This is a genomic window from Enterococcus sp. DIV0008 (assembly GCF_050542615.1).
In the GTDB taxonomy this organism is placed as follows: domain Bacteria; phylum Bacillota; class Bacilli; order Lactobacillales; family Enterococcaceae; genus Enterococcus_D; species Enterococcus_D innesii.
This window is the reverse complement of the sequence record NZ_CP172937.1, coordinates 1,940,838-1,998,508: the sequence shown is the minus strand read 5'-3', so window position 1 is coordinate 1,998,508 and position 57,671 is coordinate 1,940,838. Positions and strand designations below refer to the sequence as shown.

Here is a 57,671-nt window from a genome sequence, read left to right as displayed (position 1 = left end):
TTATTTGGAAACGACGAGGAAGAAAATGAGTAAAGAATTATCACGGCATGAAATACGGAAAATGGCGTTACAAGCTTTATTTCCACTAGACTTTAACAAAGATTTAACGAAACAAGATGCCATCATGCATGCCATCGAGTTGGAACACCATGAATTGATTGATGAAGAACAAGAGCATTTTGTGCCTGTTTATTTAGATCAATTAGTGGCAGGTGTTTGTCATTACAAAGAAGCTTTGGATGAAGTCATTCAAAGTCATTTAAAAGCCGGTTGGAAAATCCAGCGTTTATCAAAAATGGACGTGACGATTTTACGAATTGCTTTGTATGAAATGATCTATGTGGATAATGTGCCGAATCGTGTGGCTTTGAATGAAGCGATCGAATTAGCGAAAACCTTTAGTGACGATCAGTCCAGAAAGTTTGTCAACGGTATTTTATCGACAGTCAATCAAGAGCTAGAAACAAAAAACAACCAAGTAAGTGAGTAATTTTCAGCCCTAACCATATCGATCAAAAGAGCACAGCCTTTTTTTCGATCGAGTCAGAAACCGAACGATTTATGAGCAACCGCCTTGTTTTGACGGTCTTGCTTGATCGTTCGGTTTTTTCGCACATACTTTGTCGGATTACCCTCGTATTTTCCGAAAAAAGGGAGCGTTAGACGGTGTTTTTCTTTTCAGAAAATGCTATGATAGAACACATGAAGAAGCAGATCGACAAACGATTGGTGCGTTTCTTTTTACAAACAAAGTCAGTATAATCAGGTTGGAGGAGTTGTCAGAATGGGTACATTGATCAATGGAAAAGAATTGGCTGAAAAAATGCAAGCAGCGTTTCTTTCAGAGACAGCATCACTAAAAGAGCAAGGTGTGACACCGGGATTAGTTGTTTTGCTTGTTGGAGAAGACAAAGCAAGTCAGACTTATGTGAAAAATAAAGAACTAGCTGCGGCGAAAATCGGCATCAATTCCCGTGTTGCCCGCTATCCTGAATCCATTACCGAGGCAGAATTATTAGCAGAAATCGAACAGTTCAATAACGATGACGCCTTTCATGGCATTTTGGTTCAACTTCCTTTGCCAAAACATATCAATGAAGAAAAAGTACTGTTAGCCATCAAACCAGAAAAAGATGTCGACGGCTTTCATCCAATCAATTTAGGAAAATTATTTGCCGGTGTACCTGACCGAATTCCTTGTACCCCTTATGGCATCATGAAAATGTTTGCTGCGTATGGGATCGAATTGGAAGGGAAAAATGCCTTAGTGATCGGTCGCAGCAACATTGTCGGAAAACCAATGGCGCACTTGCTCTTAGGGGCAAATGCCACCGTGACTATTGCTCATTCAAAAACCAAAAATCTGCCCGAGTTGGCTAAACAAGCGGACATTTTAGTCGTGGCGATCGGCCGCGGTCATTTTGTCACAAAAGACTTCGTAAAAGAAGGGGCTGTGGTGATCGATGTTGGGATGAATCGTGATGCCAACGGCAAGTTGATCGGCGATGTGAAATTTGATGAAGTCGAACCGATCGCTAGCTATATCACCCCGGTACCTAGAGGTGTAGGTCCAATGACGATCACGATGTTGATGGCCCAAACGATCGAGGCAGCAAAGGAGACAATGAAAAACTAAATGGCGCAAGAATATTTAACGGTGACCGCATTAACAAAATATATCAAGCGTAAGTTTGACGTCGATCCGTATCTAGAGCGAGTTTATTTGACGGGGGAGATCTCTAATTTTCGTCGTCGCCCCAATCACCAATACTTTAGTTTGAAGGATGATGGTGCAAAAATTTCGACCGTCATGTTCAAGGGCGCTTTTGACAAGTTGCGCTTTCAACCAGAAGAGGGCATGAAAGTCATGGCGGTTGGGCGTATCACTCTGTATGAGGCAAGCGGAAATTATCAGATGGTGATCGATCACATGGAACCAGACGGTGTCGGTGCCCTTTATCAAGCCTATGAACAATTAAAGCAGAAATTGGCAGCGGAAGGATCATTTTCTGCACCGAAGCAGTCATTGCCGAAATACCCGAAACGCATCGCAGTCTTGACCAGTCCTAGTGGGGCGGTGATCAGAGATATCATCACGACGACCCAGCGGCGTTATCCCATTGCTCAGATCGTTTTGTACCCAACCGTGGTACAAGGCAACAAAGCTGCGGATGATGTGGTGAAAAATATCCAACGAGTCGAAGCCGATGGGACCTTTGATACTATGATCATCGGACGTGGGGGTGGATCGATCGAAGACCTCTGGCCTTTCAATGAAGAACGAGTGGCAAGAGCCATTTTTGATGCAAAAACCCCCATTATTTCTTCAGTGGGGCATGAAACCGATACGACGATTGCCGATTTAGTGGCGGATGTTCGGGCGGCAACTCCGACCGCTGCAGCCGAATTAGCGGTGCCGGTGCTGTCGGAGGAGATTTTGCGGATCGAAGAAAGACAAGCCCGATTAGAGCAAGCATTTATGCACCAGATCCAGTACAAACAAGAACGCTATCAGCGAGTGATTGGATCGTATGTTTTTCGGCAACCAGAGCGCTTGTATGAGGCACAGTCCATCAAACTCGATCAGTTGCAGCAGCGGATGCAGCAAGGCTTACAAACCTTGCTTTATGACAAGGATCGCCATGCACAGCAATTGATTTCACGGTTGGCACAACAACAACCAAAAGCGCGATTACAAGCCAGCAACCAAGAGGTCAGTTATCTTTCCCAACGCTTAACCAAAGCCATGAAAGATATCTATGCAGCAAAAGAAAATCAATTTGCAAATGCAGTCCAGTCTCTTGATTTACTCAGCCCACTAAAAATCATGGGTCGGGGCTACAGCTATACCACGAAAAATGAGCAGGTGATCAAGTCGATTGATGCGATCGAGCCAGAAGACCAGCTGACGATCCATTACCAAGATGGCCAAGCACTTGTCGAAGTTATTAGTACAGAAGGAGTTAATCATGGCAAATCCAACATTTGAAGAATCATTACAAGAATTAGAACAAATCGTAACCCGTTTGGAACAAGGCGATGTTCCATTGGAAGAAGCGTTAGATGCTTTTCAAAAAGGCATGGTTTTGAGCAAGCAATGCAAGGACACTTTGAGTAAAGCAGAAAAGTCCTTAACAAAAATGATGACTGAATCCAACGAAGAAGTGCCTTTTGAAGAGGAAAACCAATGAGTGCTTTAACCGAATTCACAAAAGCGCACGCCTCTTTGATTGAAGAAGTCATGGAACGCTTTGTCAAAGAACACACCTCTGATCAACGATTGTTTGAAAGCATGCAGTATTCGATCCAAGCCGGCGGCAAACGCATTCGTCCGCTTTTATTGGCTGCAACAGTCGCCGCTTTTCACAAACCTATCAATACCGCGGTGTACCAGTGTGCGGCAGCCTTAGAAATGGTGCATACCTATTCGCTGATCCATGACGATCTGCCTGCTATGGACAACGATGATCTGCGCCGAGGCAAACCCACCAACCATAAGGTTTTTGGTGAAGCTTTAGCGATTTTAGCTGGAGATGGTCTTTTGACAGCTGCGTTTCAATTAGTCGCTATGGCGGAAATCGAAGCCAATCAAAAAGTCTTATTGCTACAGCAGTTAAGCAAAGCGGCGGGGACGCAAGGAATGGTCGCCGGCCAAGCAGCCGATATTCAAGGGGAAAACCAAGCCCTTAGTCTTGAGGAACTGATTTCTGTTCACGAACGGAAAACCGGCGAATTGATTCGCTTTGCGGTGATTGCCGGAGGTGTCCTAGCCGACCAGACGGAAGAAGTTCTGCAAGAATTGGATCGCTTTGCCCAGCATATTGGGTTAGCCTTTCAAATTCGCGATGATCTGTTGGATGCTACTAGCACGACCGAAGAGCTAGGAAAAGTTGTCCGTCGAGATGACGAATTGGCGAAAAGTACCTATCCTGCTTTGCTTGGCTTAGCAGGGGCGCAGCAAGCCTTGACAGAGGAATTATCCAAGGCTAAAGAAATTCTGGCGCAATTAAGTCAATACGGTCAATTTACGCCGGATGTTTTATTGGCATTTGTGGAACGATTTGAGATTCGAGGGAACGCATGAAGAAAGAACGAGTAGATGTTTTAGCTGTCCAGCAAGGCCTGTTTGAGACTCGCGAGCAAGCCAAACGAGGAGTGATGGCTGGATTGGTTTACAAAGAAAAAAATAATGAACGACTTGATAAACCGGGAGAAAAAATTGCTGCAGATACACTGTTGCAGATCAAAGGCAAGAAGCTGCCGTATGTTTCTCGTGGTGGTCTCAAGTTAGAAAAAGCGCTCAAAGTCTTTGATTTTGACGTAACCGATAAAATCATGTTAGATATCGGCGCTTCCACCGGCGGTTTTACTGATGCAGCGTTGCAAAATGGTGCCAAAAAAAGCTATGCACTGGATGTAGGATACAATCAGTTAGCCTGGAAGCTGCGGCAAGATGAGCGAGTGATCGTAATGGAACGGGTCAACTTCCGTTATGCAAAACCCACTGATTTTTTAGACGGTCTTCCTGATGCCGCTACGATCGATGTTTCTTTTATTTCACTTAAACTGATTTTACCCCCGCTGTATGATATTTTGGTAGCGGGCGGCGAAGTGATGGCGCTGATCAAGCCTCAGTTTGAAGCAGGTAAAGAAGCGGTGGGGAAAAACGGGATCGTTCGTGATCCCAAAACCCATGAACGAGTGTTGGAGGAAGTACTCACCTTTGCGCAAGAAACAAAATTTGATGTATTAAATCTAAGTTTTTCACCCATCACTGGCGGCGAAGGGAATATCGAGTTTATCGTACATTTAAAGAAAAGCCTACAAGAAGGTACCGCAGCAGGGATCGATATCCCGAAAGTTGTTGCATCAGCACATGAGACCTTTCATCAACCAAAATAAAGAATGGAAGAGAGTGGACATTTTACTTGTCGGCTCTCTTTCTTTCTTGCGCAAAATAGGATAAAATTAGTAGGAATTCATTCAGGAGGAACAAGAGATGAGAAAAAAAGAACGGCATCGCTTGATTACACGATTGTTAAGTGAACAAGATATTCAGAAACAAGAAGATTTTGTGGAGTTGTTAAAAGATCGCGGCGTCTCAGTTACACAAGCAACTATATCAAGAGATATCAAGGAATTGAAGTTAGTGAAAGTTCCTTCCCAAAAAGGCGGCTATCGCTACAGTATCCCACAAGAGACAACGGAAGACGTGAGTGGTAAACTAGATAAAATCCTAAAAACGGCTTTTGTTTCTGTCGATCGAATGGACAAATTTGTGATCCTGCGCACACTGCCCGGCAATGCCTCGGCTTTGGCGAATTTAATCGATAAACGTTATGCCAAGGAATTATTTGGCACGTTAAACGATGATGACAACGTCTTGATGATCACTAGAACAGAAGCAGATACCGAGAATCTATTCAGGGATTTCCAACGTTACGTTTAGAAGAGGAGGCAAGGGATGCTTTTAGAATTGTCGATCCAAAATTTTGCGATTATTTCCAACTTACACTTATCTTTCCATGAGGGAATGACGGCACTGACAGGTGAGACAGGTGCCGGGAAATCAATTATTATCGATGCGATGGGTTTGCTAGCAGGCGGTAGAGGTTCCAGCGACTATTTGCGTCAAGGAGCAGAGAAATGTCGTTTAGAAGGGATCTTCGAATGGCCGAATCAGCAGGAGTTCAAAGAGTTGACCGCAGATTTAGGTATTGATGAAGAAGAAGTTTTGATCGTACAACGAGATATCTCTCAATCGGGGAAAAATATTTGTCGTGTCAATGGTCGAACCGTTACCTTGTCGGTTTTGCGTCAAATCGGTTTATTCTTAGTCGATATCCAAGGACAAAATGAGCATCAAGAGCTGCTGCAACCGGAAAAACATTTGGCATTGATGGATGGATTTGGGGATGATAGCTTTAAAGCGGAACTTGCGGATTACCGTCAAGCCTATCAAAGCTACCGCTCCTTAGAAAAACATGTCCGAACCATTCAAGAAAATGAACAGCTCTATGTGCAGCGAATGGACATGCTGCGTTTTCAACAAGAAGAGATCGCCCAAGCCGAATTGATGGAAAACGAAGAAGAACTGCTGATCGACGAACGGGAAAAACTCACGAACTATCAAAAAATCGTGGATGCCTTGGGACAAAGCTATGGTGCTCTATCAGCTGAGGAAGTCAATAGTTTAGATGGGGTTAGTGTGGCATTGTCAGAGATCCAGTCGATCGCCCATCTTGATCCTGCGTATGAAAAAATCAGTGAAGCGATCCAAAGCGCGTATTACTTGTTGCAAGATGCAGCCACCGATATTTCGCGACAAGTCGACAACCTTGAATTAGATGAAGGCCGACTGGAAGAAGTCATTTCGCGGCTGGAAACGATTCGTCAATTGAAGCGCAAATATGGGGAGTCGATTCCTGTGATCCTAGCTTATTATGATGAGATCAGTAAAGAAATCAGCGAATCAGCCTATACGGAAGGTCAGTTGGAGCAATTAGAAGAAGAGCTTGCCCAAAAAGCTGAAGCTGTTTGGCAGTTGGCGGAAGCCTTGCACGTCAAACGACGTGAATTGGCTCATCGTTTAGAAAAAGAAATCGTTCAAGAGTTAAAAGAGCTGTATATGGAACACGCGCAGTTTGAAGTACGGTTCGCACCTGGCTCAAAACAATTGAGTAGCAGCGGCTTTGATACTGTGGAGTTTTATCTGACTACCAACCCCGGTGAAGGCATGAAGCCGTTAGTGCGGGTTGCTTCTGGGGGAGAACTTTCACGGATCTTACTGGCTCTCAAATCAATTTTCTCTCGGAAACAAGGAATCACCAGCATTGTCTTTGATGAAGTGGATACTGGGGTTAGTGGCCGAGTAGCTCAGGCGATCGCCGAAAAAATCGCCAAGATCGCAGCCAATTCGCAAGTTTTGTGTATCACTCACTTGCCGCAAGTAGCTGCTGTAGCGGATAATCAATATTTTATTGAAAAAGCAATTCAAGAAGGACGGACGGAAACCCATGTCCGTAAACTATCTAAAGAAGAACGAGTGGCAGAGATTGCCCGTATGCTCTCAGGTGCAGAAATCACCGATTTAACGATCGAACATGCACGAGAACTATTGGCACTGGCACACCGATAAAAATTGGGAAACATTCGTAAAAAGAGTCAGGAGATGATGGACCCGTAAGTTTCGTCTGTCATCCTTTCCTGATCTTCTTTTTTGCAGGAGGATATGATGAGAAAAAGAACAAAAGTTTTGATCGGTGTATTGATCACCGTTGTTATTTTAACTATTGCCGGTTGGGTCGGTTGGCAACAACTCCATTACCCAGCAGTGGATGCTGCAGTTACAGCTGCGAAAGAGGCAGATGATGAGGGAAATGTCCTTTATTTTGCTGGAGATGAAGAAAAGCCATTGGTTATTTTCTATCCCGGTGCTCTTGTCGATGCGGAAAGCTATAGTGTATGGGCAGCAGGTTTAGCGGAAAAAGGCTATCCTGTCGCGATCGTTAAAATGCCCTTTAACATGGCTGTTTTAGCAGGCAATCGTGCAGAAGCGGTTTTGAAAGAAATTCCCCATGACTCCTATGTGATAGGTGGTCATTCATTAGGTGGCGTCATGGCAAGCCGTTTTGCAGCGAATCAGTTGGCTGCAAATGACAAGGATTTAAAAGGGGTCTTTTTCTTTGCAAGTTATCCCGATGAAAAAGGTTCGTTAGCTGATCAATCGATTTCTGTGTTGTCACTATCAGGTAGTCAAGACCAAGTAGTAAATCAAGAAAATTGGCAAGCCGCCCGCAGCTTCCTACCAGATTCGACCATCTTCGAAACAATTGAAGGCGGCAATCACGCTGGCTTTGGTACTTATGGGTTACAAAAAGGAGAAGCAGCTGCTGATTTATCAAATGAAGCACAGCAAAAAGCCATCATTGAGCAGATGGCATCATGGTTAAGTGAATTAGAGTAAAAAAGACGGCAGAAGATGCATAGAAATGCTTCTTTCTGCCGTTTCGATTCAACAGACATTTTGGGGAAATGTTGATGAAATCGTGAAAACGCTGAACATAACAACATATTGTACTTGATTGGGGAAGCAAGATTAATAATTATGTTCTTTTAAAATACGTTTCCTCTCACAGTATAGCATAGTACACGTTCATGATGCACGTAATTTAATTAAGAAATCCTGTCATTTTATTTACAAAACAGTTATTTTGTAAAAGAAAAAAAGCGTTTTAAATAAACGGACAATCGTAGTCCCAGAAAAAAAAGCAAATAATAATTTTCATTGATTTCAACTAATGGTAAAATGAAAATAATTGATTTTTACAATCAATGACTTACGAAAGTACAAGGAGCGTTATGATGAAAAAATTTAAACTTCTAAGTCCTATTATCGGATTGGTTATTTTACTCTCGGGATGTGCAAGCTGGGCAGATCGAGGAGAATCGATCACCGCAGTCGGTTCCTCTGCTTTGCAGCCGCTAGTAGAAACAGTTGCAGAAGAATTTCAAAACTCAAATCCAGGACGGTTCATCAATGTCCAAGGAGGCGGAAGCGGAACCGGACTAAGTCAAGTCCAAGCAGGCGCAGTCGATATCGGGAATTCTGATTTGTTTGCAGAAGAAAAGCCGGGAATCGATGCGGATGCCCTCGTTGATCATCGGGTGGCAACGGTGGGAATCACACCAATCGTTAACAAAGGGGTCGGGATCACAGATATCTCTACAGAAGATTTAAAAAATATCTTCCTAGGAAAGATCACCAATTGGAGCGAAGTCGGTGGCAATGATCTACCCATTGTTTTATTGAACCGGGCGACCGGTAGTGGTACGAGAAGCACGTTTGAAAAATGGATCATGGATGGTGAAACAGCAATTCCTTCCCAAGAGCAAGATTCTAGTGGGATGGTTCGCTCGATCGTTTCTGATACACCAGGGGCTATTAGCTACGTTGCATTTTCTTATGTGACCGATGAAGTCAATGTCCTTTCAATTGATGGTGTTGAACCTACGATTGAAAATGTGACGACGAATGATTGGAAAGTTTGGGCGTATGAGCATATGTATACAAAAGGAGAACCAACCGGATTAACTGCTGAGTTTTTAGAATATATGCTTTCTGATGAAGTCCAAGAGCATATCGTTGGCGATCTAGGCTATATTCCAATCTCGATCATGCAGGTGGAAAGAGACTGGGAAGGCAACATTGTCGAATAATCTTTACACAAAATTTACACAAGCTTTAACAGAAATTGATGTTGAACCGATAAACTAATGGTTATGAGTTTAGTTTGATTTTTGAGGAGGAACCCTCGTGGAAAATGTAAAAGAAGTGTTAACAAAAAAATCTAAGCGCGCAAGAATGGAGCAAAGAGGAAAGCTGGTCAGCTTTCTATGTATCGCGTTGATTGTATTGGTTGTGATCTCCATTTTTTATTTCGTTGCTAGCCGAGGATTAGCGACATTCTTTGTAGACAAAGTCAATGTGTTTGACTTTTTGTTTGGTACCCAATGGAATCCAAGTGCTGTGGGTCCTGATGGCCAACCTTTAGTTGGTGCTTTACCGATGATTCTTGGTTCGTTCTTCGTAACGTTCCTATCAGCAATCGTTGCAACACCTTTTGCCATTGGTGCAGCCGTCTTTATGGTGGAGATTTCCCCTCGTAACGGAGAGAAGATCTTGCAGCCGGTTATCGAACTTTTAGTCGGTATTCCTTCTGTAGTTTATGGTTTTATCGGTTTGTCTGTCGTTGTACCAGCAGTCCGCTCCGTTTTTGGCGGTACTGGGTTTGGGATCTTGGCGGGGACCTTTGTCCTGTTTATCATGATCTTACCGACAGTGACTACGATGACGGTCGATGCGCTGCGGGCAGTCCCTCGGCATTACCGTGAAGCTTCGTTAGCTTTAGGTGCAACGCGCTGGCAGACGATTTACAAAGTGGTTCTACGAGCAGCTGTTCCTGGTATTTTAACAGCGGTTGTTTTCGGAATGGCTCGCGCATTTGGGGAAGCATTGGCGATCCAAATGGTTATCGGTAATGCGGCATTGATGCCAACTAGCTTAGTGACACCAGCTTCAACATTGACTTCTATCCTAACGATGGGTATCGGAAATACGATCATGGGGACAGTCCAAAATAACGTCTTGTGGTCATTAGCCTTGATCTTGTTATTGATGTCCTTACTGTTTAACATTGTGATTCGCTTTATTGGGAAGAAAGGAGCCTTGAAATAATGAATGCGAAACGTTCAGATAAAATTGCTACCGGCGTCTTGTATGCCGTTGCTGGCATCATTGTATTGATTTTGGCTTCCTTATTACTGTACATTTTGGTTCGGGGGGTTCCCCATATCAATTGGGAGTTTCTGACTTCTTCTTCAAAAGCGTACCAAGAAGGCGGCGGGATCGGCATCCAATTGTTCAATTCCCTTTACTTGCTTTTAGTAACAATGATCATTAGCTTCCCGATTTCTTTAGGAGCAGGGATCTACTTATCCGAATATGCAAAGAAAAACTGGTTGACGGATATCATTCGGACATCAATCGAAATCTTGAGTTCACTGCCTTCTGTGGTTGTCGGTCTCTTTGGTTTCTTAGTCTTTGTTATCCAGTTTGGTTATGGCTTTTCAATCATTTCAGGTGCTTTGGCATTGACTTTCTTTAATTTGCCACTATTGACGAGAAATGTGGAAGAATCTCTACAAGCGATTCATTACACGCAGCGTGAAGCGGGCTTGTCTTTAGGCTTATCACGTTGGGAAACTGTCACACGCATTATTGTTCCAGAAGCAACACCAGGGATTTTGACTGGGGTCATTCTAAGTTCTGGTCGGATTTTTGGTGAAGCGGCAGCGCTGATCTACACTGCAGGACAAAGTGCACCGGCCCTTGATTTTACAAACTGGAATCCATTGAGTGTTTCCAGCCCGATCGGTCTTTTCCGACAAGCGGAGACGCTAGCAGTCCATATTTGGAAAATCAATACAGAAGGTACGATGCCTGATGGCGCGCAAGTTTCAGCCGGGGCTTCGGCGGTATTGATCATTGCCGTCTTGCTATTTAACTTTGGCGCCCGTGCAGCTGGCAAACGGTTGTACAAGAAAATGACGTCAGCATAAGGAGAATGACAGTATGAACGATTACAATTGGGACGATCGAAATATCATTACCTTCGATAAACCAGAAGATGTGGCGCTTTATACCACTGACTTGCATGTATGGTATGGATCAAATGAAGCCATCAAAGGCATTGATCTACAATTTGAAAAAAACAAAATCACCGCATTGATCGGACCTTCCGGTTGCGGTAAATCAACGTATCTGCGTTCTTTGAATCGAATGAATGACGGGATCGCAAACACGAGAGTCACAGGAAACATCATGTATAAAGGAGTCGACGTCAATACAAAAGAAGTCGATGTCTTCGAAATGCGCAAGCGGATCGGCATGGTTTTCCAACGACCAAATCCTTTCAGTAAATCGATCTATGACAATATCGCCTTTGCTTTACGCCGTCATGGAGAAAGAAACAAAAAGAAATTGGATGAAGCAGTCGAAACCAGCTTGAAACAAGCGGCTCTTTGGGATCAAGTAAAAGACAGTTTAGACAAAAGTGCTTTGGCATTGTCTGGTGGACAGCAGCAACGTCTGTGTATCGCTCGAGCCATTGCGATGAAACCAGATATCTTACTTCTAGATGAACCAGCCAGCGCCCTTGACCCCATCTCGACCGGGACAGTGGAAGAAACCCTCATCAACTTGAAAAACGACTATTCAATCATCATCGTGACCCATAATATGCAACAAGCTGCTCGGATCAGCGATTATACTGCCTTTTTCTACTTAGGAAATGCGATCGAGTACGATGAGACCCGTAAGATATTTACTCGTCCAAAAATTAAAGCAACAGAAGATTACGTATCCGGTCACTTTGGCTGAGCCGATTCGATCAGTAAACGGAGGCAAAACAATGGCAGAAGAAATTATTACATCGAAAGATCTGCATTTATACTACGGAAAAAAAGAAGCATTAAAAGGAATAGACCTTTCCATCAAACAAGGCGAGATCACTGCGATGATCGGACCTTCAGGTTGTGGGAAATCGACCTACTTGCGTTCTCTTAATCGAATGAATGATTTGATCCCTGGTGTGACAATTACAGGAAGTGTTGTCTATAAAGGGAAAGACATTTATAGTCCGAAGCAAGACATCGTTGATTTGCGTAAAGAAATCGGGATGGTTTTTCAACAACCGAATCCATTTCCCTTTTCAATTTACGAAAATGTGATTTATGGGTTAAAATTAAAAGGAGTCACCGACAAAGCGATTCTTGATAAAACAGTGGAAGAAAGCCTGAAAGCAGCGTCTGTCTGGGAAGATGTCAAAGATAAACTTCACCAAAGTGCGCTATCTTTATCCGGCGGACAACAGCAGCGGGTATGTATCGCTCGGGTATTGGCTGTCGATCCAGAAATCATTTTGCTGGATGAACCAACCAGTGCGTTAGACCCAATTTCATCTGGGAAAATCGAGAATACCCTTTTGGCACTGAAAGAACGCTATACCATGATCATCGTGACTCACAACATGTCACAAGCTTCAAGAATCTCAGATAAAACCGCGTTCTTTTTGGACGGCAACTTGATCGAGTTCAATGACACGAAAAAAGTGTTCCTAAGTCCAAGCAAAAAAGAAACAGAAGATTATATCTCAGGAAGATTTGGTTAGGAGGAAAAGGGATGTTGCGTACACAGTTTGAAGAAGAATTATTAAATCTACACAATCAATTTTATGAGATGGGTATGCTAGTCAGCAGTGCGATCCACAAATCCGTACGAGCATATGTTAGACATGATAAAGCAATTGCTCAAGAAGTGATCGAAAATGATTTGGCGATCAACAATATGGAAGTTCGTTTGGAGAAAAAGAGCTTTGAAATGATTGCTTTGCAACAACCAGTAACCACCGATCTACGAATGATCATTACTGTAATGAAAGCCAGCTCTGACTTGGAACGAATGGGAGACCATGCAGTATCAATCGCGAAGTCAACGATTCGGGTCAAAGGTGAAACACGGATCGCCGAAATCGAAAAAGAAATTTCTGATATGTCGGATTATGTCAAGAAAATGGTCGATAATGTTTTAGTTGCCTATGTAAAAACCGACCAAGAAGATGCCCGTATGATCGCCCAAATGGATGATCGGGTCAATGAGTATTACAAAGATATCTATTACAAAACGATCGAGAGTATGAAAGAAAATCCGGAAACCGTTGTTAGTGGAACCGACTATTTATCTGTTGCTCAGTACCTAGAACGTATCGGTGACTACGTAACAAATATTTGTGAATGGATCGTGTATCTTGCTACTGGGAAAATCAGTGAATTGAATACCAACCGTACGGAAATGATTTAAGAAACCAGCTTAGATTCTTGATCACTTATCTCTTTTATTAGAGATGGGACAGACCGACGAAAGAAGTTGACCTTCGGGAAACAACTTCTCTCGGCGGTCTTTTTGATGTGAAGCAAATGCTACGGATAATTATGATTCATTGAAAAGGATCGTTAGTTTTTTACTAAGAGTTACAGAAGTAAGCATGCTTTTGACCTTCCATGCATTGAAAAGTCGATTATTGATTGAGTAGCGGCCAACAGCGGAAAAAACGGTTGTGAATGACCTCGAAAATCCTTCACAGTAGCAGTTTTATTCCTCAGAGTTGTTACTAGCTGAAACTTTTGTTTCCAATGGTTTTTCGTGATATTGTTAAGATAAGGAAGATCGTTTTGTGCCTAAAGTAATCAAGAAAAAGTGCCGGTTCTGCTTGCCAATCTGCAGATTGAGAAAAACTTGGTACTTAAGACCTATGACACGTTCGCAAAAACAAGGCATAATAGGTTCGTAAGCTAAACTTGCAATCACACATTTGCTGAAGGAGGCAATTTCCATGAACGAAAGAGAACGTATATTGGATCTAGTAAAAAAAGGTGTGCTTTCTACAGAAGAAGCCTTAGATTTACTAGAAGGTATGGCAAAAGCCAAAGACGAAAAACAAATTAACAAAGCTGCTGCTGAGGTAACCGCGGATAAGAATGCGACAAGCCCATTTGATGATACTGAAAATAACGATGAGATGTTCACGTTTGACGGCGAAGAAAAGCTTCGTCAAAACGAAGCACAAGACAAAGAAAATCTTGAAAAGATTCTCGATGGCTTAGCAACAGAAGCCAACCAAGCATCTGCTGAGTTGGACGAAATCAATGCTGAAATTCTTGGTGTCAAAGAAGAATTAAAAGAAGCACAAGAAACACTGATGCAATTGAACACCAAAGAAGAATTGGATCAATTGTCAGAAGATGAATTGGCAACACGTCATGAAACAGAAGCGACCATCACTGGCTTAGAAGAAACCTTAGATGGTTTAACCGAAGAAAAAGCAGAATTGGAAGCTAAACTAAAAAATATTCGTAAAGACCAATGGTCTCAAACGAAAGAGAAAATCTCTCAAAAATTAGATATTCCAGAAGATTGGAAAGAACAAGCGACCGATACTATCAATCAAGTAAGTGAAAAAATGGTCGATGCCAGCACACACTTCGGACATTTCTTGAAGAAAACGGTTCGGGCAGTGACAGAGTCAGTCAATGACAACATGGAATGGAAAGACATCAACTTAAAAGTTCCCGGTGTTGCAGCGACAAAATTTGAGCACACATTCAGCTATGACGAAACGGCAGCGACATTGATCGATGTGAAATTAGCAAACGGCAATGTTTCCTTCCAATTATGGGATGAACCAGGTGTAAAAGTAGATGCCAAAATCAAACTATATGGTAAAATGGATGCGGCGGAGCCTTTCGATGCTTTTGAAGCAAGAAGCCAAATCAATGTTGATGATGAACGCATCTCTTTCCAAATTCCCAACAAACGCATTCGTGCCGATCTCGTTTTCTACTTGCCAAAACGCACCTATGATCATGTGGCAGTAAAACTATTGAACGGCAATGTTACATTCAATGAATTAGATGCAAAAGATGTCTATACAAAATCAACAAACGGCAATATCGATTTCCGCAAAGTAAATGCATCGATGTTAGAGATTGAAGGCGTGAATGGAACGATCACTGTTCAAGAGGGTGAGATTTTAGATGCCATCATCGAAACGGTGAACGGCGACGTTACGTTGACAGCAACGCCACAAAATACCGGCATTTCTTTAGTTAACGGTAATATCCGTGTGACCTATAAAGAAGAAACGGTCCAAAAATTAAACGCCAGTTCTGTAAATGGGAATGTCAAAGTAGCATTACCGACAGGAATCGGTTTTGAAGGGATCGCTAAAACAAGTTTAGGTAGCATCAACAATCGTTTAAGCGAGATGGAAGTTGTGCGTGAGAAAAAAGAACGCCTAAACCAACTATTGCAATTCCGTCGGGTTGCCGATAAAGTCGCTCAAATCGATCTATCCACAACAACAGGAAATGTCTTTATCAAAGATACAGATAAATAAGAATCGCTGGGTTTACACTCATTAAAGAAAAGAAGGAAGGTGTAGATAAATGAACAAAAAATTAACAAAATCAGCCAACAACGTTGTCATTACAGGTACTCTAGGGGGGCTGGCAGAATACTTGCGAATCGATCCAACCATCGTTCGCGTGATCTATGTCTTTCTATCTTTAGTGACTGCTGCGTTTCCTGGAATCACTTTATATATCATCATGGCGGTCTTGATTCCTTCAGGACGCAAGAGCACCTCAGGATATGGCCACGACAATCACTACTACAAACAAAACAAATACAATGAAGCAAATCGTCCCCGTAAAGAAGCGGAAAAGGTGGAGGATGAGGACTGGAGTGACTTCTAGTGTCTTATTTTCAACGGCTTATCATGAATACCCTGACGTTTGTCACATTGGCGGTTCTATTACCAAATATGATCCACGTTCAAAGCATTATGACTGCAGTGATCGCCAGTTTCGTGCTGTCGATCCTGAATGCTTTGATTAAACCAATTCTGATCGTCATTTCATTTCCATTGACTTTACTGACGCTTGGTTTCTTCACTTTTGTGATCAATGCGCTCATGCTGAATTTGACTTCGTATTTTGTTGGGTCAGCCAACTTCGGCTTCTCCTCGTTTGGGGCTGCGCTCTTAGTGGCGTTGATCATGTCAGTAATCAATATGATCGTGACCGAACACCATATCGAAAAATATTCACGTTAAAAAGACGTTTCACGTTTTCTCCACTAACTAAGAAGCTAGTGGAGAAACGGAAACGTCTTTTTTTAGTTTAACTGTTCTTCTTTGATGGCTGCCAGGTACGTATCTACTGCCTGTAACGTTTCATCAAGCGCTCCTTTTTCAAAAGGTGAACGCAAATGAGCAAGAGCCAGGATCTCAAGGAATGTTTTCGTGCCGCCGACTTCGCAGATGGCCAAATAATCTTGCCAAGCGGTTTCGTCTTTTGCCACGATGAATCGATACCAAAATTGGAACGCACACACTTGCGCCAATGTATAATCGATATAATAGAAAGGTGATTCAAAAATATGTCCTTGTCTAAACCAATACAAGCCACGATCAAGGTCTGGATATTCTGAATAATCCCGTTCTGGGCAATATTGGCGCTCTAATTCCCGCCAACGGGCTTTGCGCTGTGCTGGTGACCACTCAGGATGCTCATAAACGTCTTGTTGGAAGTGATCCACTAAAACGCCATAAGGCAGAAATTGCAGGCTACTAGCAAGATGCGCAAATTTGTATTTTTCTGTTTCTTCTTCGAAAAAGGCGTCCATCCATGGCCAAGCGATAAACTCCATCGACATTGAATGGATCTCGCAAGATTCATAATTGGGAAAGAGAATTTCCGGTTCTTTGATCCAACGAGAACGAAAGGCTTGAAAGGCGTGGCCAGCTTCGTGAGTCAAAACATCGACATCACCCGAAGTGCCGTTAAAGTTGGCAAAGATAAATGGCGATTGATAGTCTTGGATAAACGTACAGTAGCCGCCAGATTGTTTGCCTTTTTTACTTAGTAGATCAAGTAGGTCATGCTCGACCATAAAATCAAAAAATTCGCCAGTTTCAGGGGATAGTTCCTGATACATCACACGGGCTTTTTCCACTAGTTCTTCAGGAGTTCCTTTAGGCTCTGCGTTGCCACTAGGATAAACAAGCGGCAGGTCGGTAAAGGTTGCCTGAGTCAATTGATTACGCTGTGCCTGTCTTTGGTACAGTTTTTGGGTGATTGGGACGACTTTTTCCAAAATTTCCCGACGATAGGTCTCGATCATTGAACGATCATAATCCCAACGATTCATTTGGGTATCCGCAAAGGCAACGTAATTTTCAAAGCCGAGCTTGCGGGCGATCTCGGTACGAACCTTGACCATCTCGTCATAAATTTGATCAAAACGGTCTTCATTTTCCGTGAAGAAAGCCGTTTGTTTTTCAAACGCTTCTTTTCGAACGCCGCGATCTTTGTTTTCGGTAAATGGTCGCAGTTGTGCGAGGGTATAGGTTTCTCCTTGGAAGTCGATTTGCGCAGAAGCGACCAATTTGCTGTAATCAGAAGCCAATTGGTTTTCTTTTTGAAACAATTCGATCAAGGACTCATCAAAAAGCTTCACACGGCTTTCGGCAAACAAAAAAAGTGTTTCTGGATATTCGGCTTTTAATTCATCTAAGACCGGTGAAGCCAGGAGTGCTTGATAGAATTGAAAATCCAGAGCTTCAAAATGAGGCTGGTATTCATTCCAAAAAGTGTCTTCTGCTTCATAAAAGGCATCGTTGGTATCGATCGAATAGCGGATCGAAGCCAAGTTCATTGCAGTATCGATCGTTCCTCTTAGTTCGTTCAAAGCATCAAGGGCTTGCTTCGCCTCCGAGAAGGTATCGGCTGACTGAAGGTTTGCTAAGGCTTTTTTGAATGTTTCTTGATAGACTGGAAAATCAGGGCGTTGATACGTGTATGCTGAAAATTTCATTAAAAATCCCTCCTTAGTAAAATAATAACACAAACGAAAAAGAATGAGGACTTCTATTGGCGAAGGTAGTAACTTTACTGATAGAATGATAAAATAGAACCAGAGTGTCGTTTACAAGAAGCAGCGACAAGAATCATTGAGAAAAGAGGGAAAACCTATGGCAGAAACCGTCAAAGTCAGCGAGCTGGCGGAGGCTTTAAATTTAGAGATAGTGGAAGGAACTGAAAACAGTTTAGAAAGAGAAATCATTACCGGCGATATTTCCCGACCTGGTTTGGAATTGACGGGTTATTTTAATTACTATTCCCATGATCGTCTGCAATTATTCGGCAGCAAAGAGATCACCTTTGCGGAACGAATGATGCCAGAAGAACGCTTGATGGTGATGCGCAAAATGTGTGCCGATGATACACCGGGATTTATCGTTTCTCGCGGCTTGGAAGTGCCAGCAGAAATGATTCAAGCCTGCAAAGAACATGAGATCACGATTCTACGTTCGCCCATCTCAACGTCACGTCTGCAAGGAGAGCTTTCCAGTTTTCTCGATGGGCGTTTAGCAACAAGAACCAGTGTTCATGGGGTATTAGTGGATGTCTATGGCTTAGGCGTTTTGATCCAAGGCGATAGCGGAATTGGGAAAAGCGAAACAGCATTAGAGTTGATCAAACGTGGGCATCGGTTGATCGCTGACGATCGGGTGGACGTGTATAAGCAAGATGAATTGACTTTGGTAGGGGAACCGCCGAAAATCTTGCAGCACTTGATCGAGATCCGCGGAATCGGGATCATCGATGTCATGAATCTTTTTGGTGCCAGTGCCGTACGAGGGTATATGCAGGTTCAAGTAGCGGTGTATTTAGAAGCTTGGGCGAAAGACAAAAAGTATGATCGACTAGGAACCGATGATACGACGGTTGAAATTGGTGGCGTCGATGTACCACAAATCAAAATCCCGGTAAAAACGGGTCGAAATGTTGCGATTATTATCGAAGTTGCTGCCATGAATTTCCGAGCGAAAACGATGGGCTACGATGCAACGAAGACCTTTGAAAATCGATTGACGCAATTGATCGAAGAAAATTCTGGAAACTAGAGAGGATAAGATAGATGTTAGGTTTAGTAAATCGAGTCGCATTTGAACTATTTGGTTTGCCGATTTATTGGTATGCGATCATTATCGTATCAGGTGTGATCATTGCTATGTGGTTAAGTACGAGAGAAGCGGTTCGTGTCGGGCTCAAGCCAGATGATGTGACTGATTTTATGTTGATTGGATTGCCAGTATCGATCATTGGTGCGCGGCTTTATTATATTCTATTTGACTTGCAATACTACATTGATGACCCAAGTCAAATTTTCAATATTCGCTCTGGTGGGATCGCCATCTACGGCGCTTTGATCGCCGGGGGGATCTGGCTGTACTTTTTCTGCCAACGAAATTTTATTTCTCCCTGGACCTTTTTAGATATCGCTGCACCAAGTGTCCTATTGGCACAAGGGATCGGGCGTTGGGGCAACTTCATGAATCATGAAGCATTTGGAGCTGAAGTCAGCCGCTCCTTCTTAGAAAGTTTGTATATACCGAAATTTATTATTGATAATATGTATATCGATGAAGCGTATCGGCAGCCGACCTTTCTTTATGAATCGGTTTGGAACGTGATTGGATTTATCGTTTTGATCTTCTTGCGTAAGAAAACCGGGTTATTAAAAGAAGGCGAAGTCTTCTTAAGCTACTTGATTTGGTATGGATTCGGACGCTTCTTTATTGAAGGAATGCGCACCGATAGTTTATACTTATTTGGGGATATCCGTGTGTCACAAGCACTTTCCGCTTTATTATTCTTTGGAGCGATCGGGCTATTGATCTGGCGCCGGAAAAACCAAACCTTAAAAGACTACAACCGTAGCTTTGGCAAAAACCAAACGATTATCTAAACAGTTATTTTATTGAAATTATGGTAAAATGATAAAGTGCATGAATTTGCGAAAAGGATAGAGGAGGTTTCCATAGTGAAACAGAAAATCGCCGTATTAGGTCCCGGATCATGGGGGACTGCTTTGGCACAAGTTTTGTCCGAAAATGGACATGAAGTGACTATTTGGGGGAACAATCCCGCCCAAATCGATGAAATCAATACGTATCATACCAATCGGCATTATTTGCCTGATTTGAAATTACCTGAAAATATCTTAGGCTGCAAAAATCTAGAAGAGGCGATCCAAGGAGCAGATGCTGTCTTGTTTGTGGTACCAACCAAAGCGATTCGTGCCGTGGCACAAGAGTTCGCTGAAAAGACAACCGGCAAACCAGTTATCATCCATGCCTCAAAAGGATTAGAACAAGGCAGCCATAAACGAATCTCAGAAGTACTTGCTGAAGAGATCCCAGCTGATAAACGCCAAGAAATCGTTGTCCTGTCAGGACCATCACATGCTGAAGAAGTCGCTGTCCATGATATCACCACGATCACGGCAGCTTCAGAAAATGAATCGGCTGCTAAATATGTACAAGAGCTGTTTATGAATGATTACTTTAGAATCTATACCAATAACGATGTGATCGGTGTCGAAACTGGTGCCGCTTTGAAAAACATCATCGCTATTGGTGCCGGTGCGATTGCTGGACTGGGCTTTGGGGATGATGCGAAGGCTGCGATCATGACACGTGGGTTAGCAGAAATCAGTCGTCTTGGTGTGGCAATGGGTGCCAATCCTTTAACCTTTATCGGATTGAGTGGGGTTGGCGATTTGATCGTTACGTGTACCAGTGTCCATTCACGGAATTGGCGTGCCGGAAACCTATTAGGAAAAGGCCATAGCTTAGATGAAGTGTTAGACAATATGGGGATGATCGTTGAAGGAGTTTCAACCACTAAAGCTGCCCGCGAATTAGCAGAAGCTTTGTCGGTGGAAATGCCAATCACAGAAACCATTTATTCGGTCTTGTATGAAGGCAAAGACATCAAGCAAGCAGCGAAAGATATTATGCTGCGAGACGGCAAAGAAGAAAACGAATTTACGGCAGATCAATCATTATGATTAAAGGAGCGAGTCACATGAATGTCAAAAAAGCAGTTATCCCAGCAGCCGGTCTAGGTACCCGATTTTTACCAGCTACAAAGGCAATGGCAAAGGAAATGTTGCCGATCGTTGACAAACCAACGATCCAGTTTATTGTGGAAGAAGCTTTACAATCAGGAATCGAAGATATTTTGATCGTAACAGGGAAAGCAAAGCGTCCGATCGAGGACCATTTCGATGCCAATTTAGAATTAGAGATGAATCTAAAAGAAAAAGGCAAGACAGAGCTTTTAAAATTAGTGGAAGAAACAACGGACGTAAATCTTCATTTCATTCGTCAGTCCCATCCGAAAGGACTAGGTCATGCGGTTTTACAAGCCCGTGCGTTTGTTGGCAACGAACCATTTGTAGTCATGCTAGGTGATGACTTGATGGAAGATGAAGTGCCATTGACCAAACAGCTGATCGATAATTATGAAAAAACGCATGCCTCAACGATCGCTGTTATGGATGTTCCTCATGAAGATACATCAAAATACGGAATCATTGATCCTGGTATGGAAGTTGAAAAAGGCTTGTTCAATGTCAAAAACTTTGTTGAAAAACCAGCGCCAGAAAATGCGCCAAGTGATTTAGCGATTATTGGCCGCTACTTGCTGACCCCTGAAATTTTTGATATTTTAGCCAATCAAGAACCAGGTGCTGGTGGCGAGATCCAATTGACGGATGCCATCGACACATTAAACAAAACCCAACGCGTCTTTGCCCATCAATTTACCGGAAAACGTTACGATGTAGGAGACAAATTCGGTTTCTTAAAAACAAGTATTGAGTATGGTCTAGTGCACCCTGAAGTCAAAGACAGCTTGAAAGAGTATTTGATCGAGTTAGGAAAAGAACTAGCTCCGGCTCAAAAAGAAGTCAAAGAAGCACCGAACGCGTCAAAAAAATAACACAAACTCCTAAACAAGGCAATTTCTGATGAAATTGCTTTGTTTTTTTATTATTTCCTGTTGAAAGCGGATAATTTTCTTAAAAATGCAGTCTTTTATTTGTAGAAAGTGCAGTGAAATGCTATTCTTAATATAAGTAAATGGGGAAAGGAGCCATTCTATGTCAGGAGGAGAACTAGCTGCATTAATTGCTGCGATCGCATTTGTCGTACTGGTTATTTTCGTCGTTCGTTTGTTGATGCAAGTCAGCAAGACAATGACAAAAGTCGACAAAACGGTTGAAGAGGCAAACACAACCATCCGTGTCATTACCAAAGATGTTGATATTCTTTCAAAAGAGGTTGAAGGTCTATTGGTAAAAACGAATGAGCTTTTACAAGATGTGAACGGAAAAGTCGCAACCATCGATCCTTTGTTCACAGCAGTCGCAGATCTAAGTACCAGTGTTTCAGAATTAAATGTTTCTGGAAAAAATTTAATTACGCGTGTGGGTAGTCTTGGCCGGACGACTGCCAAAGCAACGGTAGCTGGAAAAGTCGGTCAAACAGCCATGAAATTTTTCAAAGACAAAAATAACCAAAAATAAAAGGAGGACTTTCAATGAGTAAAAAAGGCGGATTTTTATTAGGAGCAATCATCGGAGGAACAGCGGCAGCAGCAGCAGCACTTTTGTTGGCGCCAGAATCTGGTAAAACATTAAGAAATAAATTAGCAAAACAAGCAGACGATTTATTAGATAAAGCATCTGATTATGGTGATTTAGCCAAGGAAAGAAGTACGGATCTTGTTGATATCGCTAAAGATAAAGCAGCAAAATTAAGCGAGCAAGCATCTGATTTTACCGGTTCTTTAACAGCGAAAGTTGATGACTTAAAAGAAACAGCAGCTGGTTCTTCAGAAGAAACTATTGAAGAATTAAAGAAACAAGCAGGGGATCTATCAGAACGCTTCAAAAAATCGGCGAGCGATGTAAAAGAAACAGCCAAAGATGCCAAAGAAGATGCAGATGATACAGTCCAAGATATCATCATTGATGCAAAATCTTCTGCAGCAGATATGAAACAAACTGTCAAAGAAGGGGCAGAAGAAGCGAAACCTGTTGTCGAAGAAGCCAAAAAAGATGGTCAAGCAGCAGCTGCTGATTTGAAAAAAGAAGCTGGAAAAGCAGCAGATGATGCCAAAAAAACAGCGAAAGCAGAAACGAAAGAAGCCAAAGCTGACTTGGAAGATGCGAAAGAAGAATTAAAAGACACATTAGAAAAAAACAACCCAGAAGCATAAGTAAGGATAAAACTTGATTGCTTTAAAAGATAAAAACGTTCGCCAGTTAAATCGGCGAACGTTTTTTTGTGATTTCAGTAGTTATTCGTTTGATGCTTGGGCGATTTCCCAATCGCAAAGTTGATAGAGCCAATCCTGCAGTTGACTGAATGAAAAACCAATTTCCTCAGCGAGCGCCACATTGATCGAATAAGCAGGTGTACCATTGTAAGGGCCTTGATCGCCTGTTTCGGAAAAGAGCGGGGAAAGACCGGTTTTTTTCGATACGTATTGCAGTACTTCTTCTAAAGAGATCGTACCTTTTGACGCACCATTGATGGGTCCGGTGAATGAGCTAGTACCTAGAAACGCTAAAAATTTACCAGCTTCTTGGGCATCCACAAAGCCCATTTGATGCGTTAGATTATCGACAGCCATTGGCTTTTGCTTTATCAGATGGTCAATGTAAAAGGTAAAACGTTTTGTGTAATCATCTGCACCAATCACATAAGGAAAGCGGACAAAAACGGAGGGGATCTGACTGTATTTTTGGGTCAGGATTTCTTCCACGGTTCGCTTGCCTTCAGCATAATTGACTTCCTCAGAGCTGACCAGTCTGAAGGGTTCTTTAGCAGGATCAAAATCCGCTTCAATCAAATCGAAGTGTAATTCATGGTACGCAGACATTGAGCTAGTAACGATGTAGCGCTTCGGTGTGACATGACGCAGTAGGATCTCAATGTCGTTGGAAGTATAAGCAATATTATCGTAAATGACATCATAGGTTTCTTGTGTCAACGTCGTTTTGATACTTTGCTCATCTGTGCGATCAAAGATAAGTCTGTTGACTTGATCACCAAAATTATCTGTCGTCTTTCCTCTGGTAGCAATCGTGACATCAAAGCCTTGATCCACTAAAGAATGGACCAAATATTTACCGAAAAAACGCGTGCCGCCTAAAACCAACACTTTTTTACTCATAAGAACACTCCTTTTCATGTAATGCCAACATGTTGCGCCGTTTCATTAGGAAAATCAAGATAAGATCAATAATTCTTTTGCTGTCTTGGTAAAAGGTACACAGCCATCTGCAGTGACATACACACAGTCTTCAATACGGACACCGACCTGATCTGGTAAATAAATGCCCGGTTCGATAGAGAAGCACATGCCTTCTTCGATCACTAAATCATTGCCAGTGATCAAAGAGGGGAATTCATGAACTGTGGTCCCGATGCCGTGACCTAGACGATGGTTAAAGTAATCGCCGTAGCCATAGCCAGTAATCACATCACGAGCGATCTTGTCTAATTCTCCAGCGGTGATCCCAGGTTTGACCGCTGCTTGCGCCGCTAATTCTGCTTCAAGAACGATGTCATAAATTTTTCTTTGTAATACAGTCGGTTCTTTATAGGCGACCGTTCTGGTTGCATCACTGCAATATCCTTTCCAAACGACCCCTAGGTCAAACAAGACGAGTTCATTAGCAGTCACTTTGCGGTCACCAGGTACGCCATGAGGACTTGCTGCATTGGCACCAGCTAATACGGTCGTATCGAAGGACATATGGGAGACCCCACGCTTTTTCAGCTCGTACTCAATTTCTGCCACGATTGCCATTTCGCTGACGCCTTCTTTGATGGCAGCAAACCCTATCTCAAAAGCGACATCTGCCCAGTTACCGGCTTCTAGCAAGGTGTCAATCTCAGCCGCCGTTTTGGTTAACTGCATTTTTTGAATGATCGGGGTCACATCTAATGAAAAATCGGTCTGTGGCAAAAAGCGTTTCAATGCTTCATAACGCTCGACGGAAAGATCATTCTTTTCTAACGCCAAGGAAGAGACCTGGTAACGAGAGGTCAATTCCTGACAGATTTTCGCCCAAGGGTCTTCACTATCGAGATAGCCGATAATGTCAAAGGGCCAACCGCTATTTTTTGTTTCTTCTACTTCCAGAGCTGGTGTAAAAAGAAAGGGATCTTTTCCAGGAGCGACAAACAGAGCAAGGACCCGCTCATGAGGCTCACTTTTAAAACCGGAAAAATAAGCGATGGTTGCTGGATTAGAAATATAAGCAACATCGGCGCCATTGGTTTTCAACCAGCCATTTAACTCATTGATTTTTTTCTCATTCATTTGAAAAAACCTTCTTTCAAGTATTCTTTTTCTATTTTATCATGCTTTGGAAGAGAATAGGGGCGGGGAAAGTAGGAAATTGCTAAGTTTTCATGAAAACAAAATTAAAACGGTTGCAAATCCGGAAAAAATTTGCTATTCTAACAAAGAAATGTAAATAAGATTTTCTGAAAATAGAATAAGGGAGATATATCATGGAAAAACAAACAATTACGATTTATGATGTTGCACGGGAAGCGAATGTATCGATGGCAACTGTTTCACGGGTAGTCAACGGAAATCCAAATGTAAAACCAGCAACTCGTAAGAAAGTGCTGGAAGTGATCGACCGCTTGGATTATCGGCCAAACGCAGTTGCTCGAGGGTTAGCAAGTAAAAAGACCACAACTGTAGGTGTCATCATTCCTGATGTCAGCAATATGTTCTTTTCATCACTTGCTCGTGGGATCGATGATGTAGCGACCATGTATAAATACAATATCATCTTAGCCAACTCTGATGGCGATACAATGAAAGAAGTCAACGTATTGAACAACTTGTTAGCGAAACAAGTGGACGGCGTTATCTTCATGGGTCATCGCATCACGGATGAAATTCGCGGGGAATTCTCTCGCTCAAAAACACCAGTCGTTTTAGCTGGTTCGATCGATCCTGATGAACAAGTAGGAAGTGTCAATATCGATTACACAGCAGCTGCCAAAGATGCTGTTTCATTATTGGCGAAAAACAATCAAAAAATCGCTTTTGTTAGCGGTGCTTTGATCGATCCAATCAATGGCCAAAACCGCTTGAAAGGCTACAAAGAAGCCTTGAAAGAAAACAACCTTGACTATTCTGAAGGGTTGATCTTTGAATCACCATACAGCTTTAAAGAAGGCTTAGCATTAGTTGATCGCATCATCAACAGTGGTGCAACAGCAGCTTATGTTACAGATGATGAGTTAGCGATCGGTGTCTTAGATGGTTTGTTAGACAAAGGTGTTAAAGTTCCTGAAGATTTCGAGATCATCACCAGCAACAATTCATTATTGGCTGAAGCCGCTCGTCCACGTTTATCAAGTGTTACCCAACCATTGTATGATATGGGTGCCGTTGCGATGCGTCTATTGACAAAAATGATGAACAAAGAAGATGTAGAACAAAAAACGATCGTCTTGCCTTACGGTATTTCAGAAAAAAGCTCTACGAAATAAGCAGCGATTCACGGAACCTTTACAAGTGGAACAACACTACGTTGTTCCGCTTTTTACTTTTACGATCGTTCGTGTGGGTAGAAAATCTACGGATTTTTTACCCACACTTTTTTTGCATAAAAAAACTGATCAGCACAAGGCTGATCAGTCATCATTATTCGTTGTATTTGCTTGGTCATTGTCTTGTTCATCGTCATCATCATCATTTGCTGTAGGCGTGGCATTGTTTGAAGTATTATTAGACGATGTATTTGAAGAGCGATTGGTTGAACGGCTAGACGATACTTTTTTCCAATAGTCAGCGTAATTAGCGTCCGAACCGCCGATCCCAAACTTAAAGTCGACCGTATCCGGTCCGCCAGTGGCCCAATATGAGTTGACGGTATCGCTTGGATTCGTGTAGGTTCGATTATCGACCCGCACGGTGCCTCCTGGTTGGGTCCCTGTAAATTTGGAAACTTTGACTTTTTTCACGTCATTTGAAAGCTCAAACTTCTGATCCACACCAAAAACTTCTTGATTTGTTTGATAGATCCGATTGATTAAGTAAGCCATGTAATTGGCTGTCCGAGTTCCTGCAGCACTATCAGTAGCTTTGTTGTCATCCCGTCCTGACCAGCTGCTGATAGTGATCGATGGGGTGGAAACGACTAGCCAAGAGTCTGACCAGTTATTGGTGGAACCAGTTTTACCGACCCAATCGGCATTCCCGAGATTCCAATCTAATCCACTGATAACCGATTTAAAGGTACTTGTTTTTTGCTCATCGATGACACTACGCATCATGTCGGTCATGATAGAAGCCGTCGCTTCAGAAAAGACCTGTACTGGTTTGGCTTCATGCTGATAAAGCACTTCTCCTTCATTATCTTTGATGGATTCGATGATGTAGCCTTGCTGATAGACACCATTATTGGCAAATGTTTGGAAGCCATTCGTTTGATTCAACACTGTGACATCCGTAACTCCTAATGGCGCTGATTCATATGCCCAGCTATTATCTTCCGGATAGCCCATTTTGCTTAAATAATTTGTGTAGGCGTAAAAATGATCGCCTTCTTTTTCCCAAAGATCTTGGAAAATATTTGTCGCTGCGATATTGCTGGAAACTTCTAGTGATTCGCGAATCGACATGAAGGTATTGGTTCCGCGGTTTGTGGCATTGACGATTGACTCACCAGCGTTTTCTCCCGTCCGCCATTTTGCGGCATAGTCAGAAACCATCGATTCTGAGCCCATCAAACCACTTTCGATGGCCGGACCATAAACCAGCATTGGTTTGATGCTTGATCCTGCTTGACGTTTGGCATCAAAGGCATGATTGAATTGATTTTCAGCATAGTTACGACCACCAATAAAGCCTAAGACTTTCCCAGTGGCATTATCCATCATAACATTGCCGACTTCGATGGTGGCGTCGCCCCAATTGTCTAACATAGAGCCGTATTTATCAACGGCATCTTGCATCGCATTATAAATGTCTTTATCGATCGTTGATGTGACGGTATAGCCACCATTAACGAGTTTTTGTTGCGCCAATTCGAAGTATTTTTGATAGGTTTCGTCTTTGGCATATTCTTCATCACTGACATCATCTTCATCTGCCAGTTGTTTGGCAATAATATCTTTTGCTTCATTTAAAACAGTATAATAGAGGAAGCTTTGATCCGTTTGTTCGATAGCTTCTTGCTTTTTGAAGTCTTGTTTTAAGTCATAGTTAAGTGCTTCTTCGTATTCTTCTTTCGTAATATCGTGGTTGCGATACATACTGAAGAGGACAAAGTCTTTCCGTTCTAAGCCCGCAGTCAGGTTCTCCTTGATCTCACCCGTATTTGTATAAGGGCTGTAGACGATTGGACTTTGTGGCAGTCCTGCAATGAAGGCTGCTTGTGGTAAAGTTAGGTCAGCTGCATTAACGCCGAAAATTCCTTGCGCCGCTTCTTGCACACCTGCGATATTTTGCCCTTTATTGTTCCGACCAAAAGGAGAGATGTTTAGATACATAGTGACGATCTCGTCTTTATCAAAAAACTTCTCTACTTCCATGGCTAATAAGATCTCGTTGGCTTTGCGTTTGAAGGTCGTTTCACTGGAAAGGATTTGTTGCTTTACCAGCTGTTGGGTCAAAGTGGAACCCCCGCTGCCGCCAAAACCTGTCGCTTCAGATAATAATGCTCGCACGACCGCTTTTGGTACGACGCCATTGTGAATATTAAAATATTCGTCTTCGGTTGCGATGATTGCTTTTTTCAAGTAGTCCGAAATTTGATCAGAATTAACCGACGTTCGCATCAGATCTGAGCGAATCGTTGCGATTTTACTGCCATCTGAGTACGCGAGTTGAGAAGTCTCTGTGATGTCGGTCAGTTCTTTCTGCAACTCTTCTTTAGAAGGAGCTGCGGTATCTTCCACAAGAAAAGCAAAGTAGCCGGCACCGATCCCTAAGGCTAAAGAGCCGCCAAGCACCAGCAAAGAAATAGCGACTAAGAATAAGGCATGTAAAACCCTTAGACTGATGTTGAAATAGAACCAGCCTCTATTTTTGTTTTCTGTATTCTTTTGTTTTTTCGTTTTCTGGGACAAAAAGAGTCACCTCAATAAATTAGAATAGATTCCGTGTAATTATAGCAAAAAACAAGACGCTTGGGTAGCACCCTATCCGTTATCTCAAGAAGAGGATCAGGAATTTCCTTTTCACGGTTGGATTCGATCAGTGAAAACAAAGGAAAACGAAAGGATTTGCCTAAAAGTTTCTTTTTTGGTAAAGGACTTTGAGAGAAAGACTTTTCATTGCCCTCTTTTTCAGTTAAGATGAACAATGAAGCAATTATTAGGAGGAGAAAGAATGAGTACAGACTTTTTTGAAGAACTAAAGCAACGCGGATTAGTTCATCAGACCACAGACGAAGCAGCCTTGACCAAACAATTAAATGAAGAGTCTGTGAAACTATATATCGGCTTTGATCCTACCGCAGATAGCCTGCATATTGGTCATTTATTGCCTATTTTGATGTTGCGCCGTTTCCAACAAAACGGACATGTGCCGATCGCATTAGTTGGTGGCGGTACAGGAATGATCGGTGACCCATCCTTTAAAGATCAAGAACGTCAATTAAACACATTAGATACCGTTTTGGAATGGTCACAAAGTATCAAGAGCCAATTATCTCGCTTTATTGATTTTGATGACCAAGAAAATCCTGCCATCATTGCCAATAACTATGAATGGTTAGGGGAATTGAAACTGATCGATTTCTTACGGGACACTGGGAAAAACTTTACCATCAACTACATGATGAGCAAAGAAAGTGTCAAACGTCGGATCGAAACAGGAATTTCCTACACCGAATTTGCATACCAGCTTTTACAAGCCTATGACTTTTTGAACCTTTACGACAACCACGGTTGCTTGTTGCAATTAGGCGGTAGCGATCAATGGGGGAATATCACCTCTGGAATCGAATTATTGCGTCGTGAACGGGAAGTCCAAGGGTTTGGGTTGACTATGCCATTGATCACAAAAGCAGACGGAACCAAATTTGGGAAAACAGAAGGCAATGCCGTTTGGCTGGATGCTAAGAAAACGACACCTTACGAGTTCTACCAATTCTGGATCAATACCGATGATCGTGATGCAGTTAAATTCTTGAAATATTTCACCTTCTTATCATTAGAAGAGATCGCTGCAATCGAAGCAGAATTTAACGCTGCACCAGAATCTCGAGCAGCGCAAAAAGCTTTGGCAAAAGAAGTCACTACTTTGGTTCATGGGGCAGAGGCTTATGAACAAGCCGTACGCATCTCAGCAAGTTTATTCAGTGGCAACATCAAAGAGTTGAACGCTGAAGAGATCGAACAAGGCTTTAAAGGGGTTCCTAGCCACCAGGTAACAACTGATGATTCTTTGAACATCATTGAAGTATTGACAACTGCTAAAATCGAACCATCAAAACGTCAAGCAAGAGAAGACGTACAAAATGGGGCGATCTACATCAATGGGGAACGCGTCCAAGACCTAACGTACGAGATCCAAGCAAGTGATCGGATCGGTGGGAAATACGTCGTGATTCGTCGTGGCAAGAAAAAATATTTCTTACTAACATTTTAATCGCAAAAAGCGAACCGCCCTGTTGGTTCGCTTTTTTCAAATTTTTGTAGAGGAAGGGTTTTTGTTGGAATGGGAAACATAGTGTTGAATGCCGCCGGCTTATTTGCCATGATTTTCTTAGGATATTTTCTTAAGCAATTGAAAGTCCTTTCGAAAGCCGATGGCTCGATCTTATCCAAAATTATTTTGAATGTAACGTTACCGGCGGCAATCATTTTGAATTTAGCTGCAATGCAAGTACAAGTCAGTGCCCTTAGTTTGATTGTGATCGCGTTGATCATTACGATCGTCCAAATCCTCTTCGCATTTTTCTTGACCAAAAACGAATCAAGTACCTTGCAGCAGTTTGCGATGTACTGCGGGTCAGGCTTTAATATCGGCAATTTTGCGATTCCTTTTGCCCAAAGCTTTTATCCTTTAGGGATTCCGCTGATTTCGCTGTTTGATATGGGAAACAGTATCATGTTGGCAGGGGGAACGACGATTTTTATCGAATTCTTGATTGGAAAGCGGACGACATTTGAACCAGGGAAAATCTTTTTGAATCTCCTGCGCTCGCCAACATTTACCATTTATCTAGTGATGCTGATTATCCGCAGTGCGGATTGGAGGATCCCTGAGGCGGCATTAGCGCTTGTCCAACCAATCGGGATCGCAAATACGTTTTTGTCCATGTTTATGATTGGCTTATTTTTGGATTTCCGCTTACCGAAGCACACTACGCCAACGGTAATCAAAATTTTAAGCTTGCGCTACGGACTGGCCTTCGTGCTGTTTGCGGCTTTCTATGTTTTACCAATCCCAGTTTTATTAAAGCCAGTTCTTTGTTTGTTAGTGTTTGCTCCGATTCCCTTGTTCGGTGTCATTAATTCCGTGATTGCTGGGATGGAGGAAGAAGCAGTAGGGTTCGTTTCTTCCATTAGCTTTTTGATAAGTATGCCGCTAATGACGGGTGTCCTAATGTTATTTGGACTCGCTTGATAAAAAAATACGGCAATGAGCAAAATAATCGCTTTACAAGGCGCTTTTATCGATAATAGAGAAGACTAGATTTAGGAGGAAAAGAAAAATGTTGATTGGTTCACACGTTTCAATGAGCGGCAAAAAAATGCTTTTAGGAGCAGCAGAAGAGGCGGCTAGCTATCAAGCTACTACGTTTATGATTTATACCGGAGCTCCGCAAAACACGCGGCGCAAACCGATCGAAGAGATGCAGATCGCAGCCGGACAAGATTTTATGACGGAAAAAGGAATTTCGAATATCGTCGTCCATGCTCCTTACATTATTAATTTAGGCAACACCATTAAGCCTGAAAACTTTGGCTTTGCCGTTTCATTTTTACAAGAGGAAATCCAAAGAGCGCAAGCTTTAGGTGCGACTCAAATCACGTTGCATCCCGGTGCCCATGTCGGTGCAGGACCCGAAGCTGGGATCAAGCAGATCATTAAAGGCTTGAACGAGGTCCTTGAAAAAAATCAAACTGCCCAGATCGCATTAGAAACAATGGCAGGTAAAGGCACCGAGATTGGTCGCAGCTTTGAAGAATTGGCAGCAATTATCGATGGCGTTACTTTAAATGAAAAATTATCCGTTACACTAGATACTTGTCACACGAATGATGCCGGCTATAATGTCAAAGAAGACTTTGACGGCGTCTTAAACGAGTTTGACAAAATCATCGGTTTGGATCGTTTGAAAGTCATCCATGTCAATGATTCAAAAAATCCACAGGGCAGCCACAAAGACCGACATGCCAATATTGGTTTTGGGACGATCGGCTTTGAAGCCTTGAATAAGATCGTTCATCATGAGCAATTATCAGCGTTACCGAAAATTTTGGAAACACCCTATGTCGGCGAAGACAAAAAGAATAAAAAAGCCCCTTATGGCTATGAAATCGCGATGCTGCGGGAAAAGACCTTTGATCCTGAGCTATTGACGAAAATCATGGCGGGTGCTTAAACGGTTCATTTAATATGAACTATCTTGTTGTGGGAGGAAGAAAATGGACTTTCAGTTGCTGATCAATGCCGCGAAACAAAAACTGGGATTCAGACAGCTCTCTCAATTTGCAGAAGCAGGGAGTGTCGCAGCAGCGGGTGTTACAGATGGTTGCAATCAATTCAGCAGGTGAGCCGATCCCACCTTGTGGCCGTTGCCGTGAATTCATCAGCCAGCTAGATCCTGCCAATCAGAACACGCAAGTGATGATTGCAGCAGGAAAAATCATGACGATAGCAGAGCTGTTGCCTTGTGATTGGAAATCATCAAAATAAAAAGAGACTTAGCCCCTTAGACCGCTGTGTTTGAAGGGGCATCTTTGTATTATCAATCCAATAAACGAGCTACGTTTTTGGATAAAAAAACTCCTCAACCAGCAATAGCGCTTTGTTGAGGAGTTGATCGATAGCAATGATTAGAATTTTTTCGCAGCTGCTGCTACGCGTTCTAAACCTTCAGCAATGATTTCTGCTGTTTTAGAAGGATCTGCATTGTGGCCTTCGATGATTACTTCTTCTGTGATGTTCATGCCGAACATACCACCGAAAACTTTTTCCATAAAGGTTACAGCGTTTTCCATTGCGCTCATTTCGCCTGAGTAAACACCACCACGGGCATTCAATAGAACGATTTCTTTGTCTTTCAACAATTGGTTCATTGAACCATCTTCGTTATAAGAGAAAGTAAAGCCTGCTTGGAAGATGTAGTCGATAAAGGTGTGCAAGGCAGCTGGGATCGTTAAGTTCCACATTGGGAAAGCGAAAACGATGGTATCTGCTGCTGCGAATTTGTTCATCACGTCTTGACGGACAGTCATCAATTCTTGTTCTTCTTGGTTTAATTCTTGTTCTTGTGAAAGTTTGCCAAATGCTTCAAATAACGTTTGACCGATATAAGGCATTGGTTGTGCGTACACATCAAAGGTTACAACGTCCACATTGTTGGTATCAAGATTTTCAACGAAGGTATCAAACATTTTTGCAGATACTCCATCAGGACGGTTATTGGCTTTAACAACTAAAATATTTTTCATTTTTTTCCACCTTTACTTTAAGTAAGTTTTAATCACAAAGTGTAGTATACTATAAAATATTTTTGCTTACAATAAATAAGTGTATTTTTTTTTAAAAAGCTGGGATATTGCAGTATTTTTCACGAGGTTTTGGTAAACTTTAGAGAAACAGGAGGGATTCTATGAAAATATTTGTGGTCGAGGATGACAAATCATTAGTCAAAATGATGGAAAATCAATTATCCCGCTATGCCTATCAAACCTTTGTTCCAGAAAATTTCGATGCTGTTTTAGATGAATTCTTGTCGATTCAACCAGATTTGGTTTTATTAGATGTCAATCTGCCTTATTATGACGGGTTCTATTGGTGTCAAAAAATCAGAGAACGTTCGCTGGTGCCGATTCTGTTTATCTCGGCGCGCGATGGCAACATGGATCAAGTGATGGCTTTAGAATACGGGGCCGATGATTATCTGGTCAAGCCTTTTTCTTATGACTTGCTGCTAGCTAAAGTGAAGAGCCATATTCGCAGAGTTTATGGGGATTATGCGCAGTCGGATCGTGCGCGAAGCTTGAAAGCTGGCGAATTGATCTATTATCCGGAAGCGTTGAAGATGGTCTATCGTGAAGCCAGTGAATGGCTGACTGTTCGAGAAGGAGAATTATTGACCCTGTTAATGTCAGCACACCCAGAGATGGTCAAACGAGAACGGATCTTAAATCTATTATGGGATGATGAGCGTTTCGTTGATGACAATACGCTTTCTGTCAATGTTGGCCGTTTGCGAAAAAAATTGGCGGCAATGGGCATCAATGATCCAATCCAAACGATTCGCGGCAAGGGTTACGCCTTATCGGTAGTAGGTACCGAACAATGAGAGAATATGTCAAGCTTCATATAGCGAGAATTTTGATCACCGTTCTCGCCATTTCACTGTTCGTCTTAGTGATTTGGCTCGATGGGTATCGAAATTATTTAGTCATTGGGTATGGTCTGTTACTATTTTGCTTGTTGCTTTTGTTTGTTTCTTTGGCGGAGTATCTATCCAATGCCGCTTTTTATCACTATCTCAAGAGTGGAAAAGCTGTTCGTGGCAGCAATGGCTCTCTTTCCAAGAAATGGCGTAAGCAGTTCGATGCAAGAGAACAGCAAATGCAAGAGAAACTCACCGAACTGAATCAGCATCATCAAAACCACATCCGTTTTATGAATATATGGGTTCACCAAATGAAAACACCTGTCTCGGTCTTGGCGCTAATGGCTGAAAGTGAGGAAGTCGACAGCTACGATCTTTTGGCTGAGACAGATCGCTTGAAGAGCGGCTTGGCGACCGCCTTGAACTTTGTGCGATTGGAAGATTTCACGGAGGACTTTGTTATTGAGTCCGTCTCCCTGCTGGAAGTGGTCAAGCACGGGATTGGTGAACAGAAGCGGAATTTTATTCGCAGCGAAGTCTATCCGAAACTGTTGAGTGATGCGGATATCACGGTCACAACAGACAAAAAATGGCTAGGGATCTTGCTGTTTCAACTCATCAGCAACGCCATTAAGTACTCAAAGCCAGAGAGCAAAGTCTGTTTTGAAATTGATCCGTTTTCTAGAAGTTTGACGATCTCCGATGAAGGATGTGGGATTGCGGAAGCGGATCTGCCAAGGGTTTTTCGCCCCTTTTATACAGGTCAGAATGGTCGGCAAACAGGCGAGGCAACTGGAATCGGACTTTACTTAGTCGAAACGATCAGCAAGCAATTGGATATCGATATCGCTTTGGTCTCTAAGGAGAATCTAGGCACGACGGTTACATTAACGTTTCGGACGTAAAGGCTTTCTTACAATTTTGTAAGCTTTCTATCACGAAATCGATAACTGATTGCGCTGCCACCTGCTAAACTGGTAGCAAAGGAGTGAAGATGATGGCTTTACTAGAATTGAAAAATATAACAAAAACCTATGCGGGAGAAGTTTCTGTTGAGGTGTTGCAACAAATCGATCTCAAAGTGCCAGAAGGAGAATTTATCAGCATAATGGGTCCTTCTGGCAGTGGAAAGACTACTATGTTGAATTTGGTAGCAACATTGGATAAACCGACTGCGGGTTCAGTGATCATCAAAGGAGAGCAGCCGCTGGAATTATCTAAGCAAAAACTCGCAGAGTTTCGTCGTCGGCACCTGGGCTTTGTTTTTCAAAACTACAATTTACTTTCACCATTGAGTGTGCTTGAGAATGTTATTTTACCACTGACATTGGATCGGGTGCCGGTTCCTGAGATGAAAGAACGTTCGGAACAGCTATTACGTGAACTTGGGATCTATGAGAAAAAAGACAAACGCATCTATCAGCTTTCCGGTGGGGAGCAGCAGCGGGTTGCGATCGCTAGAGCTTTGATCCATCAGCCGGAACTGCTTTTAGCAGATGAACCGACGGGTAATCTTGATTCCAAGGCAGCACGAGATGTCATGGAAATACTAAGTCAGATGAACAAGCAGCGCAAGGTGACCACCATGATGGTCACCCATGATCCTTATTCCGCCAGCTTTTCTGATCGGGTCGTTTTTATCAAAGACGGAAAGCTGTATAACGAAGTCTATCGCGGGGCTGATCAACAGCAATTTTATCAAAAAATTCTTGAAGTCCTAGCACATTTAGGAGGTCGCCGTCATGAATTTCAGACAGTTGATCATTCGTAATCTGCGGGGGAATTTTCGAACCTATGCGGCCTACTTCGTCAGCAGCGCCTTTGCGGCGATGGTGTTTTATATCTTTAGTCTTTTGCTCTTTCATCCGCAATTGGAAGAAAACTTGTCCAATAGCGGTACACTTTCAGAATTGGCGAAGGTCGGTCTATCCGTCGCACTTGTGGTGATCGCTTTACTGTCGCTGTTGTTTTTATGGTATACATTTGTGGTCTTTTTAAAACGACGCAAACGTGATCTGGCAATCTACTTGATTTTGGGGATCGAAGAAAAAGATCTGCGAAAGATTTTGTTTGTCGAAAATGCCCTTTTAGGAACCTGTGCCACAGTGACCGGTATTGGGTTAGGGATTTTATTGACGAAATTATTGCTGCTGATTGCGCAAAATGTCATGTATCTAACAGAAGGACTGAAATTTATGGTTCCTATGGAAGGTTTAGGATTGACCTTTGGGATCTATGTCTTTATTTTTCTCTTGATCTCCTTTTTCAGTACCCGCGCCTTGCAAGGAGAACAGATCATCTCATTGATCAAGGAAAATGAAAAGCCACGTCCTGAGCCAAAAAGTCATTGGGCATTGGCTTTTTCAGGAATTGTGCTGTTACTAATTGGCTATGGATCGGTCTTTTATTTTAGCTACCAAACGTACTCGATGCTGCCGCTTATGCTAGGAGTCTTGTTGACTGTTGCGGGCACGATTTTGTCATTCCATCAGTTCAGCGTATTTCTATTGAAACGATTAAAGAAACGCCCGACCTTCTTACGAGGGACTCGGATGCTGACTATCAGCGAATGGATTTTTCGCATGCGAGACAATGCGGCGATGTATAGTCTGATTGCTATTAGTACCTCCGTGGCATTCGTTGGGATTTCCGTGATGCTGGCGATCGGCAGCTCTTCTTTTTCTTCGATCCAAGGAATCAGTGTAGCCTATGTATTTACGTGGTCTGATACAAATTATAGAGAAACTGAAATTAAAGCTGATCAAATAAAAAACACATTAGAAGAGGAAGGATATCATCCTGTTGTCGACGAAGTCCAACTAATTTGGGCAAGTGCAAATATGGATGACTCAGAGGTGATCAATGATCGTTATTACATGACAAATAGTTTTTCAATTATGCGAGAGAGTCAATATCGACAAATAATGACTCAAATTGGTGAAGAAGCGGAGACTATTATGGACGGACAAATCTTGGAGCTCAGCAGCAACTATTCTCGTCGAAAAGAACTATTAGAGGTCACGAAGAATGATCGGCAAAGTCTTTATTCGATTGAGCTGGGATCAGATACAGGTATTAAGAAAGAAGTCACAGTTGTCCATAGTCCCTCGATGCTATCCTTAGATTACTTTGGTTTAGCTGTTGTGACGGATCATACGTTTGAAGAATGGCAGGCACAGTTACAGTCACAAGGAGACAACTCTAGTTTTGGATTTATTTGGTTGGACTATCCCCAATGGTCTGAAACACCAGAAGTAGTTAATCAAATCAATGCAGAAATGGATAAATCCAATGAGGTGGTTAATCAAAAATATGATGAAATTACTCAAGAGTTAGATAGTCGAGATAGTTATTCCGAGGCTGATTGGGAAGAGGCGACAAAAGATCTACCACCGTATCTTCATTACTCTTCGAAATACCAAGTTTTCCAAGAAAATCGTCAAGGAAATGGCATCATCTTAATGATCACGGTATTACTGGGTTCGGTTTTCTTTATTTTCTCCGCTTCGATTATCTATTTCCGTTTATTTGCAGATTTAGATAAAGATGGGGCGTACCATCGTTCCTTGCATATTTTAGGTGTGTCGCCGAAGGAGCGTCACAACGTTCTGAGACGCCAGCTGCAAGTGATGTACTTCTTGCCAACAGTCGTTGCAATGATCCATTTCGCGGTAGCGATGACCGCTTTGCGTATCTTAGTAGAATTGCCTGTTTGGCAATACTACGGTGTGATCGCTAGTCTCTTTTTGATTTTTCAAATCGTTTTTTACTTGATTTGTCAATATAGATACTTCCAGCAAATTGATAGGATCGCCGATCCTACAGAGTAGTTTGATTTTTAAGTCAAATCCCTTTCAGTCAACACGGATTGGGATTTGGCTTTTTATTTGCTGCAATGTTATTTTCCTTTGGCAATGAAGCGTTTTAATTGTGTAAATCACTAATATGCAGATAAAATTAGTTAACACTTATTCTATCAAGCAGTCGCCGATTCGCTGCTAGAATGTGGCAACTGGAAGTCTATTTTCTCAACGTGAAACGAAAAGACAATTGTTAAGTACAATATTCATGTCGAGCACAGTGACTGCTGTGATCGGTAGGTTTAGCTAAGCGCTCACTTAAGGAGGAAACCAATGATCAAACGACTAGGAAAAGCATTTGCTGTCTTGCTACTGTTACTTCCTGTTTTTGCCGGTATGCGGATTGTTTATGGAGAAACCGATGTGGGAGCCAAGCTGATCACAAATGTGTCGATCGTCAATAGCCACAATGAAGTCATTACAAGTATCGAAAAAGATGACTCGTTTAAAATAGATATGAGGTGGAGTTTAGAAAATTTGGGTGACTTAAAAGCCGATGACAAAGCAACAGTCACCTTGCCAGTTGAGATTGAAGGCGTCAATAATACGTATGCTTTATACGATGAAAATAACAACTTAGTGGTCAATGTTACCCAAGTTGGCAATCAGCTGACCTTTGTTTTCACGGAATTTGTCGAAAAAAATACCAATGTACATGGGGACTTTTATTTTTGGACAAAGTTCAGCGATGAAGTGACAGAGAACCAAATCAACAACATTAACTTCGAAACAGTAAATGGAACGCAATCGGTGCCTATTTTTATTCAAGCAGTGGATGATACAGGGGAGGGTGCCTTACTCACCAAACAAGGACTGTATTTAGGTACGCAAGAACCCAAACGGATTATTGATTGGCGTGTGTACATCAACTCGTTTAATACAAACCAAGTGACGATCAAAGATGGAACGTTTATTGATATTTTAGGTCCCCATCAGACACTTGTCAGTACGACTGCTCGAGTGGTCTATGGACCCAGCGTTTCCAACCCAACATATGTTGATGAAGTACCGATCGTTTTAAATAGTGATGGCTCTTTTGAAATTCCTTTGCGGGATACCGAGGAACGGATCTACATTACCTACAAAACAGAAACGGATGGTTCATTGGAACAATATACCAATCAGGGCATCCTTGATGCCGTGGTCAATGATGTGCCAAGAACAAGCAGTATTACTGGCTATACACCACGCTATGGTGGCGGTGGTGGTGGAACCGGTGAACCAGGAGAATCCAGCAGCACGGAACCAAGTAGCGAAAGCAGTACAAGTAGTAGCACGGAACCAAGTAGCGAAAGCAGTACAAGTAGTAGCACGGAACCAAGTAGCGAAAGCAGCACCAGTAGTAGCACGGAACCAAGTAGTGAAAGCAGCACCAGTAGTACAACCGAACCAAGTAGCGAAAGCAGTACAAGTAGTGGCACGGAACCAAGTAGTGAGAGCAGCACCAGTAGTAGCACCAGTAGCACCAGCAGCACTAGTAGTACTACGGAACCAAGTAGTGAAAGCAGTACAAGTAGTATCACGGAACCAAGTAGTGGAAACAGTATGATTAGTAGTTCAGAATCAAATAACGGGAGTAGTTCAAGTAATAATGGGGCGATGACACATCAAAGTTCCACCCCTGGGAACATGCAGGTATCCCAATCAAATAATTTGCATAATCAATCAGAAAAACAGCAGTTTCCTCAAACGAATGAAGCGTCTAATCATTTATGGATTGCAATAGGAATGGTTTTAGCAGGATGCGCGTTGAAGTTAAGTTGGTGTAAATTTATCAGGTAGATAGAAACTGAAATTTTGGAGGCAGTATTATTACTAGGAAGAAAAATTAATAAAGACTTATTTAAAGGGAAGATGCCATTTTATGGCCACTTTCTTTTTTTTTTCGGCGCATGTTTTCTCTGAGAATTTATTATAATTTCCTTATCAAGTTATCTTGAAATATTCATTTAGGAAGTGAGGAAATGAGAAAGCTGGTTGGAATCGTGTTGATTTTGCTGTTAGCGGGATTATTGCTGCTGGTGTTTGGTTTCGATCATACTTCAGCAAAAGAACGAGCCGGAGGGAATTTATCGTTTTCTGTTCAAACGAACCGAGTGATCTATGATGAAGCCTTGAAAGTCATTACGATCCCGGTACGGCCGAACAAAACGCTGACTTCACAAAAGGTTCGTGTCCTACTAACTTATGGTTGGGATGGGAACGGTCACAGCGAAAAAGTGATCGGCGAAACAGTTTTGACGAATGTCGATTGGTTTTCAGGTGTTGAAAACTACTTAAGAATTCATGCTGAGATGGTTATTGATGAGATAAAAAGTATGGATAAAGTTGATTTAGTTGTCATATATGATGGTGAAACAACGATAACTGAGAACTTGAAGCCCAGTCAATGGCAAGTAATAACGCCCCCGAGCTCTAGCGAGACCACGAACTCTGAGATAAGCGCAAGCTCTAAGGTGACTGAAGAAACGGGCTCTTCCTTTAGTAGTATCGAACCGAAATTTAGCGACTCTCAATCCACGGATCCAAGGACTTCTACTACGGAAAACACAAGTCAGGATTCTCAAAGTATAGAAAGTAGTCACAATTCAAGTGAGTCAGAAAGTTTGAACACTCAACCAGTCAGTGAGAGCGAATCAAGTCAGATAACTAGGAGTCGAGAAACCACCGCAACAACAGGAACAACGACCGTTAGTGAAGCTGCATCTGAAGAGCTTTCAGATTCAGAAACGAAACCAAACAAATTAGCGCCGAACCAAAGTCAGTCAAGCAAGCTAAGTATTTCCTCCAATGATCCCGCAGGCAAACAACTCGCTAAAGCATCGTCTTCAGTGAAACAGGAACAACGTACGAAGACAAGCAGTGCTAAGGAGGTCAATGCAGATGTACTACCGAAAACCGGCAGCAAAAATACGAGTATTCACTATATCCTCTTTGGTCTAGGCGTGGTTATCCTTGCTGTCTTCCTTTACTGGCTGAATCGAAAGTTATTTTCTGATGAGAGGCAGTAAAGAAAAAAGCCAAGGAAAATGAGAGACTTGATAACCCACGATTGGAATTTTCTTCCCCAGAAAGAACAATCACGTTTTGTTTTACTGTTTTAACAAAATGTCTGACGATCGTTTTGAGGCGTCAGACTTTTTTTATGAAAATACACAGATAACGAAAGGAAAATTTGTTAAAAGTGATTTGACAGAAAAGAGCGCATGGTGGTACGATCACCAAACACTGACAGCTTACAGTTTTGTAAGATGACAAATTTAGGGTAAAAACAGCGTTTGCTGATTATTCAAGCGAGGGAAATTTCATGTTACAGGCACTTTTGGATACGACAGAAAAACAAATTTATGCGTTTCTAAGTCATTGTTACGAAACGAACAAGAAAGACTATACAATGAAAGAGCTCTCAGGTGTTTTCGATTGGAAAACCAACAAAATGCAGTCGATCGTTCAGCAAGTAGAGGTGTTTCGTGCACGCTATCCTCAGTTTACTTTGACCTATGATCGGTTGGAGAAAGAAGTGTCCATTGCTTTTTCTCCACGATTCCTATTGAGTCAAGCCTATAGTGTATTGTTGCGGGGAACCGTTGGATTTATCTTGCTGGATGCACTCTTTCAGGGGGACTATCATTCCCTTGAACAACTCAGTCAAAAAACCTTTAGCAGTCCCCGCACGATTCAACGAAAATTGCAGGAGTTAAATCATGTTTTGGCGAACTATCATTTGTCCTATAGTTTAAAAAAAGGTGATCCTTTGGCAGGTGCTGAATATGCGATCCGCTATTTTTATCATCTTACCTATTGGCAAATTTTTGACGAGAAGGACTCACGAGTCTTGGCATCGCTCAAGGAGAAAGAGCAGGCTGTAGCGCTGTTTGAAAACCATGCTTCTTATATGAGAAAAATCGATATCGAGAAATTTCTTCATCTATTCGCTATCTCCGTGCAAAGAATCCACCAAAAGCATCCGCTTTTATTTTTACCAAAAGAAGTACTTACGTTTTAGCACCCATTAATTGAAAAAAATCAGTTTGATCAGGTCTTTTTGAAACCATTGTTTAACAGGAATCATCTGTCGTTTTCTGATATTTCGGAGGATGAACGCAGTTTCTTGTATTATATGTTTGGCGTAATGAACACCTATCTTGAGGAGGATCTCGATGCTGCTAACATCTCGTGGCTGACTCAACCACAGTACCAGCAAGAAGCGCAGCTCGTTGAAAAACTAGCCGTGTATTTTCGGTTGACGTTTACAGAAGCCGAAAAAAACTATTTACTGGTTAATCTGGTAATGATCCATTCCGCCTCTGGCTGTTTTGGTACGCGACAAAAAAGCGATAGTTTTGGCAAAACAACCGACGAGCAAGAGCTGCAAGCAGCTTTTCCGGTGCTTTATCCAACCATGAAACGTTTTTTTTTGGAAGCGACTGTTTCTTTACCAGAGTTGCGTAGATTACTGCAAATGAATGATCGCTTGATTTTCCAATACTGTATGTTACTGAGAGTTATTTTTATAAAATATGAACAGCCGGTCACGTTCTCGATCCATTCGAAATACGGAAAAACGCAAGAGCTTTGGATCAAGAACCGCTTGATGAACGCCACGCATCGAGCGATGGCCCATTATTCGCTGTCTCAAAAGCCAGATTTGGTGATCAGCGATTATCCGATCCATCAGGAATTTCCTGAGGAAGAACAGCCGTACCTCTTTTATTGGAATGGTCACCCAAGCGCAAAGGAGTGGAAACAGCTCAAGCAAGTGATCAAACAGATCAGAAGTGCCAAGAACAAGGCAGCGTTTGCCCAGCTGGCATTCACCCAAACGGAGTGATTCCGCTATAAGATCGATCAGATAGAACTTATAATTTTGCCAAGCTTTTGACCAGTAGCAATAGGTCAAACCTGAAAAGTGACAGTGATAAACGAAGAGGACAAGAAGCAAAAACAGGAGCATCGATGTTCCTTTTTCGCTTCTTGACTTTTTTTTACAGAGATGGCATGGTATACATATTATCATAACGTTTTTTATTTAAAATCGTTGCAGAAATGGTGTTAGGAAGAAGGGGTAACTTTGACAGAAGTATTAGCACTGCAAAATGTTTCCAAATTGATTGGAACCAAACGAATCATTGATGATGTTTCCTTTGTGGTGGACCAAGGACAAGTCGTTGGTTTATTAGGGCCTAATGGGGCTGGGAAGACGACGATCATCCGGATGATCGTTGGCTTGATGAAGCACAATACAGGATCTATTGCAATTATGGGAAATTTATTGGATTCTTCGTTTAAAACAGCGATTGCCTCAGTCGGAGCGATCGTTGAGAATCCTGAGTTTTATAATTACATGACCGGATATGAAAATTTGATGCAGTATCAGCGCATGGCGAAGAAAAAAAGTACGACAGCAGAATTAGAAGCACTTATTCGTCAGGTACATTTAGAAGGACATATCCATCAAAAAGTCAAAACCTATTCATTAGGGATGCGTCAGCGTTTAGGTGTTGCCCAGGCATTGGTCCATCAACCAGACTTATTAGTTTTAGATGAGCCGATGAATGGTCTGGATCCTAAAGGCATGCGGGAGTTTCGAGAAATGATTCTTTCTTTGAGAGAAAAAGGAGTTTCTGTCTTAGTTTCCAGTCATCAATTAAGCGATATCGAACAAATTGCCGATCATTTGATCGTGGTGCAAAAAGGAAAAGTCACTCATCAAGTAGCAATGGCAGAGTTGAAAGCAGAGAAAAATGTACTGATTATTAAAACAGATGATAATGCGCAAACAGAAGCACTGTTAAAAGCTTCCTTTGACGTCGAGGTCTTGCACGTAGAAGACGAATTGCAAGTCACTCTAGCAACAGATCAGCGTTCGGCAATCGCTGCAGCGATCGTTACGGCGGGTATCGGCTTAAAAGAACTACGGACAAAGCAATCTTCTCTAGAAGATACATTCTTGGCTTGGACCGAAGAAGGAGGTTTGTAAGCATGCTGACATTGATTAAAAATGAATGGATCAAATTAACCAAAAAACGTTCTACTTGGATCATGCTGCTTTTATTGGTTTTAATGACTTTTGGGTTGACCTATGTGGTTCGCTTAGGTAGTCCAGAAATTGGTGCCAATGATTTGTTTGCTTCTTTGAGCGACATGACTTCGTTCTTAAACTTATTTGTAGTGATTGTGGCAGCTTCTTCAGTGGCGGAAGAGTTCAGTCGTGGAACGATCAAGTTCTTATTGATTCGGCCTTTTTCCAGAAGCCAAATCTTAGCAGCAAAAGCCATCAACACGTTTTTATTTGCGCTTTTAGGGACTGCTGTTTTACTAATCAGTAGTTTAGCAGCCGCCAATTTATTTTTAGCAGCTGAATCACCTTTTGCTGCTACTGGCTACAACGGGCTAGCGGCGATTCTTGTTGCCCTTGTTTTTGCGGGAACCAACTTGCTATTGATTGTCTTTTATATTGCATTGACCATCTTTATCTCAGCCGTCATTCGCTCTCAAAGCCTGGCGGTAGGCTTAGGCTTGGGTATGTTGTTCGGAAGCAGCATCATCAACTCGATCATGCTTTTTGCGCAAGAAAAATACTCATGGCTGAAGTGGAATCCATTTAATTTTATGAATATCAAAGAGCAGATACCGAGTTTATTAAATAGTTCTGACATGCAGATGACTGCCTTTGATCCGGGATTGGGCTATTGGCAAATGGCGATCGGGATCCTTGTTTATAGTGTTTTAATCTACCTTTTAACAAATTGGTTATTCAACAAAAGAGATGTCGCATTAAGTTGAGGAAACGAGTGAAAGTTTTTGGATAAATCCAGCTTTCACTCTTTCTTTTTGTGTTTTTTTCTAGTAAAATGATTCATTGAGAGTACAAGAGAAAGGAGAGTTTTCGAATGGTTAGTGTAGGAATCGTAATCGTGATCGCTGTTGTTGCAGCATTACTAGGCGCTGTCGGCGGCTTCTTTTTGGCGCGAAAATATATGCAAGATTATCTAAAGAAAAATCCTCCCGTTAATGAGGATATGCTTCGCTCGATGATGATGTCAATGGGTCAAAAACCTTCTGAGAAAAAGATTCGTCAGATGATGCAGCAAATGAAAAACCAAAAGTAGGTTTTTTTCTAAGAAGCGGGCTGATTTTATCAGCTCGCTTTTTATTGCGGCAAAATGTAGAAACTAATAAAAAAATGGCCGCATGCTGCTTTTGCTATTTACTTTCTGCTAATAGCGGGGTAGCAATCGAATCTGAATCTAATAAATATTCGGAAAAATCGCAAAATTTAGGCAACAGGTCACAAAGAAATGGAGAGTGTTATGTCAATATTTAGGAAGTTAGGTTGGTTTTTTAAACAAGAAAAGAAACATTATTTGTTAGGCGTAGGCTCTTTAGTCCTAGTCGCCTTGGTACAGTTGGCACCCCCAAAAGTTATTGGGATCATCATCGATGAGATTGCGGAAAAAGAGATCTCGATGCAGACGATCTTTTTTTGGGTCATGATCTTGATTGCTTCAGCTATCGCTCAATACGTGTTCCGTTTCGTCTGGCGGACGCATATCTGGGGCAGTGCTGCTCGGCTAGAAAAAACGTTACGCAGACAGCTATTTGCACATTTTACAAGGATGGATCAGTTGTTTTATCAAAAGCATCGGACAGGTGATTTGATGGCCCATGCCACCAATGACTTGAATGCCATCCAAAATGTGGCAGGGGCGGGGATCTTAACCTTTGCCGATTCCTTCATCTCGGGAGGGGCAACCATCATTGCGATGGTTCTCTTTATCGACTGGCGGTTAACGATCATTGCTCTATTGCCGCTGCCTTTCTTAGCAGTCATGGCACGGGTTCTTGGTAGCAAATTGCATGATGCGTTTCGTGACTCGCAAGAAGCCTTTTCTTCCATCAACGACAAAGCCCAAGAAAGTATTACTGGGATGAAAGTCATCAAAACTTTTGGACAGGAAAAAGAGGACATCGCTGATTTTCAAACCAAAATCGACCATGCCATCATCAAAAACCGCAAAGTCAATTTTCTGGATGCCTTGTTTGATCCGTTTATTACGATCATCATCGGAATCTCCTATGTGCTGACGATCATCGTTGGCGGCAATTATGTTATGGACGGTACCATCTCGATCGGTCAATTGGTATCCTTCATCAGTTATATCGGTATGTTAGTTTGGCCGATGTTTGCCATCGGACGTCTGTTTAATGTGCTGGAACGAGGCAATGCTAGTTATGATCGGGTTGCCGAATTGTTGGCGGCCAAGACCCATATTATTGAAGCCAAAGATGCGGTCGATGCCCCAGCCCAAGGAACGGTGAACGTTCAAATCAATGAGTTTCACTATCAAGGAGATGATTTTGCCCTGCAAGACATCCACTTTACTTTGCCTGCCGGGCAAACACTAGGTGTCGTCGGGAAAACCGGTGCTGGAAAAACCTCTTTGATGAAGCTCTTGTTGCGAGAGTATGATTCATTTGATGGAGCGATCACCTTCGGGGGCATCGATAGCAAGCAATACTCCTTGAATGCTCTTTTGGGTTCGATTGGCTATGTTCCGCAAGATCATTTCTTGTTTTCCATGACGATTCGAGACAATATCCGCTTTGCGCAACCACGAGCTTCTCAAGCAGAAGTGGAAGCGGCTGCTGGATTAGCAGTGATCCATGAGGATATAAGTCAGTTTCCTGAAGGGTACGAAACGATGGTGGGGGAACGTGGTGTTTCTCTTTCCGGCGGACAAAAACAGCGGTTATCCATTGCCCGTGCCTTGATCACTGATCCAGAATTATTGATTTTAGATGACGCCCTTTCAGCAGTAGATGCCAAAACGGAAGAAGCTATTTTACAACAGTTACGGACCTTCCGTCAGAATAAAACAACAATCATTGCTGCTCACCGCCTAAGCAGTGTCAAGCACGCAGAAGAAATTCTGGTGATCGACAATGGGAAAATCAGTGAACGCGGGACCCATGAACAATTATTGGCTGCAAATGGCTGGTATAAAAAAATGTGGGACAAACAGCAATTAGAAGCCAAAATCGAAGGGAGTGAAGCCTAATGCAAGAATCAGAATGGAGCAAATCGATTCCCTTTAAAGAGCAAAAAAACATCATCAAACGAATGTTCCTTTTTGCCAAGCCATTTCGAAAAACCTTCTATGCAGCGATCTTTTTTGCTTTTGTGCTATCGATCGTCAATATCTTGTTGCCTTTGATCATTCAAACCTTTATGGATAATTATTTGACCAATCAAACGGCGACCCAGCAAGTCATTTATTTCTTTGCTGCGCTGTATTTCTTTGGGGTGTTGGTAAAAGCTGTGATTTGGTTTTTCCAATGGTTCCTTTATTCGATGGGTTCTTTAAAAACCTATCAATATATTCGAGCAAAATTATTTGAAAAATTGCATAGTCTTGGGATGCGTTATTTCGATCAGACACCAGCAGGGTCAATCGTTTCACGGGTCAGCAACGACACAGAAACATTGTATGAATTTTGGTATGTCTTCTTGATGGTATTGACAGGAATTTTTGCGGTGGTTTCTTCTTTTGCCGCCATGTTCCGCATCAACGTCAAAATCGCCTTATTAAACTTGATTTTTCTGCCAATCCTAATGGTAGTCATCTGGTATTATCAAAAATTCAGCTCTCGTATCTATCGTCAAATGCGGGAAAAACTGAGTCAGCTGAATACGAAATTGAATGAATCGATTTCTGGTATGCAGATCATTCAACAATTCCGCCAAGAGGCGCGGCTGAATGAAGAATTCGAAGCGACCAACGATGATTATTTGAAAACTAGATACGCCATGATCCGCACGAATGCGCTGCTATTATCACCAATCATTAGTTTGTTGTATGCCTTAGCGATCGCCTTGTCATTGACGGTCTTTGGGTTTGATGCTATAGAATCGCCCATTGAAGTCGGGTTGATTTTCGCCTTTACGACCTATATTCAAGGATTTTTTAATCCCATGACACAGATGATGGATTTTCTCAGCGTCTTTACTGATGGGATGGTCGCCGGCAGCCGTATTTTGAAGATTATGGATAATGAAGAATATACGCCGCAGCAAAACCCCGATGCCAGTCAAACCATCACCAAAGGAAAAATCGAATTTCGTGATGTCAGTTTTTCCTATGATGGAAAAAACAACGTATTAAATCATATTTCTTTCATCGCCTATCCAGGTGAGACCGTGGCTTTAGTCGGTCACACAGGAAGTGGCAAGAGCTCGATCATCAATGTGCTGATGCGTTTTTACGAATTCGGGGAAGGGCAAATTTTGATCGATGATCAAGATATCCGCGACTTTACGATGGAAGAGCTTCGGAAAAAAGTTGGACTCGTATTGCAAGATGCCTTCATGTTTTATGGGGACATCGCTGACAATATCCGCTTATTAAATCAGGACATTGATGAGGAACAGATTGAAGCAGCAGCAAAATTTGTTCAAGCAGATGCTTTCATTCAAAAACTACCTGGTAAATACCACGCCAAAGTGATTGAACGGGGTGCCAGTTATTCAAGCGGTCAGCGACAATTGATCTCCTTTGCTCGCACGATGGTGACCGATCCGAAAGTTCTGGTCTTGGATGAGGCAACTGCCAATATTGATACTGAAACAGAAGGACTGATCCAAGAAGGATTGGCCAATATGCGTCAAGGGCGAACCACGATCGCGATCGCCCATCGGTTGTCTACCATCCGCGATGCCGAGTTAATTTTGGTGCTTGATAAAGGCTCGATCGTCGAACGAGGCACCCACGATGAACTTTTGGCTCAAAAAGGGTTGTATGCCGATATGTATCGTTTGCAGGCAAGTGAAGTTTAAACGACCAATAGACCTTAAAATACCACCTAGGTATTTTAAGGTCTATTTTGTATAAATTGAACAAATGAAGAGAAAAATTTCTATTTGTGATTGACAGCGTTTTCACCCTTTGCTATTATGTAGACATTAAAGCAACTAGCTCCTAGACATACAAACGGATCAAACGGTCGCGATTCCTTTCGGTTTAGACTAGGAATTACGCGTGGTCAAGCGAGTGGCAAAGGAGCTTCATGTGAAATGTTGCGCAAATAGGAGGATCAAATCATAGAGGATAAATAGGAGGGAAGCTGATCTAAGCAAAAGGCAAGCATCCTGAGCCTATCTTTTACGAAAAGCCCAACCGACAAGAGAGGATTGTGGAGGGTGATTGGAATAATGGTAGCCCCATTGAGAAAGGGGGCGAATAGGAATGTATTGAGAGCTCAAAGATAGTGGAGTGGATAAACACGAGAAATCATTCGTTGTTTTATTTTTTTAAAATCTTTGTTAACCGGTTAACTAAAACGGTTAACAAAAAAAGAGGAGGAAAGAAAACGTGGGGAATGGTCACAAGTCTAGCCGTTTTTTTCATGACAAAGGTCGCATTCAGCGAGAATAGGGGAAGTAGCAAACGTAGAAACTTGCAGCACGATGTATGAACAAAAAAATAGTTCAAATGGAAAGATGAGGGAAAATTTATGGTAGAAATTATAATTGGTATTTTAATGATCGTTTCTTTCTTAGGAATGGTTTGGTACTGCGTCAAAGGGTTCAACCTGATGGTGGGTTTCTTCGTTATGGCAACACTTTGGACCGTTTTAGCTTTTATTGGAAATGCGTTGAGTCCGGATTTAACAGCTTTGAACTTTGTCGATACGATCACGAACATTTATCAAACAGGACCCGCCGGTTTTGCTAGTTCGATTCTGGTCAATATTTTCTTCGGTTCCTTCTTTGGTCGGATTTTGATGGATACAGGGATCGCTGCAACGCTTATTCGAAAGGTTGTTGAGCTTGGTGGAGATAAACCACGGATCACCATGACCCTTTTATGTACTGTTACTGCCTTATGTTTCACTTCCATGACAGGCATTGGTCCTGTAATCTCTATCGCAGTGATCGTTATGCCGATTTTGCAAGCGTTGGGTATTCCAACAGCGATCGCTTTATTCGCTTTTATGGGTTCCATCATGGCGGGAATTTTTGCCAATGTAACAAATTTTGTGCAATACCAAGGTATTTTAGCAGCATTACAACCTGAAGGAAGTCAATCTATGATGGAATATGGGTTTTCCGACTATTTCACATTCGGCATGATCGCACTAGTCGTTTCCTTAATTGTGACATTGGTTTTTGCCAATATTGCTTTAAGTCGTGCGAAATCATCAAAAGTCAAAGCGTGGGCTTCCACACCTGGTGCAACTTCAGGCGATGCTCCTTGGTATTCTTGGGTTGCTGTGATCGCACCAGTCTTACTCGTAGTGTTTGCTGAGTTTCCTATTATTCCTGCATTTATTCTAGCAGCTTTGTACGCCTTACTGACTTGCGGAAAATTAAAAGGTGGTTTTGTGAATATTTGCCGCATGTTAGCTAAACAATTTGCAGATGGCGCTGTCGATGTTGCGCCCCTGGTAGGTTTCTTATTAGTGCTGGCTATGTTTAATTCAGCTGCAAGTCTAGCGGTTCCTTTCTTTGAACCAATCGTTGGCGGTCTAGTTCCTCATAGTACCGTGGCTCTTGCGATCTTATTTGCCATCTTAGCACCCCTCGGTTTCTTCCGTGGTCCTTTGAACTTAGTCGGATCAGGAGGAGCAGTAGCGGCAGTGATCTTAGCTGCCACAAATTGGGATCTGGCATTCATTTTTCCACTTTTCGCTGTGGTCACGATCGCTCCTCAGCATTTGGATATTACTCAGTCATGGGTAGCATGGGGGCTAGGACATCATAAAGTGGGTTCGAAAGATTTCATGAAGTTTTCGATACCAGCTGGGTGGCTTTCTAGTGCGATCCTGTGTATCATTGCGCTCATTTTGTTCGGATTGAATAACTAGTCGACGAAAGAACATAGCTAATCAATAAATCATGCAACTATGGATGTAGGAGGAAAGTGGAAATGAGTGAATTAAGAAAAGTTAGAATGGGGATCGATGTAGGTGGTACCCATACAAAAGCTGTCGCTATCGATAATCTGACTCACGAGATCATAGGAAAATCCAGCGTGAAGACCACCCATGATCATGAACGGGGGGTAGCTGCTGGCGTTGTCGAGAGTTTTCAAAATTGTATGAAAGAAAATGATATTGACCCAAAAAGTGTGATTTTTGTTGCTCATTCAACCACCCAAGCCACGAACGCTTTGATTGAAGGGGATGTGGCTGACATTGGTGTTTTCGGTATGGCTCGTGGTGGTTTCGAAGGGTTTCTGGCAAAGCGTCAATTAAAAATTGCCGATATCGTCCTAGGGAATCAGCGATCCATTAAGATCATCAATGCCTTCTCAAAACTCAAAGGAATGAATAAAGCGAGTGTGGAAGAGATGATCGATGATCTAGTGAGGCAAGGATCAGAAGTGATCGTAGCTAGTATGGCTTTTGGAGTAGATAATAATGATGCTGAAAATCTAGTGATGGAAGTTTGTACAGAAAAAGGAATTCCATGTACCGTTGCTTCGGATATCACGAAACTTTACGGATTGACCAGAAGAACACGAACTGCTACTATCAATGCAAGCATTTTACCTAAAATGTTATCTGTCGCAAATTCAACGGAAGTCTCTGTGAAGGAGTCAGGAGTAGATGTACCCTTGATGATCATGCGCGGCGATGGTGGGGTTATGGAGATTGCTGAGATGAAAAAGCGACCAGTTCTGACTATGCTCTCGGGTCCAGCAGCATCAGTAATGGGCTCACTGATGTATTTACGAGCATCAAATGGCGTGTATTTTGAAGTAGGCGGTACAACCACCAATATCGGTGTCATTAAAAACGGACGGCCAGCGATCGACTATTCTGTCGTTGGTGGACATGAAACATACATTTCCAGTTTGGACGTTCGGATCACGGGCTGTGCAGGGGGTTCCATGATTCGTGCAACTGCTAATGGAGTGGTAGATGTAGGGCCTCGTTCTGCACATATTGCCGGTCTTGACTACGCTGTCTACTCTGATCCAACCAATTGGACAGGAGGAGAGGTTGAATTCTTTAGTCCGAAAGAAGGCGATCCCGCAGATTATGTTGCAATCAAATTTGATAATGGTGAACGGGTAACCATCACCAACTCATGTGCAGCAAACGTGTTGGGCTTGATCAAACCGGAACATTTTTCTTATGGGAATATCGAAGCAGCTCGAAAAGCGATGGGCGTATTAGCGGAATATTGTGGCACGACGATCGAAGATATCGCGACTCAAATCATGGAGCGTTCTTACGCAAAATTAGAGCCAGTCATTTTGGCTTTAGCAGAAAAATACAAATTAGAAAAAAGCCAAATTTCATTAGTAGGAGTTGGTGGCGGCGCTTCGTCATTAATTATCTACTTGTCAGAAAAAATGGGCGTAAAATATTCGATTCCGGAGAATGCTGAGGTGATTTCCTCAATTGGTGTCGCCCTAGCGATGGTGCGAGATGTCGTTGAACGGATTATCCCTTCCCCTTCGAAAGAAGACTTGCGATCAATCAAAACAGAGGCTATCAATAAAGCCATTGAGAGTGGGGCTACCCCAGAAAGTGTAGAAGTCTTTATCGAAATCGATCCTCAAACGTCTAAAGTCACAGCCATTGCGACTGGTTCCACCGAAGTCAAGACGACGGATCTTTTAGCAGAGGCGACCGTCGAGGAAGCCCAAGAATTAGCAGCAGGTGATTTGGGGCTACCTACCAACGAAATTGATCTTTTAGAGAAAAGCTCGCATTTTTATGTGTTTGGAACCCGTGTTTCCACAGGAGACAATCCGGCAATTCGAATCCTTGATAAAAAAGGCTTTATTAAAGTACAACGAGCTTCAGGGAAGGTCATCAAAACTACCGCGGAGAATTATGTGCAAGCAGTCGAGCAACTGTGGGATGACTTGGCGATCTATCAGACAGAAGTGATTTTGCGTCCAGATTTCTATATTTGTGCCGGACCACGGGTGATGGACTTTTCAGTAAACGATTTAGAGGCATTGATGTTGTTGATCGATATCGAAATGTCGACTTTAGATCCAAATGAAGAAGTGATGGTTCTGGCGGCGAATTCCCTATGATCAAGCAGAGGTTTTTCTTAAAACAGCAACATACGGTTGATCTGGCATTATTAGAAACGTGGTATGAACAGCTCATGCCCATCAACGAATTCAGTTGGGGAGTATTTGAGTTTACCCGCGAGATGCTGCGTAATAAAGTGAGTGAAGAGGAAAAAAACGAAATCATTGAAGAAGCCATTCTATGTGGTAGAACATGGGCGCAAAAAATGCTTGACCAGTTTGATTTAAAAAAACAGGAAAAGGCAGATCGTGCCTGGTACTTGGCGAATAAGCTTGGTTTATCGATTACGGAAAGATCTGGAAAACCGACGAAGTTTCGTATGGTCTTTGCGCAGTTTATCATGGAGCGCTCCATTGAATTGATCACTGAACCCATTGCTGCTTACACCGAGCTGACTCAATCTTCGGAAATATTGCCTAAACCAGAAGTTATCCGAGGAGTCTTGATCGCTCATGAAATTTTTCACTATTTAGAAGAGCAACATGGGGCAACGATGTACCATATCACCAAAACGATTCCACTGTGGCGCTTTTTTTCCTACGAGCACCGTTCAACGGTTGGTTGTGCTTCGGAAATTGCGGCGATGGCCTTTGCAAAAGAACTGTGTGAGACAGACTTTTTGCCTCAAATGTTAGATATTTTGCTTTCTTATCCGTTGGAAGTCGACTTTTCAAAAAGTATATATGAAGTCGTGCAGCAAGAAATGCGCCACATTGAAGCAATGGGCTAGTTCTTTGAAAATCGCTCACTTAGCGGCTTCTTTACGATCCGTCACTATTGAGATAGGACAGTCCATGTCGAACGAAATCGGTCCTTGTTCATTTTTCAAGGGTTCCATGATATAATTGACCAACAGCAAAAAGCAAGGCGTGGATTGAATGGCAAATGAGAAAATCACCATTAAGATGGTGTCAGAAAAAGCAAATGTTTCAAAAACCACCGTTTCTAGATATTTGAATGGCAAATATGAATTTATGTCAGCAGAGACAAAAAAGCGCATCGAAGAAGTGATCGAAGAGCTTGAATACCGTCCAAATGCGCTAGCACAGGGGTTGAAAAACAATAAAACGGGATTGATCGGCATCGTTGTCAGCAATATCATGATCCCGGAAGTAGCAGCTTTAGTTCGAGGTGTCAATGATTATTGTATACGAAAATCTTTTCAAGTGATTCTTGTTGAAACCGATCACAAAAATATTTCTCAGCAGGATCAAATTCAAGCGTTGATCGACCGTCAAGTGGAAGGGCTGATTCTGTCGTCGAATCAGGACGAAGCATTCGTGAAAAGCTTGACTGAGCAAAAGGTCAAGATCGTGCTGGCTGATTGCACGATCGAAGAATTGATGATTGATACAGTCATCGTTGATAATGAAAAAGCGACGGCCGAGATGATTCAACGTATTTATTCAGAAGGCTTTGATCGAGTCGCTTACTTTACACCACCGCTCATAACGCCTAGTCGGAAGAAAAAGCTTGCTCTTTTTCTGGAAAGTTCTAAAATCGCAGTCAGAAATCCTGAACAACTAGCATTTGAGATCGAAGAAACACAAGCGGCATTTGACGCGTGTAAGGAATCACTAAACGAATTGTTGAAAAAAAATCAAGGCTATCGTTTAGCAATATTAGCTGAAAACAGTGAGTTGATGTTTGCGTTGATCCATGTGATCTATAGCTTGGGCTTACGGATTCCAGAAGATGTTGCGATTGGGGGCTATGATGATTTAGGCTGGAACAAACTTTATCATCATGAAATGTCTGTGATTGAAAAACCGTCGTATGAGATTGGTTCACAAGCTGCTGAACTTTTAGTCAAGCGGATCTCAAAAGGGAAAATGCAGTATAAACCAAAGGTGATCGAAGTACAGCCAAAAATCAAAATGAGTGGTTCGACACAAGTGAGTGACAATAGTTTTGACAAAATCGTTATCCGTATGAACCAAGAAAATCAGCCCTACATCAAAAAAAATTATCGTAAACAAGATGATTAGGTTTTTTTGTAAAAACAAGAAGCAAATGATACCATAGCCGACTCCCCATTATTAGACTGACCAGTCAAATCTTTGGGGAGCGGTTTTTTTCTTTCGCTAAGGGTTTTGTCTTTATCTAAGATAAGAACGAATAGAAATTGATCGCTGGTGTTTTTAAGAAACGATCAATAGATTCGTATTAGGTGTCGGTAAAAATAACGAACAACGATTGACAGCGCTTTCTACCTTTGCTATGATAAAGATAATAAAACTGGTTCTAATGGATAGTGATTGTTGATTTTTAACAAGCTAAACCTGATGAAGCTGCGGTATTTGCGCTGCTTTCATGAGGTTTTTTCTGTGTTGACTGTTGGCTAAACAATAAAGACAAGCAATGAACCATATCCGCAATGATAAAGTAAGTGGGGGTAGGACATGAAAATCAGTAAAGTGTTAAACAATAATGTTGTGATCACTACCGATCAAAGTCAAAACGAGATTATTGTTATGGGGCGGGGGATTGCCTTTAAGAAAAAAGTGGGAGATGAAATTTCTTCAGAAACGGTCGATAAAGTATATCGCTTAGAAAATCAGACGATCTTATCTCAATTTCAAGAGCTGCTTGCTGACTTACCACTGGAATATCTTGAATTATCCAATGAGATCATTGAGTATGCTCGGCGAGAATTGTCATCCCCCATCAATGATTCCATCTACATCTCGCTGACAGATCATATGCACTGTGCCATTGAACGATCGAAAAAAGGAATGACGGTCAAAAATGTCTTATTGTGGGATATCAAGCGTTTTTTCCCCGATGAGTACCAAATAGGCTGCAAAACAGTAGAAAAAATCAAAGAACAGTACGGGATTCAGCTGCCAGATGACGAAGCTGGCTTTATTGCTCTGCATCTCGTCAATGCACAAACCGAGAATGGTGACCAAGGAAATGTGGCGGAACTAACCCAAACGATGCAAGACATCATTAACATTGTTAAATATTTTTTTAAAACAACCTTTGATGAAGAATCCGTTTATTTTTATCGCTTCACCACGCATCTGAAGTTTTTTGTTTCAAGAATGCAAAACCATACCCCTCATGCGGATGAAACCGATGATGATCTTTTGGCTATGGTCAAAGTGAAGTACCGAAATGCGTATCAATGCGTACAAAAAATCGCTGAACTATTAGAAAATCAGTATCAGTATCAAATGTCCAGTGACGAAAGTTTGTATTTAACGATTCATATTGCCAGACTTGTGCAAAAAAATCGTTGATTGAAAAAAAACAAGAAAGGAGAAGGATTTCTTGATTCATCAGAAGATGTCGAAAAAGAAGAATTTCTTCGCAATGATTCTTACTAAACGTCAGCTTCAAGACATCGGATCATGCAGCAAGAAATCAAAAAAAGAAAACATTTTGGATAGTGACATTCAGTTGGCTAAACCTTCAATACAAAAAAATTGGAGGAATCAAAAATGGGAAAATACCGTGAATTAGCAGAAAAAATCGTCGCAAATGTCGGTGGGAAAGAGAACATCAATAGCTTGACACATTGTATCACACGCCTACGTTTCAAATTAAAGGATGAAGGCATCGCAAATGATGAAGTCTTAAAGAACATGGATGGTGTCGTGACGGTCATGAAGAGTGGCGGTCAATACCAGGTGGTTATCGGAAACCATGTGCCAGATGTCTATGCAGAAGTGATCGATGTTGCAGGAATCAGTGGTGATGCTGAAGAAACAGCTTCAGGTGGCAACTTGTTTGATCGTTTGATCGATATTTTGAGCGGCTGCTTCCAACCCTTCTTAGGGGCTTTGTGTGCGGCCGGGATGATCAAAGGTCTAAATGCACTGTTACTTTTTATTGGTACAACAGGCTTGATCGATTATACAACAACGACTGGTACCTATGTGATGTTCAATGCGATCGGCGATTCGATCTTCATGTTTATGCCGGTGATTTTAGGGTATACGTCAGCGAAAAAGTTTCGCTTAAATCCAATGGTAGGAATCGTGATCGGGTCAGCGCTTTGTTACCCAACAATTCAAGGATCAGCCTTGCAAGCAGCGTTTGTTGCCGGAGCTGGCGAGGGAGCTGCTGCACCGTATAGCTTGTTAGGCTTGCCTGCGTACGAAACGTTTTTAGGAATTCCGTGGGTTGGCGCAACGTATACTAGC

The 57,671-nt window shown here is 42.2% G+C and carries 53 protein-coding genes and 1 pseudogene (2 of these 54 cut by a window edge); 49 read left to right on the top strand and 5 right to left on the bottom strand.

Annotated features, from left to right (window positions below):
• The 19 genes from IGI84_RS09545 to IGI84_RS09455 all read left to right on the top strand — a co-directional run.
• Positions 1-33: the end of an Asp23/Gls24 family envelope stress response protein gene (locus IGI84_RS09545; protein ID WP_005225770.1), read on the top strand. 393 nt of this gene lie to the left of the window's left edge; only the last 33 of its 426 coding nucleotides appear in the window; its start codon lies off the left edge, out of view; its stop codon occupies positions 31-33.
• Positions 26-490, top strand: coding sequence for a transcription antitermination factor NusB (gene nusB / locus IGI84_RS09540; RefSeq protein WP_005235350.1), 465 nt, complete (start codon positions 26-28; stop codon positions 488-490). The genes IGI84_RS09545 and nusB overlap by 8 nt, the downstream gene beginning before the upstream one ends.
• A 294-nt stretch (positions 491-784) precedes the next feature.
• Positions 785-1,636 carry a bifunctional methylenetetrahydrofolate dehydrogenase/methenyltetrahydrofolate cyclohydrolase gene (locus IGI84_RS09535; RefSeq protein ID WP_077454331.1) on the top strand — a complete coding sequence of 284 codons (852 nt, stop codon included), beginning with the start codon at positions 785-787 and terminating at the stop codon, positions 1,634-1,636.
• Entirely contained in the window at positions 1,637-2,989 is a 1,353-nt protein-coding gene (xseA, locus tag IGI84_RS09530) for an exodeoxyribonuclease VII large subunit (protein WP_430600243.1), read from the top strand.
• Entirely contained in the window at positions 2,970-3,191 is a 222-nt protein-coding gene (locus tag IGI84_RS09525; protein WP_005235356.1) for an exodeoxyribonuclease VII small subunit, read from the top strand. Before xseA ends, IGI84_RS09525 begins: the two co-directional genes overlap by 20 nt.
• Entirely contained in the window at positions 3,188-4,084 is an 897-nt protein-coding gene (locus tag IGI84_RS09520; protein WP_086292171.1) for a polyprenyl synthetase family protein, read from the top strand. The genes IGI84_RS09525 and IGI84_RS09520 overlap by 4 nt, the downstream gene beginning before the upstream one ends.
• Entirely contained in the window at positions 4,081-4,902 is an 822-nt protein-coding gene (locus IGI84_RS09515) for a TlyA family RNA methyltransferase (protein ID WP_086292172.1), read from the top strand. The genes IGI84_RS09520 and IGI84_RS09515 overlap by 4 nt, the downstream gene beginning before the upstream one ends.
• A 97-nt stretch (positions 4,903-4,999) precedes the next feature.
• The gene (argR, locus tag IGI84_RS09510; RefSeq protein ID WP_005235362.1) at positions 5,000-5,449 is read left to right on the top strand and encodes an arginine repressor; all 450 of its coding nucleotides are present in this window, start codon (positions 5,000-5,002) and stop codon (positions 5,447-5,449) included.
• A 15-nt stretch (positions 5,450-5,464) separates the two neighbouring features.
• On the top strand, positions 5,465-7,138 hold the full coding sequence (gene recN / locus IGI84_RS09505; RefSeq protein WP_144771665.1) for a DNA repair protein RecN: 1,674 nt from the start codon (positions 5,465-5,467) through the stop codon (positions 7,136-7,138).
• Between the two features lie 96 nt (positions 7,139-7,234).
• Positions 7,235-7,966, top strand: a complete 732-nt coding sequence (locus tag IGI84_RS09500; protein WP_175632080.1) for an alpha/beta hydrolase — start codon at positions 7,235-7,237, stop codon at positions 7,964-7,966.
• Between the two features lie 398 nt (positions 7,967-8,364).
• Complete coding sequence (locus tag IGI84_RS09495; RefSeq protein WP_008378479.1) at positions 8,365-9,219, top strand: phosphate ABC transporter substrate-binding protein PstS; 855 nt, start codon at positions 8,365-8,367, stop codon at positions 9,217-9,219.
• Between the two features lie 97 nt (positions 9,220-9,316).
• The gene (gene pstC, locus IGI84_RS09490; RefSeq protein WP_077454324.1) at positions 9,317-10,237 is read left to right on the top strand and encodes a phosphate ABC transporter permease subunit PstC; all 921 of its coding nucleotides are present in this window, start codon (positions 9,317-9,319) and stop codon (positions 10,235-10,237) included.
• The gene (gene pstA, locus IGI84_RS09485) at positions 10,237-11,121 is read left to right on the top strand and encodes a phosphate ABC transporter permease PstA (protein ID WP_077454323.1); all 885 of its coding nucleotides are present in this window, start codon (positions 10,237-10,239) and stop codon (positions 11,119-11,121) included. Before pstC ends, pstA begins: the two co-directional genes overlap by 1 nt.
• A 13-nt stretch (positions 11,122-11,134) precedes the next feature.
• Positions 11,135-11,941: a phosphate ABC transporter ATP-binding protein PstB gene (pstB, locus tag IGI84_RS09480; protein ID WP_005225783.1), complete on the top strand. Its 807-nt coding sequence runs from the start codon at positions 11,135-11,137 to the stop codon at positions 11,939-11,941.
• A 31-nt stretch (positions 11,942-11,972) separates the two neighbouring features.
• Positions 11,973-12,731, top strand: a complete 759-nt coding sequence (gene pstB / locus IGI84_RS09475) for a phosphate ABC transporter ATP-binding protein PstB (protein ID WP_077454322.1) — start codon at positions 11,973-11,975, stop codon at positions 12,729-12,731.
• 11 nt (positions 12,732-12,742) lie between these two features.
• Positions 12,743-13,420 carry a phosphate signaling complex protein PhoU gene (phoU, locus tag IGI84_RS09470; RefSeq protein ID WP_008378477.1) on the top strand — a complete coding sequence of 226 codons (678 nt, stop codon included), beginning with the start codon at positions 12,743-12,745 and terminating at the stop codon, positions 13,418-13,420.
• Positions 13,421-13,952: 532 nt separating this feature from the next.
• Positions 13,953-15,515, top strand: a complete 1,563-nt coding sequence (gene liaX / locus IGI84_RS09465) for a daptomycin-sensing surface protein LiaX (RefSeq protein ID WP_194194637.1) — start codon at positions 13,953-13,955, stop codon at positions 15,513-15,515.
• A 49-nt stretch (positions 15,516-15,564) separates the two neighbouring features.
• On the top strand, positions 15,565-15,873 hold the full coding sequence (locus tag IGI84_RS09460; protein WP_010748006.1) for a PspC domain-containing protein: 309 nt from the start codon (positions 15,565-15,567) through the stop codon (positions 15,871-15,873).
• Entirely contained in the window at positions 15,873-16,232 is a 360-nt protein-coding gene (locus tag IGI84_RS09455; RefSeq protein WP_005225788.1) for a phage holin family protein, read from the top strand. The genes IGI84_RS09460 and IGI84_RS09455 overlap by 1 nt, the downstream gene beginning before the upstream one ends.
• A 62-nt stretch (positions 16,233-16,294) precedes the next feature.
• Here IGI84_RS09455 and IGI84_RS09450 read toward each other — a convergent pair whose 3' ends face one another.
• A complete protein-coding gene (locus IGI84_RS09450) occupies positions 16,295-17,995 on the bottom strand; it encodes a M3 family oligoendopeptidase (protein WP_430600242.1) in 1,701 nt (566 codons plus the stop codon).
• A gap of 157 nt (positions 17,996-18,152) precedes the next feature.
• Here IGI84_RS09450 and hprK point away from each other — a divergent pair, with 157 nt between their 5' ends.
• From hprK to IGI84_RS09420, 6 genes are all read left to right on the top strand, one after another.
• On the top strand, positions 18,153-19,088 hold the full coding sequence (hprK, locus tag IGI84_RS09445) for an HPr(Ser) kinase/phosphatase (RefSeq protein ID WP_005235388.1): 936 nt from the start codon (positions 18,153-18,155) through the stop codon (positions 19,086-19,088).
• Between the two features lie 14 nt (positions 19,089-19,102).
• A complete protein-coding gene (gene lgt, locus IGI84_RS09440) occupies positions 19,103-19,933 on the top strand; it encodes a prolipoprotein diacylglyceryl transferase (RefSeq protein WP_005235390.1) in 831 nt (276 codons plus the stop codon).
• Positions 19,934-20,008: 75 nt separating this feature from the next.
• Positions 20,009-21,037, top strand: a complete 1,029-nt coding sequence (locus IGI84_RS09435; RefSeq protein WP_430600241.1) for an NAD(P)H-dependent glycerol-3-phosphate dehydrogenase — start codon at positions 20,009-20,011, stop codon at positions 21,035-21,037.
• Positions 21,038-21,054: 17 nt separating this feature from the next.
• Positions 21,055-21,972, top strand: coding sequence for a UTP--glucose-1-phosphate uridylyltransferase GalU (galU, locus tag IGI84_RS09430; protein WP_430600239.1), 918 nt, complete (start codon positions 21,055-21,057; stop codon positions 21,970-21,972).
• 160 nt (positions 21,973-22,132) lie between these two features.
• Positions 22,133-22,558 carry a DUF948 domain-containing protein gene (locus IGI84_RS09425; RefSeq protein ID WP_005235398.1) on the top strand — a complete coding sequence of 142 codons (426 nt, stop codon included), beginning with the start codon at positions 22,133-22,135 and terminating at the stop codon, positions 22,556-22,558.
• Between the two features lie 14 nt (positions 22,559-22,572).
• Complete coding sequence (locus tag IGI84_RS09420) at positions 22,573-23,253, top strand: YtxH domain-containing protein (RefSeq protein ID WP_194194634.1); 681 nt, start codon at positions 22,573-22,575, stop codon at positions 23,251-23,253.
• Between the two features lie 81 nt (positions 23,254-23,334).
• On the opposite strand, the gene IGI84_RS09415 is transcribed toward IGI84_RS09420, so the two are convergent.
• Together IGI84_RS09415 and IGI84_RS09410 are read right to left on the bottom strand one after the other, a co-directional pair.
• A complete protein-coding gene (locus IGI84_RS09415) occupies positions 23,335-24,213 on the bottom strand; it encodes an NAD-dependent epimerase/dehydratase family protein (protein WP_430600238.1) in 879 nt (292 codons plus the stop codon).
• 54 nt (positions 24,214-24,267) lie between these two features.
• Positions 24,268-25,368: a M24 family metallopeptidase gene (locus tag IGI84_RS09410; RefSeq protein WP_430600237.1), complete on the bottom strand. Its 1,101-nt coding sequence runs from the start codon at positions 25,366-25,368 to the stop codon at positions 24,268-24,270.
• Between the two features lie 194 nt (positions 25,369-25,562).
• On the opposite strand from IGI84_RS09410, the gene ccpA reads away from it, so the two are divergent.
• Positions 25,563-26,561 (top strand): catabolite control protein A, encoded by a 999-nt coding sequence (gene ccpA, locus IGI84_RS09405; RefSeq protein WP_008378470.1) that lies wholly within the window; start codon positions 25,563-25,565, stop codon positions 26,559-26,561.
• Between the two features lie 144 nt (positions 26,562-26,705).
• On the opposite strand, the gene IGI84_RS09400 is transcribed toward ccpA, so the two are convergent.
• Positions 26,706-29,144, bottom strand: a complete 2,439-nt coding sequence (locus IGI84_RS09400) for a transglycosylase domain-containing protein (protein ID WP_430600235.1) — start codon at positions 29,142-29,144, stop codon at positions 26,706-26,708.
• A gap of 262 nt (positions 29,145-29,406) precedes the next feature.
• Here IGI84_RS09400 and tyrS point away from each other — a divergent pair, with 262 nt between their 5' ends.
• The 5 genes from tyrS (at position 29,407) to IGI84_RS09375 (ending at position 32,946) form a co-directional block, all read left to right on the top strand.
• Positions 29,407-30,669 carry a tyrosine--tRNA ligase gene (gene tyrS / locus IGI84_RS09395; RefSeq protein WP_140964918.1) on the top strand — a complete coding sequence of 421 codons (1,263 nt, stop codon included), beginning with the start codon at positions 29,407-29,409 and terminating at the stop codon, positions 30,667-30,669.
• 69 nt (positions 30,670-30,738) lie between these two features.
• Positions 30,739-31,650, top strand: a complete 912-nt coding sequence (locus tag IGI84_RS09390) for an AEC family transporter (RefSeq protein ID WP_096741295.1) — start codon at positions 30,739-30,741, stop codon at positions 31,648-31,650.
• An 88-nt stretch (positions 31,651-31,738) separates the two neighbouring features.
• Positions 31,739-32,632, top strand: a complete 894-nt coding sequence (locus IGI84_RS09385; RefSeq protein ID WP_005225802.1) for a deoxyribonuclease IV — start codon at positions 31,739-31,741, stop codon at positions 32,630-32,632.
• 43 nt (positions 32,633-32,675) lie between these two features.
• Positions 32,676-32,804, top strand: a complete 129-nt coding sequence (locus IGI84_RS09380) for a hypothetical protein (RefSeq protein ID WP_259280185.1) — start codon at positions 32,676-32,678, stop codon at positions 32,802-32,804.
• Positions 32,779-32,946 (top strand): hypothetical protein, encoded by a 168-nt coding sequence (locus IGI84_RS09375; RefSeq protein ID WP_259280184.1) that lies wholly within the window; start codon positions 32,779-32,781, stop codon positions 32,944-32,946. Before IGI84_RS09380 ends, IGI84_RS09375 begins: the two co-directional genes overlap by 26 nt.
• A gap of 140 nt (positions 32,947-33,086) precedes the next feature.
• Here IGI84_RS09375 and IGI84_RS09370 read toward each other — a convergent pair whose 3' ends face one another.
• A complete protein-coding gene (locus IGI84_RS09370; protein WP_005225804.1) occupies positions 33,087-33,704 on the bottom strand; it encodes an FMN-dependent NADH-azoreductase in 618 nt (205 codons plus the stop codon).
• A gap of 161 nt (positions 33,705-33,865) precedes the next feature.
• Here IGI84_RS09370 and IGI84_RS09365 point away from each other — a divergent pair, with 161 nt between their 5' ends.
• From IGI84_RS09365 to IGI84_RS09280, 18 genes and pseudogenes are all read left to right on the top strand, one after another.
• On the top strand, positions 33,866-34,561 hold the full coding sequence (locus IGI84_RS09365) for a response regulator transcription factor (protein WP_220427010.1): 696 nt from the start codon (positions 33,866-33,868) through the stop codon (positions 34,559-34,561).
• Positions 34,558-35,505 (top strand): sensor histidine kinase, encoded by a 948-nt coding sequence (locus tag IGI84_RS09360; RefSeq protein ID WP_077454308.1) that lies wholly within the window; start codon positions 34,558-34,560, stop codon positions 35,503-35,505. Before IGI84_RS09365 ends, IGI84_RS09360 begins: the two co-directional genes overlap by 4 nt.
• A gap of 89 nt (positions 35,506-35,594) precedes the next feature.
• Positions 35,595-36,371 carry an ABC transporter ATP-binding protein gene (locus IGI84_RS09355; protein ID WP_220427009.1) on the top strand — a complete coding sequence of 259 codons (777 nt, stop codon included), beginning with the start codon at positions 35,595-35,597 and terminating at the stop codon, positions 36,369-36,371.
• Entirely contained in the window at positions 36,343-38,430 is a 2,088-nt protein-coding gene (locus IGI84_RS09350) for an ABC transporter permease (RefSeq protein WP_220427008.1), read from the top strand. The genes IGI84_RS09355 and IGI84_RS09350 overlap by 29 nt, the downstream gene beginning before the upstream one ends.
• Before the next feature lie 303 nt (positions 38,431-38,733).
• The gene (locus IGI84_RS09345; RefSeq protein ID WP_430600233.1) at positions 38,734-40,242 is read left to right on the top strand and encodes an Ig-like domain-containing protein; all 1,509 of its coding nucleotides are present in this window, start codon (positions 38,734-38,736) and stop codon (positions 40,240-40,242) included.
• Positions 40,243-40,424: 182 nt separating this feature from the next.
• Positions 40,425-41,471, top strand: a complete 1,047-nt coding sequence (locus IGI84_RS09340; protein ID WP_220426612.1) for an LPXTG cell wall anchor domain-containing protein — start codon at positions 40,425-40,427, stop codon at positions 41,469-41,471.
• Between the two features lie 296 nt (positions 41,472-41,767).
• A pseudogene (locus IGI84_RS09335) lies at positions 41,768-43,291 on the top strand (helix-turn-helix domain-containing protein).
• A gap of 240 nt (positions 43,292-43,531) precedes the next feature.
• Positions 43,532-44,440 (top strand): ABC transporter ATP-binding protein, encoded by a 909-nt coding sequence (locus tag IGI84_RS09330; protein ID WP_140964913.1) that lies wholly within the window; start codon positions 43,532-43,534, stop codon positions 44,438-44,440.
• 2 nt (positions 44,441-44,442) lie between these two features.
• Positions 44,443-45,246, top strand: a complete 804-nt coding sequence (locus IGI84_RS09325) for an ABC transporter permease subunit (RefSeq protein WP_220426610.1) — start codon at positions 44,443-44,445, stop codon at positions 45,244-45,246.
• Positions 45,247-45,353: 107 nt separating this feature from the next.
• On the top strand, positions 45,354-45,572 hold the full coding sequence (locus IGI84_RS09320; protein WP_005235432.1) for a YneF family protein: 219 nt from the start codon (positions 45,354-45,356) through the stop codon (positions 45,570-45,572).
• A gap of 201 nt (positions 45,573-45,773) precedes the next feature.
• A complete protein-coding gene (locus IGI84_RS09315; protein ID WP_220426609.1) occupies positions 45,774-47,522 on the top strand; it encodes an ABC transporter ATP-binding protein in 1,749 nt (582 codons plus the stop codon).
• The gene (locus IGI84_RS09310; RefSeq protein ID WP_220426608.1) at positions 47,522-49,297 is read left to right on the top strand and encodes an ABC transporter ATP-binding protein; all 1,776 of its coding nucleotides are present in this window, start codon (positions 47,522-47,524) and stop codon (positions 49,295-49,297) included. Before IGI84_RS09315 ends, IGI84_RS09310 begins: the two co-directional genes overlap by 1 nt.
• Positions 49,298-49,974: 677 nt before the next feature.
• A complete protein-coding gene (locus tag IGI84_RS09305; protein ID WP_086292195.1) occupies positions 49,975-51,327 on the top strand; it encodes an SLC13 family permease in 1,353 nt (450 codons plus the stop codon).
• Positions 51,328-51,389: 62 nt separating this feature from the next.
• Positions 51,390-53,519, top strand: a complete 2,130-nt coding sequence (locus IGI84_RS09300) for a hydantoinase/oxoprolinase family protein (RefSeq protein ID WP_086292196.1) — start codon at positions 51,390-51,392, stop codon at positions 53,517-53,519.
• Entirely contained in the window at positions 53,516-54,250 is a 735-nt protein-coding gene (locus IGI84_RS09295) for a hypothetical protein (RefSeq protein WP_086292197.1), read from the top strand. Before IGI84_RS09300 ends, IGI84_RS09295 begins: the two co-directional genes overlap by 4 nt.
• 148 nt (positions 54,251-54,398) lie before the next feature.
• Entirely contained in the window at positions 54,399-55,508 is a 1,110-nt protein-coding gene (locus IGI84_RS09290) for a LacI family DNA-binding transcriptional regulator (protein ID WP_086292198.1), read from the top strand.
• Between the two features lie 414 nt (positions 55,509-55,922).
• On the top strand, positions 55,923-56,765 hold the full coding sequence (gene licT, locus IGI84_RS09285; RefSeq protein ID WP_220426607.1) for a BglG family transcription antiterminator LicT: 843 nt from the start codon (positions 55,923-55,925) through the stop codon (positions 56,763-56,765).
• Positions 56,766-56,966: 201 nt separating this feature from the next.
• Positions 56,967-57,671, top strand: partial view of a beta-glucoside-specific PTS transporter subunit IIABC gene (locus tag IGI84_RS09280; RefSeq protein WP_081118097.1) — the 5' end (the start) only. 1,215 nt of this gene lie beyond the right edge of the window; 705 of the gene's 1,920 nt are visible here — the first part of the coding sequence; its start codon is at positions 56,967-56,969; its stop codon lies off the right edge, out of view.

What these genes read in the sequence shown, in the direction of transcription:
- nusB (WP_005235350.1), top strand. Translation starts at nt 26, where the DNA reads ATGAGTAAAGAATTATCACGGCATGAAATACGGAAAATGGCGTTACAA.
- IGI84_RS09535 (WP_077454331.1), top strand. Translation starts at nt 785, where the DNA reads ATGGGTACATTGATCAATGGAAAAGAATTGGCTGAAAAAATGCAAGCA.
- xseA (WP_430600243.1), top strand. Translation starts at nt 1,637, where the DNA reads ATGGCGCAAGAATATTTAACGGTGACCGCATTAACAAAATATATCAAG.
- IGI84_RS09525 (WP_005235356.1), top strand. Translation starts at nt 2,970, where the DNA reads ATGGCAAATCCAACATTTGAAGAATCATTACAAGAATTAGAACAAATC.
- IGI84_RS09520 (WP_086292171.1), top strand. Translation starts at nt 3,188, where the DNA reads ATGAGTGCTTTAACCGAATTCACAAAAGCGCACGCCTCTTTGATTGAA.
- IGI84_RS09515 (WP_086292172.1), top strand. Translation starts at nt 4,081, where the DNA reads ATGAAGAAAGAACGAGTAGATGTTTTAGCTGTCCAGCAAGGCCTGTTT.
- argR (WP_005235362.1), top strand. Translation starts at nt 5,000, where the DNA reads ATGAGAAAAAAAGAACGGCATCGCTTGATTACACGATTGTTAAGTGAA.
- recN (WP_144771665.1), top strand. Translation starts at nt 5,465, where the DNA reads ATGCTTTTAGAATTGTCGATCCAAAATTTTGCGATTATTTCCAACTTA.
- IGI84_RS09500 (WP_175632080.1), top strand. Translation starts at nt 7,235, where the DNA reads ATGAGAAAAAGAACAAAAGTTTTGATCGGTGTATTGATCACCGTTGTT.
- IGI84_RS09495 (WP_008378479.1), top strand. Translation starts at nt 8,365, where the DNA reads ATGAAAAAATTTAAACTTCTAAGTCCTATTATCGGATTGGTTATTTTA.
- pstA (WP_077454323.1), top strand. Translation starts at nt 10,237, where the DNA reads ATGAATGCGAAACGTTCAGATAAAATTGCTACCGGCGTCTTGTATGCC.
- pstB (WP_005225783.1), top strand. Translation starts at nt 11,135, where the DNA reads ATGAACGATTACAATTGGGACGATCGAAATATCATTACCTTCGATAAA.
- pstB (WP_077454322.1), top strand. Translation starts at nt 11,973, where the DNA reads ATGGCAGAAGAAATTATTACATCGAAAGATCTGCATTTATACTACGGA.
- phoU (WP_008378477.1), top strand. Translation starts at nt 12,743, where the DNA reads ATGTTGCGTACACAGTTTGAAGAAGAATTATTAAATCTACACAATCAA.
- liaX (WP_194194637.1), top strand. Translation starts at nt 13,953, where the DNA reads ATGAACGAAAGAGAACGTATATTGGATCTAGTAAAAAAAGGTGTGCTT.
- IGI84_RS09460 (WP_010748006.1), top strand. Translation starts at nt 15,565, where the DNA reads ATGAACAAAAAATTAACAAAATCAGCCAACAACGTTGTCATTACAGGT.
- IGI84_RS09450 (WP_430600242.1), bottom strand. Translation starts at nt 17,995, where the DNA reads ATGAAATTTTCAGCATACACGTATCAACGCCCTGATTTTCCAGTCTAT.
- hprK (WP_005235388.1), top strand. Translation starts at nt 18,153, where the DNA reads ATGGCAGAAACCGTCAAAGTCAGCGAGCTGGCGGAGGCTTTAAATTTA.
- lgt (WP_005235390.1), top strand. Translation starts at nt 19,103, where the DNA reads ATGTTAGGTTTAGTAAATCGAGTCGCATTTGAACTATTTGGTTTGCCG.
- galU (WP_430600239.1), top strand. Translation starts at nt 21,055, where the DNA reads ATGAATGTCAAAAAAGCAGTTATCCCAGCAGCCGGTCTAGGTACCCGA.
- IGI84_RS09425 (WP_005235398.1), top strand. Translation starts at nt 22,133, where the DNA reads ATGTCAGGAGGAGAACTAGCTGCATTAATTGCTGCGATCGCATTTGTC.
- IGI84_RS09420 (WP_194194634.1), top strand. Translation starts at nt 22,573, where the DNA reads ATGAGTAAAAAAGGCGGATTTTTATTAGGAGCAATCATCGGAGGAACA.
- IGI84_RS09415 (WP_430600238.1), bottom strand. Translation starts at nt 24,213, where the DNA reads ATGAGTAAAAAAGTGTTGGTTTTAGGCGGCACGCGTTTTTTCGGTAAA.
- IGI84_RS09410 (WP_430600237.1), bottom strand. Translation starts at nt 25,368, where the DNA reads ATGAATGAGAAAAAAATCAATGAGTTAAATGGCTGGTTGAAAACCAAT.
- ccpA (WP_008378470.1), top strand. Translation starts at nt 25,563, where the DNA reads ATGGAAAAACAAACAATTACGATTTATGATGTTGCACGGGAAGCGAAT.
- tyrS (WP_140964918.1), top strand. Translation starts at nt 29,407, where the DNA reads ATGAGTACAGACTTTTTTGAAGAACTAAAGCAACGCGGATTAGTTCAT.
- IGI84_RS09390 (WP_096741295.1), top strand. Translation starts at nt 30,739, where the DNA reads ATGGGAAACATAGTGTTGAATGCCGCCGGCTTATTTGCCATGATTTTC.
- IGI84_RS09385 (WP_005225802.1), top strand. Translation starts at nt 31,739, where the DNA reads ATGTTGATTGGTTCACACGTTTCAATGAGCGGCAAAAAAATGCTTTTA.
- IGI84_RS09380 (WP_259280185.1), top strand. Translation starts at nt 32,676, where the DNA reads ATGGACTTTCAGTTGCTGATCAATGCCGCGAAACAAAAACTGGGATTC.
- IGI84_RS09375 (WP_259280184.1), top strand. Translation starts at nt 32,779, where the DNA reads ATGGTTGCAATCAATTCAGCAGGTGAGCCGATCCCACCTTGTGGCCGT.
- IGI84_RS09370 (WP_005225804.1), bottom strand. Translation starts at nt 33,704, where the DNA reads ATGAAAAATATTTTAGTTGTTAAAGCCAATAACCGTCCTGATGGAGTA.
- IGI84_RS09365 (WP_220427010.1), top strand. Translation starts at nt 33,866, where the DNA reads ATGAAAATATTTGTGGTCGAGGATGACAAATCATTAGTCAAAATGATG.
- IGI84_RS09360 (WP_077454308.1), top strand. Translation starts at nt 34,558, where the DNA reads ATGAGAGAATATGTCAAGCTTCATATAGCGAGAATTTTGATCACCGTT.
- IGI84_RS09355 (WP_220427009.1), top strand. Translation starts at nt 35,595, where the DNA reads ATGATGGCTTTACTAGAATTGAAAAATATAACAAAAACCTATGCGGGA.
- IGI84_RS09350 (WP_220427008.1), top strand. Translation starts at nt 36,343, where the DNA reads ATGAATTTCAGACAGTTGATCATTCGTAATCTGCGGGGGAATTTTCGA.
- IGI84_RS09345 (WP_430600233.1), top strand. Translation starts at nt 38,734, where the DNA reads ATGATCAAACGACTAGGAAAAGCATTTGCTGTCTTGCTACTGTTACTT.
- IGI84_RS09340 (WP_220426612.1), top strand. Translation starts at nt 40,425, where the DNA reads ATGAGAAAGCTGGTTGGAATCGTGTTGATTTTGCTGTTAGCGGGATTA.
- IGI84_RS09325 (WP_220426610.1), top strand. Translation starts at nt 44,443, where the DNA reads ATGCTGACATTGATTAAAAATGAATGGATCAAATTAACCAAAAAACGT.
- IGI84_RS09320 (WP_005235432.1), top strand. Translation starts at nt 45,354, where the DNA reads ATGGTTAGTGTAGGAATCGTAATCGTGATCGCTGTTGTTGCAGCATTA.
- IGI84_RS09315 (WP_220426609.1), top strand. Translation starts at nt 45,774, where the DNA reads ATGTCAATATTTAGGAAGTTAGGTTGGTTTTTTAAACAAGAAAAGAAA.
- IGI84_RS09310 (WP_220426608.1), top strand. Translation starts at nt 47,522, where the DNA reads ATGCAAGAATCAGAATGGAGCAAATCGATTCCCTTTAAAGAGCAAAAA.
- IGI84_RS09305 (WP_086292195.1), top strand. Translation starts at nt 49,975, where the DNA reads ATGGTAGAAATTATAATTGGTATTTTAATGATCGTTTCTTTCTTAGGA.
- IGI84_RS09300 (WP_086292196.1), top strand. Translation starts at nt 51,390, where the DNA reads ATGAGTGAATTAAGAAAAGTTAGAATGGGGATCGATGTAGGTGGTACC.
- IGI84_RS09295 (WP_086292197.1), top strand. Translation starts at nt 53,516, where the DNA reads ATGATCAAGCAGAGGTTTTTCTTAAAACAGCAACATACGGTTGATCTG.
- IGI84_RS09290 (WP_086292198.1), top strand. Translation starts at nt 54,399, where the DNA reads ATGGCAAATGAGAAAATCACCATTAAGATGGTGTCAGAAAAAGCAAAT.
- licT (WP_220426607.1), top strand. Translation starts at nt 55,923, where the DNA reads ATGAAAATCAGTAAAGTGTTAAACAATAATGTTGTGATCACTACCGAT.